Annotated in this window: 39 protein-coding genes and 8 pseudogenes; 26 read left to right on the forward strand and 21 right to left on the reverse strand. The window is 69.2% G+C overall.

Annotated features, from left to right (window positions below; genetic code table 11):
- Positions 1–73 precede the first annotated feature (73 nt).
- Together V7793_RS07210 and V7793_RS07215 are read right to left on the reverse strand one after the other, a co-directional pair.
- The gene (locus tag V7793_RS07210; protein ID WP_335582078.1) at positions 74–1,519 is read right to left on the reverse strand and encodes a CoA transferase; all 1,446 of its coding nucleotides are present in this window, start codon (positions 1,517–1,519) and stop codon (positions 74–76) included.
- A gap of 69 nt (positions 1,520–1,588) precedes the next feature.
- Positions 1,589–2,326 carry an IclR family transcriptional regulator gene (locus V7793_RS07215; RefSeq protein ID WP_335582079.1) on the reverse strand — a complete coding sequence of 246 codons (738 nt, stop codon included), beginning with the start codon at positions 2,324–2,326 and terminating at the stop codon, positions 1,589–1,591.
- Between the two features lie 291 nt (positions 2,327–2,617).
- On the opposite strand from V7793_RS07215, the gene V7793_RS07220 reads away from it, so the two are divergent.
- Positions 2,618–3,184 (forward strand): relaxase domain-containing protein, encoded by a 567-nt coding sequence (locus tag V7793_RS07220; protein ID WP_443057861.1) that lies wholly within the window; start codon positions 2,618–2,620, stop codon positions 3,182–3,184.
- A 391-nt stretch (positions 3,185–3,575) separates the two neighbouring features.
- Entirely contained in the window at positions 3,576–3,950 is a 375-nt protein-coding gene (locus V7793_RS07225; protein ID WP_335582110.1) for a VOC family protein, read from the forward strand.
- 88 nt (positions 3,951–4,038) lie between these two features.
- On the opposite strand, the gene V7793_RS07230 is transcribed toward V7793_RS07225, so the two are convergent.
- A complete protein-coding gene (locus V7793_RS07230; RefSeq protein WP_335582080.1) occupies positions 4,039–4,809 on the reverse strand; it encodes a peptidase S1 in 771 nt (256 codons plus the stop codon).
- A 306-nt stretch (positions 4,810–5,115) separates the two neighbouring features.
- Positions 5,116–5,398 (reverse strand): annotated as a pseudogene (locus V7793_RS07235) (helix-turn-helix domain-containing protein); the annotation flags it as partial.
- An 86-nt stretch (positions 5,399–5,484) separates the two neighbouring features.
- Between V7793_RS07235 and V7793_RS07240 the strand changes: the two are divergent.
- Together V7793_RS07240 and V7793_RS07245 are read left to right on the forward strand one after the other, a co-directional pair.
- Positions 5,485–5,628 (forward strand): annotated as a pseudogene (locus V7793_RS07240) (hypothetical protein); the annotation flags it as partial.
- Positions 5,629–5,654: 26 nt separating this feature from the next.
- Positions 5,655–5,921 (forward strand): hypothetical protein, encoded by a 267-nt coding sequence (locus V7793_RS07245; RefSeq protein WP_335582113.1) that lies wholly within the window; start codon positions 5,655–5,657, stop codon positions 5,919–5,921.
- A gap of 169 nt (positions 5,922–6,090) precedes the next feature.
- Here the strand turns inward: V7793_RS07245 and V7793_RS07250 are convergent, their stop codons facing one another.
- On the reverse strand, positions 6,091–6,933 hold the full coding sequence (locus tag V7793_RS07250; RefSeq protein ID WP_335582081.1) for a helix-turn-helix transcriptional regulator: 843 nt from the start codon (positions 6,931–6,933) through the stop codon (positions 6,091–6,093).
- A gap of 265 nt (positions 6,934–7,198) precedes the next feature.
- Here V7793_RS07250 and V7793_RS07255 point away from each other — a divergent pair, with 265 nt between their 5' ends.
- Both V7793_RS07255 and V7793_RS07260 read left to right on the forward strand, forming a co-directional pair.
- On the forward strand, positions 7,199–8,131 hold the full coding sequence (locus tag V7793_RS07255) for an oxidoreductase (protein WP_335582082.1): 933 nt from the start codon (positions 7,199–7,201) through the stop codon (positions 8,129–8,131).
- A 60-nt stretch (positions 8,132–8,191) separates the two neighbouring features.
- On the forward strand, positions 8,192–9,166 hold the full coding sequence (locus V7793_RS07260; protein WP_335582111.1) for an aldo/keto reductase: 975 nt from the start codon (positions 8,192–8,194) through the stop codon (positions 9,164–9,166).
- A 29-nt stretch (positions 9,167–9,195) separates the two neighbouring features.
- Here V7793_RS07260 and V7793_RS07265 read toward each other — a convergent pair whose 3' ends face one another.
- Positions 9,196–10,122 (reverse strand): LysR family transcriptional regulator, encoded by a 927-nt coding sequence (locus V7793_RS07265; protein ID WP_335582083.1) that lies wholly within the window; start codon positions 10,120–10,122, stop codon positions 9,196–9,198.
- A gap of 84 nt (positions 10,123–10,206) precedes the next feature.
- Between V7793_RS07265 and V7793_RS07270 the strand changes: the two genes are divergently transcribed.
- Positions 10,207–11,433 (forward strand): amidohydrolase family protein, encoded by a 1,227-nt coding sequence (locus V7793_RS07270; RefSeq protein WP_335582084.1) that lies wholly within the window; start codon positions 10,207–10,209, stop codon positions 11,431–11,433.
- Positions 11,434–11,437: 4 nt separating this feature from the next.
- Positions 11,438–12,382 (forward strand): amidohydrolase family protein, encoded by a 945-nt coding sequence (locus tag V7793_RS07275; RefSeq protein ID WP_335582085.1) that lies wholly within the window; start codon positions 11,438–11,440, stop codon positions 12,380–12,382.
- Between the two features lie 82 nt (positions 12,383–12,464).
- Here the strand turns inward: V7793_RS07275 and V7793_RS07280 are convergent, their stop codons facing one another.
- On the reverse strand, positions 12,465–12,977 hold the full coding sequence (locus V7793_RS07280; protein WP_335582086.1) for a MarR family winged helix-turn-helix transcriptional regulator: 513 nt from the start codon (positions 12,975–12,977) through the stop codon (positions 12,465–12,467).
- 48 nt (positions 12,978–13,025) lie between these two features.
- Here V7793_RS07280 and V7793_RS07285 point away from each other — a divergent pair, with 48 nt between their 5' ends.
- A complete protein-coding gene (locus V7793_RS07285; RefSeq protein WP_335582087.1) occupies positions 13,026–14,306 on the forward strand; it encodes a multidrug effflux MFS transporter in 1,281 nt (426 codons plus the stop codon).
- A 201-nt stretch (positions 14,307–14,507) separates the two neighbouring features.
- Here the strand turns inward: V7793_RS07285 and V7793_RS07295 are convergent, their stop codons facing one another.
- On the reverse strand, positions 14,508–14,906 hold the full coding sequence (locus V7793_RS07295; RefSeq protein ID WP_335582088.1) for a VOC family protein: 399 nt from the start codon (positions 14,904–14,906) through the stop codon (positions 14,508–14,510).
- A 93-nt stretch (positions 14,907–14,999) separates the two neighbouring features.
- Here V7793_RS07295 and V7793_RS07300 point away from each other — a divergent pair, with 93 nt between their 5' ends.
- Entirely contained in the window at positions 15,000–15,989 is a 990-nt protein-coding gene (locus V7793_RS07300) for a helix-turn-helix transcriptional regulator (protein ID WP_335582089.1), read from the forward strand.
- A gap of 843 nt (positions 15,990–16,832) precedes the next feature.
- On the opposite strand, the gene V7793_RS07305 is transcribed toward V7793_RS07300, so the two are convergent.
- The 6 genes and pseudogenes from V7793_RS07305 to V7793_RS07330 form a co-directional block, all read right to left on the reverse strand.
- The gene (locus V7793_RS07305; protein ID WP_335582090.1) at positions 16,833–19,358 is read right to left on the reverse strand and encodes an alkaline phosphatase family protein; all 2,526 of its coding nucleotides are present in this window, start codon (positions 19,356–19,358) and stop codon (positions 16,833–16,835) included.
- Between the two features lie 1,037 nt (positions 19,359–20,395).
- Positions 20,396–21,595: an HNH endonuclease signature motif containing protein gene (locus V7793_RS07310; RefSeq protein ID WP_335582091.1), complete on the reverse strand. Its 1,200-nt coding sequence runs from the start codon at positions 21,593–21,595 to the stop codon at positions 20,396–20,398.
- A gap of 274 nt (positions 21,596–21,869) precedes the next feature.
- Positions 21,870–22,766: a hypothetical protein gene (locus V7793_RS07315; protein WP_335582092.1), complete on the reverse strand. Its 897-nt coding sequence runs from the start codon at positions 22,764–22,766 to the stop codon at positions 21,870–21,872.
- An 8-nt stretch (positions 22,767–22,774) separates the two neighbouring features.
- On the reverse strand, positions 22,775–23,206 hold the full coding sequence (locus V7793_RS07320; protein WP_335582093.1) for a hypothetical protein: 432 nt from the start codon (positions 23,204–23,206) through the stop codon (positions 22,775–22,777).
- Positions 23,207–23,300: 94 nt separating this feature from the next.
- Positions 23,301–23,531: pseudogene (locus V7793_RS07325) on the reverse strand (carbohydrate ABC transporter permease); the annotation flags it as partial.
- A gap of 11 nt (positions 23,532–23,542) precedes the next feature.
- Positions 23,543–23,899: pseudogene (locus V7793_RS07330) on the reverse strand (IS110 family transposase); the annotation flags it as partial.
- A gap of 117 nt (positions 23,900–24,016) precedes the next feature.
- Here V7793_RS07330 and V7793_RS07335 point away from each other — a divergent pair.
- Together V7793_RS07335 and V7793_RS07340 are read left to right on the forward strand one after the other, a co-directional pair.
- Positions 24,017–24,349: pseudogene (locus V7793_RS07335) on the forward strand (hypothetical protein); the annotation flags it as partial.
- 281 nt (positions 24,350–24,630) lie between these two features.
- A pseudogene (locus V7793_RS07340) lies at positions 24,631–25,102 on the forward strand (IS5 family transposase); the annotation flags it as partial.
- Between the two features lie 94 nt (positions 25,103–25,196).
- On the opposite strand, the pseudogene V7793_RS07345 reads toward V7793_RS07340, so the two are convergent.
- Positions 25,197–25,690: pseudogene (locus V7793_RS07345) on the reverse strand (DEAD/DEAH box helicase); the annotation flags it as partial.
- A gap of 1,124 nt (positions 25,691–26,814) precedes the next feature.
- Here V7793_RS07345 and V7793_RS07350 point away from each other — a divergent pair.
- From V7793_RS07350 to V7793_RS07365, 4 genes are all read left to right on the forward strand, one after another.
- Positions 26,815–27,912 (forward strand): HBL/NHE enterotoxin family protein, encoded by a 1,098-nt coding sequence (locus V7793_RS07350; RefSeq protein ID WP_335582094.1) that lies wholly within the window; start codon positions 26,815–26,817, stop codon positions 27,910–27,912.
- A 4-nt stretch (positions 27,913–27,916) separates the two neighbouring features.
- Entirely contained in the window at positions 27,917–28,744 is an 828-nt protein-coding gene (locus V7793_RS07355) for an HBL/NHE enterotoxin family protein (RefSeq protein WP_335582095.1), read from the forward strand.
- A complete protein-coding gene (locus V7793_RS07360) occupies positions 28,741–29,934 on the forward strand; it encodes an HBL/NHE enterotoxin family protein (RefSeq protein WP_335582096.1) in 1,194 nt (397 codons plus the stop codon). The genes V7793_RS07355 and V7793_RS07360 overlap by 4 nt, the downstream gene beginning before the upstream one ends.
- A 322-nt stretch (positions 29,935–30,256) precedes the next feature.
- Positions 30,257–30,532, forward strand: a complete 276-nt coding sequence (locus V7793_RS07365) for a hypothetical protein (protein ID WP_335582097.1) — start codon at positions 30,257–30,259, stop codon at positions 30,530–30,532.
- A 656-nt stretch (positions 30,533–31,188) separates the two neighbouring features.
- Here V7793_RS07365 and V7793_RS07370 read toward each other — a convergent pair.
- Both V7793_RS07370 and V7793_RS07375 read right to left on the reverse strand, forming a co-directional pair.
- Positions 31,189–36,405: an NACHT domain-containing protein gene (locus V7793_RS07370; RefSeq protein ID WP_335582098.1), complete on the reverse strand. Its 5,217-nt coding sequence runs from the start codon at positions 36,403–36,405 to the stop codon at positions 31,189–31,191.
- Between the two features lie 529 nt (positions 36,406–36,934).
- The gene (locus V7793_RS07375; RefSeq protein ID WP_335582099.1) at positions 36,935–37,186 is read right to left on the reverse strand and encodes a hypothetical protein; all 252 of its coding nucleotides are present in this window, start codon (positions 37,184–37,186) and stop codon (positions 36,935–36,937) included.
- Positions 37,187–38,126: 940 nt separating this feature from the next.
- On the opposite strand from V7793_RS07375, the gene V7793_RS07380 reads away from it, so the two are divergent.
- The 6 genes and pseudogenes from V7793_RS07380 (at position 38,127) to V7793_RS07405 (ending at position 42,965) form a co-directional block, all read left to right on the forward strand.
- Positions 38,127–40,187 carry an ATP-binding protein gene (locus tag V7793_RS07380; RefSeq protein WP_335582112.1) on the forward strand — a complete coding sequence of 687 codons (2,061 nt, stop codon included), beginning with the start codon at positions 38,127–38,129 and terminating at the stop codon, positions 40,185–40,187.
- Positions 40,091–40,330, forward strand: a pseudogene (locus tag V7793_RS07385) (TniB family NTP-binding protein); the annotation flags it as partial. The gene V7793_RS07380 and the pseudogene V7793_RS07385, both read left to right, overlap by 97 nt.
- 482 nt (positions 40,331–40,812) lie before the next feature.
- Entirely contained in the window at positions 40,813–41,040 is a 228-nt protein-coding gene (locus V7793_RS07390) for a hypothetical protein (RefSeq protein ID WP_335582114.1), read from the forward strand.
- Positions 41,041–41,064: 24 nt separating this feature from the next.
- Complete coding sequence (locus tag V7793_RS07395; protein ID WP_335582115.1) at positions 41,065–41,328, forward strand: hypothetical protein; 264 nt, start codon at positions 41,065–41,067, stop codon at positions 41,326–41,328.
- 348 nt (positions 41,329–41,676) lie between these two features.
- Positions 41,677–42,021, forward strand: a complete 345-nt coding sequence (locus V7793_RS07400) for a hypothetical protein (protein ID WP_335582100.1) — start codon at positions 41,677–41,679, stop codon at positions 42,019–42,021.
- 26 nt (positions 42,022–42,047) lie between these two features.
- Positions 42,048–42,965 carry a methyltransferase domain-containing protein gene (locus V7793_RS07405; protein ID WP_335582101.1) on the forward strand — a complete coding sequence of 306 codons (918 nt, stop codon included), beginning with the start codon at positions 42,048–42,050 and terminating at the stop codon, positions 42,963–42,965.
- Positions 42,966–43,554: 589 nt separating this feature from the next.
- On the opposite strand, the gene V7793_RS07410 is transcribed toward V7793_RS07405, so the two are convergent.
- Positions 43,555–43,887: a hypothetical protein gene (locus tag V7793_RS07410; RefSeq protein WP_335582102.1), complete on the reverse strand. Its 333-nt coding sequence runs from the start codon at positions 43,885–43,887 to the stop codon at positions 43,555–43,557.
- Positions 43,888–43,983: 96 nt separating this feature from the next.
- Between V7793_RS07410 and V7793_RS07415 the strand changes: the two genes are divergently transcribed.
- Complete coding sequence (locus V7793_RS07415) at positions 43,984–44,313, forward strand: hypothetical protein (protein WP_335582103.1); 330 nt, start codon at positions 43,984–43,986, stop codon at positions 44,311–44,313.
- An 80-nt stretch (positions 44,314–44,393) separates the two neighbouring features.
- On the forward strand, positions 44,394–45,881 hold the full coding sequence (locus V7793_RS07420) for an eCIS core domain-containing protein (protein WP_335582104.1): 1,488 nt from the start codon (positions 44,394–44,396) through the stop codon (positions 45,879–45,881).
- Between the two features lie 226 nt (positions 45,882–46,107).
- On the opposite strand, the gene V7793_RS07425 is transcribed toward V7793_RS07420, so the two are convergent.
- Positions 46,108–46,320, reverse strand: coding sequence for a hypothetical protein (locus tag V7793_RS07425; protein ID WP_335582105.1), 213 nt, complete (start codon positions 46,318–46,320; stop codon positions 46,108–46,110).
- A 70-nt stretch (positions 46,321–46,390) separates the two neighbouring features.
- Between V7793_RS07425 and V7793_RS07430 the strand changes: the two genes are divergently transcribed.
- Together V7793_RS07430 and V7793_RS07435 are read left to right on the forward strand one after the other, a co-directional pair.
- On the forward strand, positions 46,391–46,651 hold the full coding sequence (locus tag V7793_RS07430) for a hypothetical protein (protein WP_335582106.1): 261 nt from the start codon (positions 46,391–46,393) through the stop codon (positions 46,649–46,651).
- A 25-nt stretch (positions 46,652–46,676) separates the two neighbouring features.
- Complete coding sequence (locus V7793_RS07435; protein WP_335582107.1) at positions 46,677–46,955, forward strand: hypothetical protein; 279 nt, start codon at positions 46,677–46,679, stop codon at positions 46,953–46,955.
- Between the two features lie 587 nt (positions 46,956–47,542).
- Here the strand turns inward: V7793_RS07435 and V7793_RS07440 are convergent.
- Positions 47,543–49,567 carry a S1 family peptidase gene (locus V7793_RS07440; RefSeq protein ID WP_335582108.1) on the reverse strand — a complete coding sequence of 675 codons (2,025 nt, stop codon included), beginning with the start codon at positions 49,565–49,567 and terminating at the stop codon, positions 47,543–47,545.
- 75 nt (positions 49,568–49,642) lie between these two features.
- A complete protein-coding gene (locus V7793_RS07445; protein WP_335582109.1) occupies positions 49,643–49,990 on the reverse strand; it encodes a trypco2 family protein in 348 nt (115 codons plus the stop codon).
- Positions 49,991–50,115: the final 125 nt, after the last annotated feature.

The following is a 50,115-nucleotide window of genomic DNA, read 5'->3' on the forward strand; positions in this document are numbered from 1 at the left end:
GGAGTTGAGAGCTTGGGGGAGCGACCAGCCGCGACGGGCCCGCCGTTGACGCACTGGCTTTCCCCCGGAGCGCTCAGCGCCACTGGAGCTCGGCGGACCCGAGCGGGGATCGCCGGCCGGGCTGGGGGACCGGGCGTCCGCTGTACGCGAACGGTGTCGCCGGTTCGGTGAGCGGGCCGTAGTCTGTGTCGGTGGTCGACAGTTCGGCGAGGGGCGCGCGCCCGGGGCGGGGCAGGTCGCGCACGTCCTCCCGTGCGAGGAGCCCGAGTTCCTGCACCCAGTGACACACCCCGGCCAAGGTCACGCGGATCCGCCATGAGCCGCCCTCCGTCGCACGTCGGCGCAGAACCGTTGCCACGGCGGCGGCCCCGAGGTAGGCGGCGAGGTAGTCGTTGAGCAGGTACGTCGGCGGCAGCGACGGCCGGTCGGTCCACTCCTCGACGGCGAATCCCGTTGCCGAGCAGGCGAGTTGGTCGAAACCGCCACGTTCGCCCCAGGGGCCGTCGGCACCCCAGGCGTGGTATTCGAGGGTGATGAGTCCGGGGCGGCGCCGGACGAGTTCCTCGGCCTGTGCCCCGTGCCGGGCAAGTCCCCGGTAGGCGTGTGCGAAGACGTCCGCGTCCTGGAGCGCGTCGTGGAAGGCCGCACGGTCGTGAGCGTCGCGCAGGTCGCAGTAGGCGTTGCGCTTGCCACCGCCGGTCATGGCGATCATCGGGATCGGGTCGGGGCGGTCGGGACGCGTCAGGTGCAGCACGTCGGCGCCGAACTGGGCGAGGAGCCGCGTCGCGACGGGGCCCGCGATGACATGGGTGAGATCGAGTACCCGTACTCCCGCGAGCGCCTCGTCGGCCGCACCGATCGGCTCCAGCGGGCGGAGGGGTCCGTCACCGACGCGTTCGATCTCGACGACCGGGCGCCGGGCCACGTACCGCCCGGCGGGGTGCGCGAGCCACTCGTCGCGGGTGCGCACGGCACAGGCGACGCCGCCCCGCGCGCAGATGGCCTCCTCCAGCGTGAAGGCGTCCCAGTCGGCAGCGGCCCGCGCGATCCCCACCTTGTCGAGCCCGCACCGCAGCACAGAGCAGACCGCGTCCCGCAGATGCGGATAGGTGGTGATGATGAAGATCCACCGGCCGTCGCGGGCCCGGTAGAAGTCGTTGTTGCCGAGCAGCGTCGGATCGTCGAGGAGAGCGCCGAGCGGGCGCCCCGAGAGCGTGGTGTGATACGTCGCCATGAGCTGGTCGATCGCGGCCCCGGCCTGCACCTCCACCTTCTGGTGCGGGTGGCCGCGCTGTGCACCGAGCGCCGCCGTCTGGCGCCCGAAGACACCGATCGCGGCGGACATGGCATCGGCGAGGCGGTGCACCGAGGGCACCAGGGGATCGGTCCCGACGACGGTGATGTCCTCGGCTCCCCGGGCCGGATCGGGGTCGCCGAGGGTGTGGAGGAGCCCGGAGACGATCTCGCCGGCAGAGGTCGGCGAGATGGTCCCGGTCGTGGTCAGCGTGTGCGAGGTCATGCCGGGATGCTCGTTCCCGGCGCTGCACGGGCGCCCGGTTTCACGGATATCCGTGAATCGATGCGGATGTCACGTCCGCCTCTCCTGGATGTGCGTGAGCAGCCGGGCCGCCGCCCGGTCCAGACGCAGCCGCTCCGAGCGGCCGTGACGCCGGTGCATGAGGGCGAGGGCTCCCGTGACGACGCCGCCGTCGGTGACGGGGATCGCCAGCGCACTGACCTCGGGGGCGGCGAGCCCCTCGCTGCGGCTGATCCGCGATGCGCGGATCGCCGGAAGCGCGCGGCGGAACTCGGCGACCCCCTCGGGGTCGTGGTGGGCGAGCTCGTCGAGCAGTCCTCGGCGCTCCGCCTCGTCGGTGAAGGCCAGCAGCAGACGGCCCGCGGCGGTGCGCAGCAGCGGCCGGGCGACGTGCTGGTCAGCGAGCGGTACGAGGCGGGGGATGTGGTCCTCGCCGCCGCGCGCAACATACACGGCATCGAGCCCGACCCGCACCGTGAGCAGCACCGGGGTACCCGCGACGCGGCTCAGTTCATCGAGCTCGGCCTGACTGATCCGCGGAACGACTCGGCCGGCGATGAGGTTGAGGACGTGCGGGGCGGGCCCGAGCCTGAAGCGCCGGTGCTGTTCCAGCAGAAACCCGGTCGTGACAAGGCCGTTGACCAGATCCTGCACCGAACTCGCCGGCGCCCCGAGCGTCCGCGCCAACTCGGCCACGGTCACCCCGCCCGGCGCCCGCGCGGCGGCTTCCAGGATCCACGCGACCCGGTCCACCGTACGGTGACGCCGCCGCTGGCCGTGCTCGCTCATCCCGCTCCACCTTGTCCTTCTTGTGCGTCGTCGGCCGCTCGGGCCGACACGGCTTGTCGATCCTTTCCCCCCACCATCCCGATGATCAAGTCGGCCCTGGCCCCGGCCCCGGCCCCCGCAGACGCCATAGGGCCGGCAGCCGGAGGTGGGTTCACGCGACGGCGGACGGGACCATCTCCCGGTGCCTCGCACGCACTGGAGTCGTACTGAACCGCGTCGAGCCGGACGCCGCCCAAGGGACAGGGCCGTGAGACAAGTTGCCGTGTCCCCTGGATGAGACACACCGCGAACATGCAGGCCACTCTCGCGGAACAGAACATTCCGAGCGAGGGCCTGCAGAACCTGTCGGCGGGTTCGATGCTGGAGCACATCGTCGCGGCCGGTACCCTCTGCACCGTCCACTTCATGGAGGAGGTGTCCGCCCGGCTGGGGTGGGCGTGGGAGCCGCGCGAGGTGACGCCCGGCAGAAGGCCGGTCAAGGAAGTCGCGGGGATAGATCAGCGGCTCATCGGCTGGCAGTCCACCCACCGTCGGCAGATCCCCGACGCGAAGTCCCTCCTGGTGGCCGACTGCGAAGAACGGCAGGGGCACCCGCCGGGGGAGCGGGCGGCCGACTACGCGCTGGACGCGCAGGCCGCCGACCGGACGCGCCGCCCGAAGCCCACGGCGGCCGGGTCGCTGACCGAGCTGCGCGACGGGTGGAGGGCGTCAGCGGTCCGGGCGTTCGGCGTCGACGTCATCTCCCGGGCTCGCAGTGCGGGCGCGGGCGGCGGCCACGGCGGTGTGGGCCCGGGTGCGGCCGGTGGTCGACGTCGTCCTGGCGGCCGTGGACACGGTGGCCGGCCGTGGTGTACGTGATGCGCGGCGCGTTCAAGCGCCGGGCCTGCTCGCCGAAGCCCGCCGTCACTTCGCCTACGTCCTGCGCGGCCGACCCCACGAGCCGGGCTTGGACAAGCAGATCGTGCAGGCGGTCGTCGACGACTACACCCGCCCCGTCGGGCGGGGCCGGATGATGACCGCCGACCTGCGTGCCCTGTACCCGCGCGACACCGAAGACCAGGCCGTGCTGCGCCCGCTGACCTGCAACCGCACTGCGCCCCCGTACGAGCGGGCCCGCCGGGGCAAGGGTGCTGAGGGCCGAAACCGGCGGCGGTCCCGTGTTCCGCCGCGCATGCCCGGCGTGGTGGCGGGTACGACCCCTCCCGTACCGGGGGCTGCGGAAGCGGCCGAAGAGCGAGAGGTGTCGGAAGTGATTCGAAAGCTGCAGGCAGTCGCGCTGGACTGTGCTGAGCCGGTACGGCTCGCCGAGTTCTACGCAGAGCTGCTCGGCGGCCGGGTGGTCGTGGACCCTGAGGAGCCCGACTGGGTCGAGGTGCACGGGTTCGAGGGGACGCCGCTGGCCTGCCAGCGGGTGGACGGCTACCGACCGCCCGAATGGCCCGGTCAGGAGCGCCCGCAGCAGCTCCACCTGGACTTCGACGTGGACGACCTCGATGGAGAGGAGAAGCGGGCGCTCGCCCTCGGCGCGACCGTGCTGGAGCGGACGGACCAGCTCCGCCCGGAGGCCAACTGGCGGATCTACGCGGACCCGGCCGGCCATCCGTTCTGCCTTTGCCTCCACTGAGCCCATCGGCCGAGGCTCACCTTCCACTTTGATCCGGGGTTCGCTCCGCCGCCTGGGGCTGGCGTGGGGCGGCGGGGCGGTCAGCCAGTCAGGACGCGAGGTGGAAGCCGGCGCCGACTCCGCCGTTGGCGTTCATCTCGTCGATGATGCTCAGGATGGGGGAGCTGTGCTGGGCGCCCCAAGCGTTGCCGACCAGCGTCTGCCCGACGACGACCGGGGAGCCGGAGTCGCCGCCGTTGGTCCAGATGAGGTGGGTGAACCACATGTTGTGGGTGCCCAGCTTGATACCGCAGGTGAGCCCGGTGCGGTGGCCTTCCTTGCACATGCGGACCCCGTTGGCGGGCGGGGCGCCGATCGACGAGATGGTCACGCCGCCGACGGTGCTGGTGGGGGCGACCCTGCTCTCGTCCAGCAGGATCACCGCGTAGTCCAGGCCCTTGGGACCGTTGTTGAGGAGGTTGTTGGGCGTACTGACGTACGTCACCGTGCCGATGGGACCGGTCTCCAGGTCGGGGCGGGTGTTGGGAATCGGCGCCGGGGCCTGCGCCGTGCCCGCAGGCGAGGCGTCCCGGTAGACCTTTTCCCCGACGAGCTTGTTGCCCTTGTCATCGATGAAGCAGTGGGCGTTGGTCAGCGCCACCAGATTGCCGGCGTTGTCGCGGCCGACCGCGGTGAGAGTGCAGATGTACAGGCTCGTGGGCGCCTCCGGGCCCGGGCTCATCCGGAAGACGATCCCGGTACCGCCACCGACGGGCGTGCGCGTGTCCGTACGGGAATCCGCACTCGCGGACGGAACCGCGCTGATGGACATGGCCGCCGCGAGGACGGCGAGGCCGAGGGCGCGTATCGCTCTTAACATGTGATCACTCCTGTGTGGGAATCATTCCTGCACGGGGGATTTCGCTTTTCCCCGGTGTGGCTGGAAGGCGCACGCGGCCATGCCGGAGGTAGGGCCGCAGATCGCATTGCCGACGGGCAGGTACGTCTCGATCGGCGCGTTGGTGTTGATGGTGCCGGTACGGGCGGAGAGGCTCCAGGAGTTCGCGGCCGCCTGCTTTGCCGGGCCCAAATGTCCCTGCCACGCCTCCTCCTTGCGGTGATCAAGTGAGCCGATCGCTCAGCAAGGTAGTCATGGTGCGCAGGGCCGGGTACCCGGAACGTTCCAGATGGGACGCGCGACATTGCGGCGCAGGTGATCGGCGAGTTTCCGGATCGACCAGCGGGTGAACCAGGCCGATCTCGTTGAACCTGTGGATCACATCGCACACGGTGTCCTCGTCGGCCTGCACCAGCCGGGCGATCACCGGGACGCTGTTCCCGCCCGCCGAGGCCGGCAGCATCATCGCGCGCCGGAAACGTACCGTGCTGGTGCTGCCCCGGCGCACGATCCGCTGCTGCTTCTGCCCCTCCTGCTCGGTCAAGGTACGGACCCTGACCGGTTGCGCCATACCGCCCCCCCTGCGCCGATCGGACATGCCGTCACATCCAACCGACACAAGCCCAATCAGCGCCACCCCGGCAAACCTATGCGGTCATGGCACTACTGATTCCCAAGGTTGACAACCAATCTTGGGAATCAGCAGGGGCAGCGCTGTGCACGCGGGGCGACCTGGTCCACGCGATCAATGCCGGCGCAGCGGCCGGCCGCGCACTGCGACCGGTGACCGAATGTCCGTGCCCCAGTGGTGATCTGCGGCGTAGCGCGTGGGTGCGCGGGCACGCTTCAGCCCGCCCGCTGTCGTCGGCGCGGGCTTGTCCGCGGCGGTGGATCTTTCCGGTGCCGGCGCGGTCGACGGCGGTGGCCTTCTCGACTTCGCCGACGATCCGCATCAGGCCCAGGGTGTAGAGCAGGTGACTGGTGAAGGCTGCTCCGAGCGGCGGGGTCATCCGGCGAGCGATGCCGCGCATGATGTGCGCGTCACCTTCTGCGCTCTCGTGCCGGTGGCCGGGCTCCTGTGGCAGCGGTTGTGACACGGGGTCCTCCTGCTCGGGTGATCAAGGGCGGGTCGGGTGGTGGCCGCCGAGGCTGACGGACGCTCCCGCTCGATGGGGTGAAGGATTCCGCACCGCCGCCTTGGGCACACCCACGCGCCCTGTCGGCGGGCGTCCGGGGGGGGCGGGCTGGGCGGGGCGGGTGGTGTCAGGTGGTGAAGGTCTGGTGGCCGAGGACGCGGAGGAATTCCAGGCGTTCGGCGGCGTCGGTGCCGGGCTGGGGCCGGTAGAGGAAGAGGCGGTTGCCGGTGCTGGGGCTGAGGACGACGTCGCATTGCAGGTCGAGGCGGCCGATGTGCGGGTGGAGGATGGTCTTGCGGGCGGAGCGGACGGTGGCGACCTCGCCCCGTTCCCAGATGGCGGAGAACTCCTCGCTGTGTTTGAGCAGGTCGTTGACGAGTTGCTCGCCTGCAGGGTGGGGGCCGTGGCGGAAGACGGCCGCGCGCAGGTCGGCGACGATGACGCGGCCGAGTGATGCGTGGTCCTCCTGCGGGTAGAGCCGGCGGCCTTGGGGGTGGGTGAACCAGAGCCAGGCGCCGTTGCCCTCCCGGCCCGGGCGGTTGGCCAGCGGTCCCAGCAGGGCGACGGCCGCGGCGTTCTGCACGATCACTGTTCCGAGCTCGTCGACGATCTGCGCGGGGGTGTCGGTGAGGGCGTCGACGATGTGCATCAGTCCGGGGTCGGCGTAGCCGTCGGGGGAGTGGTGTTGTGGGGGCTGGTAGCCGGCGACGGCGTAGAGGTGGTCGCGTTCGTCGGTGGACAGGCGCAGGGCGCGGGCGAGGGAGCCGATCAGGGCTTCGGAGGGGTTGACTCCGCGTGCTTGTTCGAGGCGTTCGTAGTAGTCGGTGGAGATGTTCGCCAGCATGGCCACTTCCTCGCGGCGCAGGCCGGGGGTGCGGCGCCGTCCGCCGGGGATGAGGCCGACATCGGCGGGGCGCAGGGCCTCGCGGCGGGCGCGCAGGAAGCGGCCCAGCTCTCTGCGGTCGGTCATGATCGGTGCTCCCTGGCGGTACGGCGGGCGCCGCGAGCAGTCCGGGGCGGGGCGTGCTTGCAGGCGCTGACATGACCAGCTTGATATGTCCGCCTCCGGTTATCCACGTACTGCCGGACCGACGATAAACGCACCGTGGATACCTCTTCGTGCCTGCAGCAGGCTGGGGGACAGCCGCCGGGAGACCTTTCTCCCGGGCCGGTGTTTTCGCACGTAGACGGCGCTTCGAAGGCAGCCGTCGAGCACTGCTGAGGAGCTTCATCCCATGGCCAAGTGGACCAGCGCCCGCATCCCCGACCAGAAGGGCCGCACGGCTGTCGTGACCGGGGCCAACAGCGGCCTGGGTCTCCAGACGGCTCGCGAGCTGGCCCGCCACGGCGCCCACGTCGTGATGACCGCCCGTGACCGTACCCGCGGCACCGCCGCTGTGAACCGGCTCCTGGCCGAGCAGCCGGGGGCGAGCGTCGAGCTGCGCCTGCTGGACCTGTCCGACCTGGACTCGGTGGCCGCCTTCGCACAGAAGATCCTCGACGACGGCCTGCCGGTGGACGTCCTGGTGAACAACGCGGGCGTCATGTGGCCCCCGCACCGGCTCACGCGGCAGGGGTACGAGCTGCAGTTCGCCACCAACCACCTCGGCCACTTCGCACTCACCGGCCTGTTGCTGGGCCGGCTGGAGAAGTCCGCCGCCCAGGGCCGCGACGCCCGCGTGGTGACGGTCAGCTCCGTCGAGCACCGCGGCGGCACCGTCTTCTTCGACGATCTGCACGGCGAACGCAACTACGCCCCGCGCGCCTACTACTCCCAGTCCAAGCTCGCCAACATCCTGTTCGGCCTGGAACTCGACCGGCGGCTGCGCGCAGCCGGATCGACGGTGACCAGCGTCCTGGCCCATCCGGGTTACGCCAGCACCAACCTGCAGTCCAGCGGTCCGACCGGCTTCCTGCGGTTCTTCTTCTCCAAGATCGCCAATCCGCTGATGGCCCAGCCCGTCGAGAAGGGCGCCTGGAACCAGCTCTACGCGGCCACCGCTCCCGGGGTGAAGGGCGGCCAGTTCATCGGCCCGGACGGCTTCGGCGAGTACCGGGGCCACCCCACCGTCGTCCAGCCCGACAAGGCCGCCCAGGACCCGGACGCCGCCCGGCACCTGTGGTCAGTCTCCGAGCAGCTCACCCAGGTCCACTACCCCCTCCGCTGACCACCGTCCGATGCCATCACGTCCATCGACAAAGACATCCGAAAGGCACCACAGATGACCATGCACAAGCGCGTCCTCGGCCGTCAGGGCCTGACCACCTCCGCTCTGGGGCTGGGCACGATGGGGATGACGATGTTCTACGGCCCCAGCAACCGCGACGAGAACCTCGCCACCATCCGTCGCGCGTTCGACCTGGGGGTGACCCTGTTCGACACCGCCGAGGTCTACGGCGGCGGCACCGGTTCGAACGAGCGGCTGCTCGGCGAGGCCGTCAAGGGCTTCCGCGACGAGGTGGTGCTGGCCACCAAATTCGGCTACGACCTCGCCAACCCCGGTGGTCTCAACAGCCGGCCCGACAACATCCGCAAGGTCGCCGACAACAGCCTGCGCTACCTCGGCACCGACTACCTCGACATCCTCTACCAGCACCGCGTCGACCCGGACGTGCCCATCGAAGAGGTCGCCGGGACGGTCAAGGAGCTGATCGAGGCGGGCAAGGTCCGCTACTTCGGCTTGTCCGAGGCCGGCCCCGAGACCATCCGCCGCGCCCATGCCGTGCAGCCGGTCTCGGTCCTGCAGACGGAGTACTCCGTCTTCGAGCGGCACGTCGAGGACACCGTCCTGCCGGTCGTGCGCGAGCTCGGGATCGGGTTCGTGCCCTACGCCCCGCTGGGGCGCGGCTTCCTCACCGGAGCGATGAAGCCGGCCGACCAGTACACCGCGGACGACTGGCGCCGCCTCGACCCGCGCTGGCAGGGCGAGAACTTCGACGCCAACGTCGAAGCCGTCGCCGCCCTCACCGAGCTGGCCGCTTCCAAGGGCATCACCACCGCCCAGCTCGCCCTTGCCTGGCTGCTCGCACAGGGGGACGACATCGTCCCCATCCCCGGCACCCGCAGCCCCGAGCGCCTGGCGGAGAACGTCGGCGCCACCGGTGTCACGCTCACCGGCCACGACCTCGCCCGGATGAAGGAGATCCTGCCGAACGGCGCCTTCGGCGACCGCTACGCGGCCCCCTTCATGCCCAAGGGCTGACACCGGCCCCGACCCGCCTAGCCGTTCGCCTAGCCGACGAGGGGCTCTTCCGCTCCGAGTTGGCGGGCGGTGTCCTGGACGAGGGTGCGGAACCAGCGGTGACCGGTGTCGTGGGTATGGACGGGGTGCCACCACAGGGCCTCGTTGATCGGCCCGGCGTCGAAGGGGCAGGGGAGCACGCGCAGGGTCGGGGGGAGGGGTACGGCCTTGGTCAGGCGTCGCTGGATGACGGCGACGCGGTCGGTGCCGGCTACGTACAGGGGCAGGGCCAGGAAGCTGTCGGTGACGGCTTCGGGCTTGAGCTGGAGGCCGCTTTCGGCGAGGCGGTGCAGCATGAAGCGGGAGTCTCGCGGCTCGAACTGCCCCAGCACCCAGCGCAGTCCGCCGATGTCGTCCGCCCCGGGGGCGGTGCGGGTGAGGGGGTGGTGCTGGTCGGCGATGACGACCCATTCGTCGGCGAAGAGCGCCAGGCTCGGCAGTCCGCTCACGCCGCTGTCCCGGGGCGCGATCAGCCCGTCCACCGCGGAGGCGCCGGCTTCGCCGTGCAGGGCTTCGGGGATGCCGAACTGGCGGAACCGCAGCCGGGCGTGCGGTGCACGCTCCTGGAAGACGGTCAGGAGCCGGGGGCCGAGGACGGCCATGGCGTAGTCGGAGACGTGGAGGGTGAACTCCCGCTCGGTGGTGGCGGGGTCGAAGTGGGACTTGGTGGCGAAGAGCCGGTCGGAGAGCTGCAGGACGCCGCCGGTCTGCTCCTGCAGCTGCTGCCCGAGCGGGGTGAGCCGGTAGCGGTTGCCCTCACGTACGAGCAGGTCGTCGCCGAAGTGTCGGCGCAGGCGCGCGAGCATCGCGCTGGCCGCCGGCTGGCTGACTCCGATCCGCTCGGCCGCGCGGCTGACGTGCCGCTCTTCGAGCAGGGCCTGGAGGGCGACGAGCAGGTTGAGGTCAGGACGGGTCACACCTCCAACGCTATCAGTTGGATTGATAGACCCATATAGATCATTGATTTCCGTTATGGCCTGTCCAGCTGAAGACTCGAGGGCATGAACCAGCACGAACCGAGCCTCGCGCTCACCAACGCCCTGCTGATCGACGGCACCGGCGGACCCGTGATCGACGGCGCCACCGTCGTCGTCTCCGGCAGCCGGATCGCCGCCGCCGGGACCGGCGTACCGGTCCCTGACCAGGCGACGGTGGTCGACCTGGCGGGCAAGGCGGTCCTTCCGGGGCTGATCGACGCCCACGTGCACTTCGGAGGGCTGGGGTTCCGCAGCACGCCCCCGTTCGGTGGCCGGGCCGCCACCGACGACTACGCCGCGGCCCGCGAGGGGGCCGTGCGGTACGGGGTCACCACCCAGCGCAGCTTGGGCGACTTCCTCCACGACAGCATCGCCGTGCGGGACGGCATCGAGAACGGCACCCTGGCCGGCGCCCGCATCGTGACCAGCGGGCCGAGCTTCCAGGTCGAGGGCGGTCACCCCAACGCCACCGTCTGGGGCAGCGAGCCGGCAGCCGTACGGGAAGGCGCCCGCATGCCGAAGACGACCGAAGAAGCGGAGCGCATGGTCGACGAGCTCGCCGCTGCGGGCGTCGACCTCGTCAAGATCATTATTTCGAACAACGCGATCTTCGGCCCGGCCCGCCCCGAACTGAAGATGCCCTGGCACCTCACCGGGGCCATCGTCGGCGCCGCCCACGCCCGCGGGCTGCGGGTCGCTGCCCACACCGAGACCGTCGAGGACGCCAGGGCTGCGGTCGAGCGGGGTGTCGACGACATCGAGCACCTGGTGCTGCGCGCGGAGGAGCCGCAGGACGAGGCCGCCGCCGAGGCGCTGTTCGCCCTCATGGCCGACCGCGGCACCTACCTCGTACCCACCATGGTGGCCCACCAGTTCGAGGCGACCGCCGACGGGGACGCCCGCACCCTGCGCTACGGCAACCACCTCATCCACCGCGCCTACGAGGCGGGCGTACGGCTCGGGGTCGGCTCGGACGCGCACTCCCCGGGGCTGCACGGCTGGAAGCTGCGCGACGAGCTGGTGATGATGGTCCATGACCAGGGCATCCCGGCCCCCGCAGTCCTGTCCATGGCGACGAAGGCCAATGCCGAACTGCTCGGCATCGCCGAGCGCCTCGGTACCGTCGAGCCGGGCAAGCTCGCCGACCTGCTGATCGTCTCAGGCAACCCGGCCCAGGACATCACCGCCATCGGCCGCGTCCACCAGGTGATCCACAACGGTCGGGTCGTCTTCGAGGGCGAGGGTGCGTGACCACATGACGAAGATCGACGTCCATCACCACTTCCTGCCCGACTTCTACCGCCAGGCACTGATCGACAATGGGCACTCCCGCCCCGACGGCATCTGGGGCATCCCCGACTGGGACGAGACCTCCGCCCTCCGAATGCTCGACGAGGCCAAGATCGCCAAGGCGTACCTGTCGATCTCATCCCCTGGAGTCCACTTCGGCGACGCGGCCGTGGCCCGCGCCCTGGCCCGGCAGGTCAACGAGGAGGGCGCCCGGCTCGCGCGCGCCCACCCGGGCCGGTTCGCCTTCTTCGCCTCGACGCCGCTGCCCGACATCGACGGCGCCCTGACGGAGATCGCGTACGCCTTCGACGAGCTCGGCGCCGCCGGCGTGGTCTTCGAGACCAACTTCGACGGCCTCTACCTGGGCAACGAGCAGCTGGAGCCGGTCTACGCCGAACTCGGCCGCCGCAACGCCGTGCTGTTCCTGCACCCCACCAGCCCCGCCGCCCCCTGTACCGGGCATGCCCCGGCCCTGCCGTATCCGCGGCCGATGCTGGAGTTCCTCTTCGACACCACGCGGACGGTGACCGACATGGTGCTCTCCGGTGTGCTGGAGCGTCACCCCGGCCTCCGCGTGATCGTCCCGCACGCCGGTGCCGTCCTGCCCGCCGTCGCCTCGCGCGTCGACGTCATCGGCGCGCGCACGGCCGGCAAGGAGCACGAGCAGCCGATGCGCAAAGCCCTGCGCACGCTCCACTTCGACCTGGCGGGCATGCCCCTGCCCGAGATGCTGCCGGCCCTGCTGAACGTCGCCGACCCGGCCCATCTCCACTACGGCAGCGACTGGCCCTTCACCCCACTGCCGGAAGTCCTCGCCTGGGCCGGACGCCTCGAAGCGGCCACCACCGCCCTCGGTGAGGATGGCATGGCCAAAGCCCTGCGCACCAACACTGAGGCGCTCTTCAGCTGAACATCCGAACATCGCTGCCTGCCGGCTGCGCGTACAGCCGGCGGGCAGCCCCGCGCCGTGTGGTGGACACGCGGGCGGCCCTTCAGCGTCGGCGGTCGCCGGCCGTCTTCTCGACGTGGTCGCCCATCACCTCGGCGAGACGCTCCAGCGCCTGGAGTACCTCGGCGCGGGCGCCGCCCAGCGCATGGAACATCTCGGCCTCCACCGTCAGGCGCCGGGGGAAGAGCGAGTCCATCAGGCGCTTGCCCTCCTCGGTGATGGTCACCAGCGACGCACGCCGGTCGGCCGGATTGGGCGTACGCTCGACCAGTCCTCGCCGCTCCAGCTTCGCCAGCGCCTTGCTCACCGCCGCCTGGGTCAGCCCCAGGTCCTCGGCGAGCCGGCGTGCGATCACCGGCTCCTCCTCGTACCGCAGCGGCACCAGGAAATCCAGCTCCTGCAACGTCAGCGGGGCGCCCGCGACGAGCGGCTCGACCGCGCGGTCCAGCAGCGACGTGCACCGCTTGATGAGCGTGACGATCTCCATCGAGGACGTGTCCAGCCCAGGGTTGTGCGCCGCCCACTGGCCGCGGACCCTGCCCGAGTGCGCGTGCACCGGACCTCCAATTGCTTAACTGGTTATGTATTGGTTACGGTTTTTCTCATGGTATCCCCGCCCCGAACGACAAACAGCACCCCCCGCACGGCCGCCCCCACAAAGCGCAGCGCCGTCCTGATCGCCGTGCTCGGCGCCCTGAGCGCCGTGGCTCCGCTGGCCACCGACATGTACGTGCCCGGCTTCCCCGCCATGGGAGCCGCCCTGCACGCCGACAGCTCGGCGATCCAGCTGACCATGACCACCTTCCTCGCCGGCCTGGTCGCCGGCCAGCTGGTCATCGGCCCCCTCAGCGACGCACTGGGCCGACGCAGACTCCTCATCGGCGGCACCGCCGCCTTCGCGGCCCTGTCCCTGGCCTGCGCCCTGGCGCCGAACGTGCAGACGCTCCTGATCCTGCGCCTGTTCCAGGGCGTCGCGGCCGCCACCGGCATGGTCCTCGCCCGCGCCGTCCTCACCGACCGCTTCGACGGCCCCGAGGTCCCCCGCTACTTCGCCCTGCTCGCCCAGGTCCTGGGTATCGCCCCGGTGGCCGCCCCGGTCCTCGGCGGCGCCATCCTCAGCGTGACCGCCTGGCGCGGCATCTTCGTTGCCCTCGCCCTGGCCGGCGCCCTGCTCACCGTGGCGGTGCTGGCCAAGGTCCCCGAGACCCTGCCCCCGCAGAACCGGCAGTCACAGGGGCTGGCGAACACCTTCCGCGCCATGGGGCGCATGTGCCGCCAGCGCGCATTCATGGGGTACGTACTCGTCCTCGGCCTCACCTCGGCCGCGCTGTTCGCCTACATCAGCGGGTCCAGTTTCGTCTTCGAGCACCTGCACGGCGTCTCGCCCACGGCCTACTCCCTGATCTTCGCCACCAACGCCGTCGGCATGCTGATCGCGGGCTTCGCCTTCAGCAGGCTCTCCCGGAAGATCAGCCTCAACACCATGCTGACCACGGGCGTCGCCATATGCGGCCTCGGGGTGACCGGCCAGCTGGCCATCCTCGGCACAGCCGGCGAAACCCTCGCCGGCACCTGGGCCAGTCTCTTTGTCACCCTCCTCGGCGTCGGACTGATCTTCCCCGCCGCCACCACCCTCGGCCAGGCCCTCGGCCGCACCGCCCCCGGAGCCGCCTCCGCCCTCCTCGGCGGCCTGCAATTCCTCTTCGGCGCCCTCGCCTCACCCCTCGTCGGCCTGTTCGGCGAAACCAGCTCAACCCCCATGGCCCTCATCATGCTCATCGCCGTCGCCCTCGCCGCACTCGCCCTGATCACCCTCGCCCGCCCCTGGCTCCGCCACGGCGAAACGCTCACAGACAACTACAGTAACGAGCAGCCGACCAAGTGACAGCGGCGGGAGATTCCTGCTTCCGCAGCGACGTGTGCGATCGGACGTCCGGTATCGACCCGCAGGCACAAGCGCAGACGTCCTTCGGGGGTCAGCGGTGCGTTCCGATGCCCCCTGCTGGTGGCGCTCCTGGACTCGGCGGCTGCGTTCACCGGGCGCCCTGGGATCTCGGGGCTCCCGCATGAGCGGCTGTGCGTGGCGTCAGCGTGCGAACTTTTCGATGGCCTCCGGGGTGACGGGGGTGAAGAAGTTGACGAGGTTGCCGTCGGGGTCGCGGAACAGCAGCGACCGGTTGCCCCAGGGCATCGTGGTCGGCTCGTTGACGAAGTCGGTGACGAAACCGGTCAGGTTCTGGTGAACGCGGTCCACGTCGTCGACGAGGAACTCGGTGATCACACTGTGGTTGTCCGCCGGGCGGGCGGAGCCCGGGGCGAACAGCGGGACGGTGCGGGTGCCGGCGATCGCGAGGGTTGCGCCCGCGGTCTTGAGTTCGGCGAAGTCCTCGGTGGCCCACGTCGCCCGCGCTCCTGTGGCTCGCTCGTAGAACTCGACGAGGCGTGCGACGTCGCTGGTGATGATGCGGATCGAGACGAAGTCCATGGGAATCTCCTTGGCTGTGCTGGAGGCGTGCACGTCGCAGGCTAGGAGAAATAGTGGACAGAATCGGTCCTGTATTCGCGTTAGGCTGCGAACATGCCTCGACCCACCGGCCGCGTGCTGACACTCCTGGAGCTGCTGCAGTCGGGCGGCACCCGGACGGTGGCCGAGCTCGCCGACCGTCTCGGCGTCGAAGGGCGCACTGTGCGGCGGTATGTGGACCAGCTGATCGACCTGGACGTGCCCGTGGAGTCGGTCCGCGGCCGCTACGGCGGGTACCGGCTGGCTCCCGGTTACCGCTTGCCTCCGCTCATGCTCAGCGACGACGAGGCGCTGGCCGTGCTGCTCGGCCTGGTCGCCGGCCGCCGGGCAGAGCTGACGACGACGCAGCGCACGGCAAACGAGACGGCGTCAGCGAAGATCCGGCGGGTGCTGCCCAAGCACATCGCCCGCCGGCTCGACACACTCCTGGAAGCTCTCGCCTTCACGGATCAGCCCGGCGAGTTGGACCACCCGGACGCCGGGCTCCTGCTCACCATCGCCGATGCGGTGCGCCACCGCCGACCGGTCTCGATCCGCTACACCGACCGCGACGGACGGCGCAGCGAACGCACACTGCACGCGTACGGGATCGTCGCCCATGCGGGCCGGTGGTACGTGACGGGCAAGGATGCCCAAGTCGGCGAGGACCGAACCTTCCGGCTCGATCGCATCGCAGCCGCGAGAGCCCTGCCCGGCTCATTCGAAGCGCCCGCGGGTCCCGGTCCGGCACAGCGCGTGTTGTCAGGATTCGCCACGGCCGAGTACCGGCATGAGGTGACCTTGCGGATCCACGGGACAGCTGAGCAGATCCGCGCGCACCTCCCCGCCAGCGTCGTGAGCCTGGAGGAGCACAAGCCCGCGGCCGGCCAGGACCCGGCGGCCGAGCACTGGCTGCGCGTCGAGCTACGGGCGCAGCAACTCGACTGGATACCTCGGATACTCGCCTCACTCGACCGGCCGTTCGTCATCGAGCGCCCCGATGAACTACGCGACCTCGTCATCGCGCTCGCCGACCGCCTCACGTCCTACACCCGCCAAGCCTGACAGCGAGGAACCAATGGCATGAGACGGCACAGCGAAGACCCAGGAGCGGCAGTGGCTGGGGGCGCGACGTGTCACACTGCAGGCCCACTCCCGCGCGGTCGGCCAGCGTCTGCCAACCCGACCATCTCGACCACTGTGCCGGTGGTAAGGCCAGTATTGCTGTTGCCCGCGCCCCTTTTGTCGGCGTACTGCGGTACGGGGCAACGTGCCCGGGTATCCTCCCGGGATGCCTCTTGACCAGTACGTCTACTTCGCTCTTGTGAGCGAGCGCACCACCTCGTAGGAGATGACGGCGCTGCTGGGCCAGCCTGTGCCCCGACCTTTGGGTTGAGAAGCACGTTCTTCAGTCGAGGTTCGGCGTCCGCGCCGCTAGGGCCGGCGGCACTGGCGCCGCTTAGTCCGCCTCCGGCTCCGGCGGCTCCAGGAGGAGGGCTTCCTGGCCGGGGTCGGGCGGCCCGTCCTGGTGCCTCTGGCACGGGCCGCCGCCAGTGGCCACCCCGCGCCGGCCCCGCCGCGCCGGGCGGCCGCACTGGAGATCCGGATCGTGGATGTGGCATAGGCCTGAAGGCCGACCGATCCCTGTTGGGAACCGGTGCCCCTTCTTCGTGATCGCAGTCAGCACCATGCCGGAACCCCCGAGGGAAGTTCACTGATCCGCCGTCTCCACGCACCGGCGGGCGGCCGTAGATTCTGTCGGCGCCCTCTCCTGCGCGCGTATTCAAGTGCTCGTGGCTCGCGAATATCCGCACCGCGGCCACGGTGGCATTGTCTGGTAGCCGGAACCGCCCGCCGGGATTCCTGGCCCGCGCAGGAGCGCCGCATCCGTATCGTGCTGGGCTCCCCTCACCGTCCGCGTACTCTCCGGGCGAATCCGCCCAGGAAGGTGCGGAAGTCGTCGTCTGCCCCGCTCCCGCGGACGGCCTGCCGGAACCGCCGGTCGGGGGTCAATGTGACGCCCGAGAGAGGTCCCACGCCGACCGATCGTGGGGAACTCTCGGTGAGAAGTCCGCCCAGGTCCGGGGAGAGCGCAACCCTGGCGCCCATGTCAGGCGGCTGCTGGTCGAGGAACCGTGTCATGATCGTCTTGAGGATTGCGGTGTGGTCGAAGACGGTGTGCGAAACGTGACTCTTCGGTACCCATGGGGAGATGACGAAGGCCGGGACACGCATTCCGTAGTGGTCGATCCAGAGGTCCGGGTGGTCCGGGTGGTGGGCGAGGGGGACGAAGCCGCCGGCAGTGGGGTTGGCCGAGTCGTAGATGTGTGTCTCGTCGTAGCTCTTCGGCCAGACGTGATCGAAAAAGCCGCCGTGTTCGTCGTAGGTGATGATGAAAAGCGTCTTGCTCCAGATGCTGCTGGCGGCGAGTGCCTGGTAGATGCGATTGACGAGTACTTGGCCTTCGGCGATGTCCGCTGGTGGGTGGTCGTCGTTGCCGGGCGGGATGTCGGTGAGGTTGGCCTCGATGTAAGTGACCGGGGGCAGTGTGCCGGTGCTGACGGCGTGGAAGAAGCCGCGGTCGGGATCGTCGATCGGCAGCACATGTTCGCTGTCCAGCGTGTATGTGGAGAAGGTCCGCAGCATCGCGAAATCGTGTTCGTAGTATCGCCACTCGACCCCGGCGCCGGTGAGGTGGTCGAAGATGGTCGGTGTTTCCAAAGGATCGAAGCTCGCGAGATGCGGGTTCTCGATCTGCGGGTCGCCGGTCTCAGGGTCGGTGGCCAGCCGCCCTGTGAGGGAGACGAACCGGTTGGGCCAGGTCTGGCCGGGGTGGGAGGCGAACCATTGGTCGCAGATCGCGAATTCGGTGGCGAGGTAGTCGTAGATCGGCACGTGGGACGCCGGGTGGTAGCCCATCACGTCCCCGAAGACGAGTGCCTGGACGGCGAGGGGCACCTCGGTTCCGAATTTTCGGGCGAAGTCGAGGACAAAGCCCTGGTTGTGGCCTACTGCGAGGGGAGGGGGCGAGAGGCCCGGCGGGAAGGGGCGCAGGGGCCGCACGGGAATCGGTGTGTCGCCACGCTGGAAGGCCACACTCTTGAAGCCGTGTCCGGGATCCAGCATGAAGCGTGTGCCCCGTGTCTCGTATCGCGGGCCGACGGTGCCGCCCTCGCGCGGGGTGGCGAGGGAGAACGTTCGTTGCATCTCGCGGCGCGCGTTCTTGGGGTTGCTCTCGGATCCCGTGAGGCCGTCGACGTCGTGGCGCCCCGATCCACCCCGGCGTACGGGGAGGCTGAGGTAGCCCAGCATGTGGTCGAATGAGCGGTTTTCCATCATGAGGACGACGATGTGGTCGATCTTCGCGAGATTGCCCTGGGTAAGGGGCTGGGAGGGGACAGGGGCACGGGTGTAGTCGTTCGTCTTGGCCTTTCCGACGTACGTGAGGCTGATCGCCTCTCTGCTGTCGCGGACCTCCAGGCCACGATCACCCAGCAGCCAGCCCTGGAAGTTCTCAGCGTACTTGGCTAGCTGTGGGGCGGCTTCCCTGGGAAGGAAACGCTCCAGGGCGAGCTGAACACCGGCATCGATGACCGTTCCAGCCCAGTCCGGTGACGTCCAGACGTAGGGACGGGCCACCACTTCGAACCTCGGGCGGATGTTGCCGAAGTGGTCCCGGGGTGGCCGGAGCACCAGGAAGAGGTCGAGGTCGAAGGTCTCGATGTCGATGACCGGGCGCCCGCCTCCGATGGCGTCGAGCACGTCTCCGACGATGTCGGCAGCGATGTCGACGGCAAGGCCGCCCGCCAGGGAGCTGAGCACGTTCAAGACGTCGATCCTGCCCCTGTTCCGGGGGAACCGGATGCTGAGGCGAATGGCCGGGGCCCCGTCATGGATCGTGGCCTGGACGGTGATCGACTCGGTTTTCGTGGGCTGTGTGAACCAAAGACCACCTAGTGAAGCCTTTAGGTGGTGCAGGTCCGGGTAGACCCGGGCCCACTCCGGTGCGAGGGACAGTCGCACATACGTTTCACGACCAAGGAAGAAAGGACCCTCTTCGCCGTTCGGGCCCAGGTTGACGAATTCGAGAGTCAGTGGTGGCTCGCCGTCGAAGAGGACGTTGTTGAAGAGGGTATCGAGCTTGCTGTTGAGAAAGGTGAGGTCGATGTCTCGTTCCAGGATGGGCCGGTGACCCTGGAACTGGACCGTCCACCAGACGGAGGCACGCGAAGATCCGTTGTTGGTGATCTGTGCGCGCCAGCGGCGGCCGAACGGGAGAGATGCTCCTCCAGTGGGCGTACTACCGCCGCTCGGGGCTGTCACGGTGTGGCTGACCTCCCCGTTGCCTGTGGCCATGACGTTTCGGCGGCCGTCGTGGACCACAATGCCGAGATCCTGCGCGCTCCGGGAAAGATGGCCTTCGGTTCCCGGCATCCAGGCAGGAGCAAGCCGGTCGACGACCCCATACCCTCCGGGAGCCCGGGATAGCAGGACACCCCCACTGCCGGGCTCCGGCCGGGATGGTCCTCCGCCGTCGTCCGTCTCAGGGCCCTCCGGCTGTGGCAGAGTGCTGTCCTTCGAGGCTCGGACGAGAAGCGGTCCAGGCGTCGGAGGGCCGAACAGGACCTCCGTGGACATGCCGGGCTCGAGGACGACAGGCTCGTGGAGAGACAAGGTATCAGTGGCGTATACAGGCGTCTTGGCGCCACGTCCGGGCATCGTCGGCCTCCCGGAGATCGGGTGCCCCTGACTCCACTGTGCGCCTCGCCGCTCCGTGCCGCATGTGATGAGGAACTCCAGGCACAGCGCGCGGCCAGTACGGGCCCGGCTGCCGATGCCGCACCCGCGGGGTGTCGACACGTTTCCCTGGCTGGCCGTTGTGTTCGGCGACGTCGTGCTGGCCGTGGAACCGGGTGACGCCCCTCGCCCCGCCTAGGAAAGATCTGTGCGTGGCGGCCTGTGCCGCAACCCACTGAAGGACGCCACTGCGCTGCGCTCCCCACGGGCGCAGCCAGCGGCGACTACCCCATCACACTGCCGGTCACGCCTGTACCGCAACGGTCACGCGTTGGCCCTGGACCGGCGGGATGCTGCCGCCTTCGGTCCGCGGGTTCTTTTAGTTGCCGACCCGCTTCACCCAGCTCAGCAGCCGTGGTGCGGCGGCCCGAGCCGGAACGGTGGAGCCCTCCACGGCCCTAGCTTCAACGCGCTGAACCTGATGGGGAAACCATCTGCGGAACCGACACCCGAATCCGAGAAAGCGTGGGCGGGGGCAGGAACCGGTGCTTGGCGGCGCTCGGACTGACCCGGCCAACTCGCCGCTTGCTCGGCGGCGCGCCGGGACAGGCGCTGCCCGTTGCCGGCAAGAAGGTCAGCCGGTGAGGTCGCGCAACCGGAGTCTGCCCCACGAGCGGAGCGTAGAACCACCGGACGGCGACGGCCGCGCGCCACACGCCGAACCCGCATCGCGTTCACGCGCACTCGGGTGGGATGGCCCCTCCGCGGGCGCTGTGACTGAAGACGGTCGAGGGTGTTTGTGTCCAGCGGTCGTGCAGGCTCTGCGCCGTCCGTGCGAGTGTGGCCTGGAGCGTTGCCCGGTTGCGGCCGCGTTCCTTCATAGCGTGGCAGTTCGGGCAGAGCGCGATCATCTGGCGCGGGTGGTCGCGGCCGCCCGCGGCGATGCGCTGAATGTGGTCGACTTCGAGGATGGGATGGCCGTTGTCGGTCACGTCTGCCGGCTGGCCACCACAAGCCGGGTTCTCACATTGCCCGGCGCACCGCAGGAGAACCGCCTGCCGGGCAGCCGGCAGCCGGACCGGCAGGTGGCTGGTGGATTCCCGCCGCTGCCCGTGTGTGCTCGGCTCGCGCTCTTCCACGTGTGCGACCAGGCGGCGGTACTCGGCCGTCGCCTCCTCGGTGCTCTTGACCGTGTCGGTCGCCGAGGGAATCTGTGCGGACGACCGGCTCTCGCACCGCTGGTGACGCGTGCGTCCTGCCGCCCGCACCGGCAGGGCACACACGGGACACGGTGGAAACGGCGTACCCTCAGGGTCAGCCGCCCTTGAGGGTACCGGCGGGGATGCGGGAAGGCTCGGGGAAGGCTGTGGGCCCGCGGTCGCCGATGGCCCGCCGGTCGAGGGCACCAGCTGCCGGGCGGACGGGACCGCAGGCCGCGTCGCGGAGGAACGGTGGAGGCGTATCGCTTCTGCAAGCAGGTCCTCCACGCGACCCTCGGCGTCCTCGGGCACATCGAGTGCGGCGGCGACTGATGCGGAGACAACCGCGTGAGCGCGCAGGAGCCAGGACCGTCCTTCCTGGAAGTTCGCATACGGCGCGCCGTTCTTCCGGCCACGCCGGTGTTTCCGCAGAGGGGCTCGAGAGGTCACGCGAACGCTCAAGGGAGCAGGCGTCACGACCACCAGCGTGCCGTCGGCCTCTTCACCGATCTCCGAACGCTGTGCGTAAAGCCTGTCGAAGGCCAGCGACCGGCTGCTGGGCTCCAGCCTCTTCACCCGCAGCATCAGCTGCAGGTGCGAATATCGCGTAAGGGTCACTACGGCGGAGTAGGCGCCCTGCCGCTCTGTGAGGGTGAGGTTCTTCGTGGTCCACCGCATCGCCACGCTGTTCGATATCGGGGTGCTGGCCATGAACTCGAAGAACGCCTCTCGCATACACGCAACCTACCTCCCCCGCCAGGCGTCCGTGCCTACCGTCTGCGTAGTGGAACGCGTCAAGGGCCATCGCCGAGGCGGTTGCGGCAACGACGGGGCCGTGCTCCATGACGTGATGGTGCTCGCGCTCGCGCGGCGCCGGTTGAGCCAGTGGCGGGCATCCCCCCGAGTGGCGGTTCCGGCCAGCCGGGCGGGGGAGGAGGAGGGGTGCGGTGCGGACCCTCCGAGCGGGCAGTGTGAGGCGCGCGCCGACCGGCCGCCGGCGGGCACGGATTCAGTTGGGATAGATGACCGGGACCGCTGTGCCGTTCTCGAAGATGTCGACGCCACGCGAGGGTGCAAGGCGGGAATACCGCGGGCTTCCGCCCTCCTCCGATACGCCTGCATAGGCCTGGACGCGGTGCTTCTCTCCCTTGAGGCTCCGGATGCAGTTCCGCATTTGGCTGTACCAGGTCGTCCCGGGATCGATCACGACATGGTCCTGAGGGAACAGCGTTGAACAGTTGTACTGCTGCTTGGTCATCCAGTACTCGACCCACACCGCGACTGCTACCTGCCGCTTGCTCGTATTGCGCACTTTGACGCCGAACTGTGCGTTACCGGAGGAGCTCACCGCGTAGGTGCAGGCTTGGAAGTTGATGCCCGTCATGCCGGGTACCTGCGTCCATTCGTCCCCAACAGCGCATACCGTGCCGTCCACGTAGGACGTGCTCCACGATTTGCTGCGCACCGCTGCATGTGGCGTGCCGTCTGCACGGGAATCGGGAGCTGACCCCTCCTTCAGGTCCGAGTCCGCGTCCGGGCGGCCCGGAGCCGGGGCCGCGCTCGGCGCGTCCCTGGATTCGGGGCGTTCCGGCGCGGAGGACGCCCCGCTACCCGCCGAGGCCTTGGGGGCCGCAGAAGCCGACGAGGGCGCGGAATGCGCGGGCACCCCCGCGGGCGAATGGGCGGAGCTCCCGGCCGCCCTCGTCCGGGCCGCCGGCGGCGGCGACGGCAGCAAGGCCAGGGTGACTGCCGTGGCCGCGGCTGCGACGATCGCGCCGGCCGCCAGCAAGACCCGCCGTTTCGCGAACCGTCCGCCTCCGCCCCGCGGCGGGTAGACGTTGATGTCACCGGCGCTGGTGATGTACTGGACGCCGCTCTCGCGCGCTGTGTTGTGCTGCTCGCTCATTCCGGGCCTCAGGCACCAGCCGGGCCGCGGCCGACGTTGATGTCGCCGCCCTGGGTGATGTACTGAATCCCGCCCGCCTCGGCTGTGTTGTTCTGCACCCACGACTCCCGCGCCGCCGGCAACTCGGCCCGTACGCATTCGATCAGTTCGCGCAGCTCGTCCGCCGCCTCGGGGTGCTCTTCGAGGAGCATCTCCAGCTGGCCGGTCCAGCGCGTCCGCAGCTTGTCGCGCAACTGCTGCCTGTCCTCGTCCGTGGCCCGTTCGATCTCGGCGGCGGTCCGGTCGAGCCGCTCGATCGCGTACTGCTCCTGGCCGTCGTCCCCGCGGCTGAGCAGGCGTGCGGCGCTTGTCCGCACCGCCTGCCAGGCGTCCGTTGCCGCCGCGCCCACTAACGCGCTCCCGCCCGCCGCTGCCAGACCTTCCAGCGCTTCCGTCAGCACCGGCACCTCCCTGTCGCCCGATCGCCAGCACTCCCAGGGAACAACTCCCGGCGAATGGTGAGGTAACGGCCGACCGCACGAACCCGCAGGGCGCTCAGCCCTTGACCGCCGCGCCCAGCGCGAAGCCGCCCCCCATCCGCCGGGCGATCAGCGCGTACAGCAGGACGACCGGCGTCGAGTACAGGATTGAGAACGCCGCGAGCTGCCCGTACGCCACCTGCCCGAAGTTGCCGAAGAATGTGAAGACGCTGACGGACGCCGGGAGCCGGTCGGGGGAGGGCAGCAGCATGAAGGGGACGAAGAAGTTGCCCCACGACAGGGCGAAGCAGCAGATCGCTGCTTGCGGTCGTAGAAGCAGCGGGATTCCTCGGACTTTCGGATACTGAACAGTACAGAGGTATAGAGCACGCGCTGGAGCCGCCGGTTGTATCGCTGAGGGCGTCGCAGGTTGCCGCTGATCTTGCCAGAGTCGCGCGGGACCGGTGCAACGCCCCCGAAGGCAGCGAAGCGGTTGGGGGTGCCAAACAGAGCCATGTCACCGCCGGTGGCGGCCAGGAACTTGGCGCCGAGGATGATGCCCAGACCGGGCATGCTGGTGATCACTTCAAAGTGCTGGTGGTCGCGACACCGGGCCTCGATGAGCTTGTCGAGCTCGGGGACTTGCTCGTTGAGGAGCATCACGGTTTCTGCCATCTGCCGTTGTCGACCATCTGCGACTCTTCGGGATGAATTCACCTCGGCTGGGTCGCGAGGTCTGCCGCTCAGCGAACGAGGGATCTGTTGTCAGTGGCGTGCGCTTGGATAGGCCGCATGACTGTTCACGACGTTGCTGAGGCTCTTCCTGATATCCCGACGCTGCGGGACCGGTGTCGGTCGATAGCTATGCTGGAGACGGTGCTGAACCCTGACGGTGAGCGCTACTACTCATTCAGCCGGGCCTGGTCCGAGACGGAAGAGATCGCCTCCATGCGCAACGGCTCGGGGGGCGAGTTCGACGTCATCTTCTCTCCGGCCGGCGCGTATGTCCGAGGCTTCGACCACGAGTCGGAGATGAGCCCATATGTCGACGACGTGCCCTGGCCAGGCGTAGTGGACTCGGTCCCGGAGATGTTCCGCAGTTGCGTTGAAGAGCCAGCCTTCACCTGCGGGACGCCACCGCCCGCCTCGTCATCACCAAGGGCAAGAAGGAGGGGCAGTGCCCCTCGCCCGCCACCGTCATGTACCTGCTCCGCGCCCCGCGACTCCTGGGCGGCCTGCCCGCTCAGTCTGCCCAGGGTGCGGTCATCGGTGTCGCGTAACAGGGCTGGGCGCTGGGGCAGCGGCTGCGGGTCGGCGGGCGCTGGCCCAGGGCTTTACTGATCGTTTCAGGATGAGTTCGGTGTGGCCGCTGGGAGCTGGTCATGGCGTCGGGCAGGGTCTGCCGGATGGTTGATGATCTTGTTTCTGGTGATCTGTGGGAGCGGATAGCCACGCTGATCCCTGCCCGGCCGCCACGACGGCACCGCTTCCCCGGCCGCAAGCCGGTGGAGGACCGTGTTGCCCTCGCGGGCATCGTGTACGTACCGCGCAAAGGCGTGAGCTGGTCGGATGTTCCCGCCGAACGGATCGGGTGCAGCGGGGTGACCTGCTGGCGGCGCCTGCGGGACTGGACCAAGGCCGGGGTCTGGCCCCGTCTCCGCGAGGCCCTGCTGATCGAGCTCCGCAGCGCCGGCCTCCTCGACATGGACGACTGCTCGATCGACGGCTCCACATCCGGGCACTCAAAGGGGGGCCCACACGGGCCCTTCGCCAGTCAACCGTGCCCGTCCCGGCAGCAAACACCATGTGATCGTCGACCGGCACGGCACCCCGCTCGCGGTGTCCCTGACCGCCGGCAACCGGCGCGACGTCACCCAGCAAGGAAGCTACCCCCGCGTAAAGCGACACACTTCGGTGGGACACGGTCTTTGCCGCGACTCTGAGGGGATTTCAGGCACGTACGGCACGGGGGCGCGCGGGAGGCGAGTTGCTCGACCAGGCGCTCGTCGTGGCTGCGCAGGCCCTGGAGGACGGCTAAGAGGGGGCGGAAGCTGGCGGAGGCGACCATGTCGGTGAGGTCCTCGCCGGGGGGCACGATGATGCGCGCGATCTTGGTGGAGCCGTCCTTGTTGGGCCGGAGCGCGCGGCCGATGTTCTGGACGATCTTGACCTGTGAGCCGCGGGTGTCGGCGAAGCAGACGGCTTCCACGCCCCGCTCGCCGGTGATGTCGACGCCTTCCCCCGAGGACGCGTACCGAGGCGAGGAAGGCGTGGTGGACCCGGTGCCCGGTGTGTCGATGCCGTTGGCGAACTGCCGGAGCACCTCGCGCCGCTCGGTGACGAGGTGGTCGCCGCACAGCCATGCCGACCACACCCGGTCCGGGGGTACATGGCGGCCGGCCTCCAGCTCGTAGAACTCGGCGTTGATCGATGACTTCGGGTCCGGTCCGCAGCCGCCAAGTCCTCCACCCCCGCCGCCCCGGAGCTGCTGGAGACGGCCCGCGCGGCGGTCGCGGCCGCGGTCGCCGCTGACCGCGCGGCCGGCGACGGCTGGGTTGGGATCGGCGCGGCGCTGGGTGTCAGTGCCGCGCCGCCGCACGCCGCTACCGCTGACGTCTCCGGTGCTCGCCGTGGTCGCGGACCTGGACTTCGACAAGTACAGCCACGCCTCGGTGGCCACGGGCAGTTCTATGCCGAGACCGGCACCTTCATCTGGGGCCTGATTGCCCCCGCCGGCCTCGAAGGGGCGCCCTGGTGTCACTGGGCCTTCCGGCTTCCGGCGTGTGCGTTCGTCCGTCCGGCCCTCGCTGCCGGGCCCCGTCCCCGGTGCCGGGGGCGCGTGCCTGCGGCCCGTTCCGCAGCGCTGGGTGGACCCGCCCATCGCGGAAACGGTGGAGCGGCAGACTGCCGCGATGCGGGATCTGAGCCGCCGCGCGTTCCCCGAGGCCGAGGCCGTATGGGAAGGAGGGCAGCCGGAATATGGCAGGGAGAGGCAACCGAGCAGGGTATCCACCGTGTGCGTCGGTCTGCCGGTCCGTGAGTTCGCTGGTAGATGTGCCGGATCGGCTTGCATCCGTGCCTGGTCCGCGCATCCGTCGGCCGTTCTCTGTGGCGTTCGCGGGGGTAGAGCCGGGTGCGCCGCCTCATTCGGTAGATGATCTTGAGTCATATCGGCGCCCTCGATCCTTCAGTCGCGGCAGCGGACCAGTAAGTGCCGAGCCATGCGACAACTGGGGATGATCACCCCAGACCGACACGGGCAGCCAGGTCGTGGTACGGACCAGGCCCTTCCTGGGTGCAACCAAGGTCATCAGGATCCGGTGTCCGGATCTATCCTCTCCGGTTCTTTGCTGGTGGCAGTCGAACGCTTTGATACCGGCAGGTAACAAGAGTGCGGGCGCGACGTGACCGCCGCACCCGCACTCAGCCACCCAGCGCGACCGCACCCTGCCGTACAGCGTGTCGAGCACACCGTCCCGGGCTGTCACATACCCGACGGACGGGTCTGCTCGCCTACGGGTCCGCAGCACTGGGACGGCATCCCGCCATCGCTTGTCACTTGACCGTTTTCACACATTGGAGACTCAGCCGTGTTGCATCTTCTCGCTGACGCAGACGAGCCCGCCTTCGACACCAACGGCGCCATCAGTCAGCACGCCATGGACACCGCGGGTGCCCGTACCGCGGTCGAGACGTACGTCACGATGATCCTCGAGCAGCCGACCGTGAAGCTCGACAAGATCGAGAACCTCGAGCAGTTCCAGACCACCGCCAAGAGCCACGGCCAGACGTGGCGGGACTCCCTGGCGCCGAAGCTCATCCAGACCAACACCGACCTGCTGGGCTTCGCCAACGACTTCGACTCGTACTACGACCCGCTGGTGGACATGGCCAAGGACATCAACACCGGCAGCAACAAGCAGGACTTCATCGACGGACTGAGCGACCTGGTGTCGAGCATCGAGAGCCTCCGGGACAACGCCCAGGCCGCGCGCGACGCGCTCAGCCCCTTCTACACCGACGTGGAAACCGACCACGGGAACTTCCAGAAGATCATCGACAAAGCCCACTCGGTGTATGAGGGGGAACAGGGGGAGATCGACGCGATCCGGGCGAACATAGATGCTCTTAGCAAGCGCATGTCGCGCGATCTGACGCTGGCTGCGGCCGGCTCGGTGGGCGTCGTGCTCGGTGCTCTCACCATCGCCGTCGGAGCGCTGGCCGAGATCCCCACCGGCGGCGGATCGACGGGCATCATCATCGCCGGCGCCGCCCTGGCTCTCGGCGGCGCGGGCGCGACCATCGCCGGCTCGGTTGACTACGACAGCGCCAAGCGGGATATGGCCGCGGCGATCACGCAGCTGGCCGACCTGGAGACGGAACTCGCCGTCCTGCACGGCCTCGGAACGCAGTTCACCGGTCTCCGCGACGCCTGCAAGCTGGCGGCAGACGCCCTCGGGACCATGCTGACCACCTGGAACCAGCTGCTGACCAGGTTCAAGACCGTCATCGAGTACATGAAGCGCACGGAAACGTTCACGGACAAGGACAAGGTCAACAGCAGGATCCTGCAGATCAAGCTCAACACCGCCAAGAAGGACTGGAATGATGTCCACACCAAGGCGGTCGAGATCGATCAGCAGATGACCACCTTCACGTACCAGGTCGACCTGACCAAGGCGGCCTGACATCGTGACCGCAACGACCCCCCTGTTCCCGGCCGTCCGGCGAACGGCGCAGGACATCCTCGACACTCAGCTGGGAGACACCTCGGGCTTCCCTGAGCTGTCGGCCCATGTGGAGAAACTCCAAGGGCACGCACGGACCTGGCTGGACTCGACCCAGCACACCGTCGAAGAGCAGCTGCGCACGGTGCAGGCATTCACCACCCAATACGTGGGCGACACCGCTCCACGCCTGACAGAGCTCGCCTCGTTGGCCCGGGCGGACTTCGTCGCGCTGCTGCAGAGCACGAAGACCGCCCTTGAGGACCGCCGACATGATCTGGTCTCGGCTCATGACGCGGTCAGCAACCTCGACCAGGCGCTGACCGCCGACGTCTCGGCCTTCAACGAGGACATGAACGCGGTCTCCGCGAAGATCGCGAGCGACCAGGGCCTCCAGGAGCAACTGGGGAAGGACCTCGCGACGCAACTGGCCAGGCTCAAGGCACTCCAGTACGCCGCGACGCATCTCATGGTCCTGGCCTCGGGGAACGACTTCAGCTCCCTGATGTCGCAGAGCTTCACCCTCGCCGCCGAGGAGTGCTACCTCCACCAGCTGATCAAATGCCTGGCCGCGCTCAAGCAGTCGGTCTGCGAAGCCGAGACCGCCCTCCGCGCCCTCGGCACCGGCCTCGATGAAACCTGCGGGATCATCGACAACGTCGCCACGTCGGTCAACAAGACGGCCACCGTCTCCAAGGCATTCGTCACCGCTCGGCTCAACGCCACCGTGAAGAACGTCAACGACCTCGCCGGACACCTCTGCCAACTGCTCGACGAAGAGGCCCACCAGTGACCACCACGACACCCCCGCGGAAGCCCGGCACTCCCGACCCCGCAGTCGCCGCCCCGGTCGAGTCGCTCTTCACCGCCTGCCAGCTGCTCACCGCAGCGGCCGCCGGCATTACCGCCCAGCCGGACCTGACCCTGGATCTCATCCCCACCTTGCCCGAGGCCCAGGCCCTGGCCCGCAGCCACGCCGCCAAGTGGAGCGGTACCTACCAGGTCGCACTGCTCCAGCCGCTCGCCGACATCCTCGGCTACGCCAACGCCTACACCTCCTACCTGCCGTACGTGACCGAGCTCTCCGGCCGCATCGCCGCAGGGGACAAAGCGGCACTGCCGGACCTCCGTGAGGTGCTGGACGACCTGGGACAGCAGGCATCCTCGTTCCAGGCCGGTACGGCCGACTCCAAGACCCAGCTCCTTGCCTTCAAAAATCTCGTCGACGACGATCACGTCCGTTTCGACACCGAAGCAAAGGCCCTGGAGAAGAACTACACCGGCCCCAGCGGCGAGATCACCACGATCCGCACCAGCCTCGCCGCCCTGGAACAACGGCTCCAGAAGAACAACGCCGAGATCGCGCTGGGTGCGACCAAGGCCATTCCCGGAGCACTGGTCACCGGCATCGAGCTGGCCCTCTCCGCCGAGGAGGTCTTCGGCGCGGCCGGAACCGTCATACAGGCCGGACTCTCGCTGGCCCGGTCCACCGCCGCATGGAACACCAAGGCCATCGCCGACGACGCAATGGCCTTCTTCGACGAGGCGAAGAAGATCCCAGCCGTGTACAAGAGCGTCAAGACGGCCGTGGAACAGCCCTACCTCTTCCCGAGCGTTTCCCAGGCCCTCGACGACGCCCAAGCCGCCATGAACCGCGCGAAGGCAGACATCGCGGAATACGGCCGGGAACTGACGCAACTGACCATGGACAACCTCCAGGCTGGCGTATTCATCACCCTGCAAGGCCAGGTCCAGCGCCTGGCCCTCCGCGCCGACGACGCGCTGGCCGCCCTGGACGGCATGACACGGATGTGGGAGCGGGAACAGCAACGCCTCATCCACTGGGATGCCATGGCACAGGGCACGTCCGCCGACCGGCTAGCGGACGAGTTCACCGTGGCGGCGGCACACTGCATCCTCAACGCGCAAGCATCACGGCGGTTCCAGGACGCCCTCGTCAACCGTTCCCCGGACGGCCGCTGACCCATCGGGGGCCGGTCGTCGTACCGCGTTCACGGCACGAGGAACACCTTCGGCACGCCCCCCGTCGGCCATCGTCCGGTAACCGTCCGAGACCTCTGCCACACCGACGGTGCGGTCGAATGCCTGCCCATTCGACCGCACCGTCGCGGAGGTCCGGCAGCAGACCGGGATGTTTTCGCTTGTGAGGTGTTGAGTGAGCGCGGGGTCACTGTCGTGGAAGCGGTATCTGCGGTGGGCCCGGCTGTCATGGGACAGTACACCCCACCCCGGGATGTCTACCCCGGGCGCGGTGTGGGGCGGGGTCGGGCAGGAGACTGGGTGGGTGAGCACTCCGAGCACCCCGAACCCCGCCCCTGCCCTGGGGCGCGGTCGTCGCGCCCTGATCCCTGCCGACGGTGACACAGATCTGCAGTCGCCGGCCGCGCGGGCCCGTGCGGCGCTGGCCGCGGTCCAGACCGTGCCCGTCCCCCTGGTCGTCCTGACCGGGTTCGCCGGCCTGCTGGAGGAACTGGAGCGCCTGGCCGGTCAGGCCGGGGAAGAGGACAACCAGCAGGCCGCCCGGGAGGCCGTGGCCTACCTGCGCGCCCTCTCCGCCTGACGCCTCTTGGCCGGGCCGGCTGGCCGTGACAACGGTCGGTGTCGTGTCGTTGGCCGTGCGGGTGCACGAACCCCGCGTGCCGGCGCCCCGAAGAGACCCTCTTGGGGGCGCCGGCCCTGTGCCTTACCGGTTTCGGCGCGAGGTCTGAAGGCTCATGACGTGGAGCGTTGTCTCCGAGTCTGGACTTTCTCTGTGAACGGTGGCGTGCCATCTGACAGGCGTGTATTACGTACCGTTCATGTTTCGCCATGGATGGTCAGGGATGTGACCTCGCGAGACGTGATGGAGCTGGAATGTCGTGGATACCTCGGGAATCCTTATGGATTCTCCGGTATGTGTGCAGGTCAGGGGCCGTAGAGGCGTGGTGACGGGTCGCCCGCTGTCTACGGCTGCCCTGGGGGAGACGCTAACGTCCCTCAGCGCTGAACGGGGTTGTGATCATGGGTAGCCTGAGTACGCGGCCGTGAGGCGCACGCTTACCGGCATTAGCGCGACGGGCAGTTGGCGGAGTGGTATGCCGTTGTTGCCGGCCTGATCGCGGAGGGCCGGGCCACCTGAACCAGGCCTGTGGACGGCTTTACGTGGACTGCCAGATCTATGCCGTCTGCCGGGATCTGCGGGGTCGGGTGTGTGGGGACGATGCGTCATGTCCCTGTTCATGACTGCAGGATGCGCAGTAGGAGAGCGGGGACCGGGACATCCGCGGCGGTGACGAAGTCGTGCACGGCGTCGGGCAGCAGAAGGTCTTGCTGTCTGTGCAGCCGCCTGTGCAGGTCGTCCGCGATGTCTGGGGTCAGAGCCGTGGCCGCGCGGTACAGAGAGGCGAGTTGGGCGGCCCAGGCATCGGAGGTGTCCGTGCTGGTGATGGCTGCTTCGACCTGGGCGCGCGCTTCGGGGTCGCGTTCCAGCCGGCGGATAACCGCTTGGGCGAACGGCGGGTCGACGGCGTTGGTGAAGTGGCTGGAGATCCATGCACTGTCGTGGGCTACCTCGTCTACGAAGTCGGTGGCCTCGACGGCTGCGTATGCCAGCGGGTAGTACACCGACACATCCACCTCGACCTGTCCGTGCAGGGCACGCTCATGCTGGAGGGCCTCCCAGGTGTCGGTGACGGCTGTGTCGTCGGGGAACCCGGCGACCAGGGCGAGGAACGCGCCGGACGAGGGCGGTGGGTAGCTGCTGCGGCGGGTGTCCAGTTCATTGTGCAGCGCGCGACGCACCGTCGCGGCGTCGAGGTTGAGGACGAGGGGGTCGGCCAGGAGCATGGGTGCGACATCCCGTCGTCCATGGCCGCCCTCATGGAGATTGTCGATCAGAACGTCCAGCAGCTGTGGCTCCCCGCGGTGGACGTGGGAGTACCAGGCCAGCACGGAGTCGTGGGTGAGGAGGCTGGGGTGTGCGGCGATGGCCGCGGCCAGTTCCTGCGCCAGCTGTGGGTGGCGGTCGGCGACCAGCGCGAGGTACTCCCAGGCCGTGTCCGAGTCGTTGGAGAGCATGCTGCCGGTGAGGCGTTTGAGGAGGGCGTCGCCGAAGTGGGTGCGCAGGGCGGGCCAGTGGTCGGCGATCTCGCCGAGCACGAGCAGGTCGAGGTCGGTGGTGATGAGTTCGCCCAGGGGCAGCCGGGCCGGGCGGCCGTCATGTTCGACGAGGTCGTCCAGCAGGTTGAGTTGGTCGGTCAGCAGGGCGCCCAGCCATGCGGCCCGCCGCCGTGCCCAGTTGTCGTGGCCGCGGCCTGCGGCCGCCTCGCGCATCACGCACTGTGCTTGCTGCCATTCCGGGTCGGGAAGGGCACCGCGGTCGCGGTCGCGTAGCAGATGAGTGTGGAAGGCTGCAGAGGCGGCGGAGCGGACCAGGTCGTTCGGCTCGTCGGGCCAAAGAGCGGTCAGTTGGCGGATGAGGGCGCTGTCGCCGGGGTGGTCGCGCAGCAGTGTGCACAGGTGCAGGCGGGCGGCGGTGGGCAGGGTCGGGTGGGCGGCGCGCACACGGCCGAGTACCTGCTTGAGAGCGTCAGGATCGTTGCCATAGCCGGCCAGCAGCGCGGCCAGGGGACTCTGCGGTCTTTGCAGCATGCTGCGGGCGCGCGTGCGGGCGGCGGTGGTTGCTGGCAGGGCAGCAACGACTGAGGCTTCAGCGGTGAACTCGTATTCGTTGGCGGGTGCCTGCAGCGCGTCCAGGCACATCTGGGCGATCTGCTCCGCCACCGGCCCCGAGGTAAGTGACTGCTCCCGGCAGCTGTCCAGCAGCGCCTGAATGACGATTTCCTTGCGGAAGCGGCTGTCCGCCGGTGGCGGCGTGCCAATGAAGGCAAGGAGCCGCTCCTGCGCTGGCTGGGTACCCAGGACACGAACAGCCGAGTTGGCCACCAGTGAAGCCCGGCCTGGCTCGCCGTTGAGCATGGTGCGCAGGGCCTGCTGCACCTCGGCGTCGTGGGCCCAGTGTTCGGCCAGTACATCGGCCGCCCAGTGCGGGACACTGCTGTGCTCCAGCTCCCTCAGCAGCACGGACCGCAGCACCGGCCCCCGGTCCAGGGCGGTCAGGAAGGGGAGCTCGAAGTCCAGGAAGGCTTTCGGGTCGTGTTGCAGGAGTTCCTCGACCGCGGCGGCCACGGCGGGCTCATTGGGATAGGCGTGGGCGAGCGCACCGATGCCGAGGAACCGGATCTGGTGTGGATCATTCACCAACGTGCTGCCGACGAAGTCGATAACGGCCGTGTCCTGGGAGCAGGCCAGCATCAGCACGCCCCACGCCACGGCCCGATCGCCTTCCCCGGGGCGTCGCCCGGACACGATCGACAGGCAGGTGTCACGCACCTGCTCGGCCTCGTCGGAAGCCTCACGCAGGCAGGCCGCGATCGCGGAGGCGAGCATGGGCTTCCACACGTCATCGGTGAAATCCTCGGTGCCGAGTCGGCTGACCAGCCAGGCGCGCTCTTCGGCCGTCAGGGCGGGCGGTTGCGACCCGTCCGCCCTGCGGCGGGTTGCGTCCTGGCCGGGCAGGATGCCCAGGACGGCAGCCAGGGCAGTCAGCCGCAGCCCCAGCACGGGCTGCTGCCGGGCTGCTGCCGCGGCAGCTGTGACGCGGTCGTCGTCGGGCCAGCCGAGCAGCAGACCGTGCAGGATCACCGCCGCATGATCGGCGGTGACGGCGCGGCGCATCGCCGCCAGCATCGCCTGCACCACCTGCTCCTGGCCTGGCTGGGCACCGTAACGGGCGGCGAGCGCGCGGGCGGCCGCCCACGCGGCGTGCACGTCCTCCGACCTCAGTGCCGCCGTCAGCAGCGGCCAGACCGGCTCGGTCAGCTGCTGGTCGTCGGCCACCTGCCCCAGCCGGTGGAACACCTGTGGCGGCAACGGCTGGACGGCCAGCACCCAACGGGACAGCCACGGCACCAGATCACCGCCCACTGCTGGATCGTCCAGCCCGGCCACACACGCGGACAGCAGCCGCTGCCGGTGTCCGACGAGGGGATGGTTGTCGATCACTTCCATGATCGTGGCTGCGTGACGCCGGACCTGGGGGACAGGCAGCCGGTTCCCGCCGAAGATGGCCTGCGCCCACAGTTCCCGCACGGCCAGCGCGGCCGGTTCCGGCCCGGCCGCCTGGTCGGCGAGGTCCTGGACCAGCCGACTGGTCTCCTCGGTGCGCTGCAGCTGCCATAGGACGGCCAGCAGCACTTCATGCCAGCGCGGATCCTGGGCGTGCTGCTCGAATAGGTCGCGCAGGTCCGCAAAGGACAGCTGCTGGGCGGCCTGTTCGGCGGCCAGCTGTTCCAGCAGGACCCGGTGCAGGAAGCCGATCTCGCGCGGGCCGTGGCGGACCAGCACACCGAGCTGCCCTTCGGCGATGTCGACAAACCCCCTTGCCTGCGCGGCGGCAGCTGCCGCATCCAGGGCGAGATGCCCCGGATCGCGCAAGGCACTGATGATGTCCAAGCGGACACCCTGCTCGGACACGGCCTGGACATCGCCGCGCAGTTGGTGCGCCAGCGCAACGTGAGCCAGGACCTGACGGATGTCGTCCGGGTGCAGCGTGTTCGGCTCCGCAGTGATGCCCGCCGCCGTGCCGCGCCGTGCGGGATGCTCACTCAGTAGATGGTCCATGGCGCTCCCATATACCTCGAACCGCCTGGTCGGCAGCGGAGCTCCGGCCAACCTCATGCCGGTCAGCAGGATCAGGAACAGCGGAATCCGGGCGAGATGGCGAAGGTCACGCACGCCGGACAGCTCCTTCACGAACGCCTCGGCCTCCGTGCTGCTGTTCACGGCGGCGCCGAGCCAGTGACCAGCCACCTCTCGCTGCTGGCGCAGCGAGAGCGGGGCCAGCGAGGCGTACTGCCACACACCCGTCGGCTGTAGCCGCGACAGGCCGTAGGGGCGGGTGGCGGCCACCGCGGGCAGCCCACGCTGGTCCAGGAAGGTCTCCAGCGCGGTGAGAGCTCTGCGCGCAGCGCTTTCGCTCACCCATTCGTCCAGGCCGTCGATGACCAGCAGTAGCCGCTCATCGGCCAAAGCCTCTTCCACCAGCGGCCACAGATGCCCGACGTCGTACTGTTCCAACCAGGCCCGCAGTGTCGCTGCCAGCGATGCCTCGGCGCCGTCGTAGTGCGCCAGCCGTCGGGTGAAGAAATGGAAGGGAACCCACAAGGGAAGACGGTCACCGAACTGCTCGGTCCAGCGCGGCAGAGCGGGAGAGTCGGCGAACAGGTCCAGCAGGGCAAAACGCAGCAGACTGCTCTTGCCCGAACCGGGTTCCCCGACCAGGACATGGCGTCGTGCCCCGGCCAGCCAGACGTCCGCGCCGGTGCGGATCCCGGTTGCCTCCCCGGTCACCGCCGGAGAGGCGGTGCTGACGGCCACCGGCTGCTCCCCGTCGTCGGCAGCAGACGCCGTGAGCGCCGTTCCCAGCTTCCCGGGGTCGTGACCGAAGGCGGACGCCTGCGCCTTGCGGTACCAGGCCGTGGGGGACCCCCCGGAGGAGACCGCCTCGGGTGCCGCCAGCTGGGCCGGCCAGCGGCCCAGCTGGCGGACCGGAAACACGTCGGGAAGAACGAACCGCTGCCGCAGGTCCGGCTGGGCCTGTGCGTGCTGCAGGGCGATCGCACCGGAGTCGGTGTGGGCGAAGAAAGTGGCGTAGAAGGAACCGAGCTGTTCACGCAGATCGGCAACCTGCACGGCATCGAGCCGGGTCACCAAAGCGGCAACCTGCTCGGGTCCGAACAGTTCCTCCACCCACGCACGGCCGAAGAAGTCATGCACCACGTGCGGCCGCTGCTTCAGCCAGTCCGACAGATACTCCGCATCCCACACCTCGAAGGAGATGCCCGCACGCGCCAGCCGTTCGCGCTGCGTCACCACCTCGTCGGCGGTCTTTTGCGGGACGGCCGACAGACTGGTGGCGTAGACGAAGACCCGGCTGACCGCAGCCCACTCGCCGTCCAGGAAGTCCGTGACCGCCTTCTTGAGCCGACCGGCGGTCAGCGACTTCACCCGCCGCGACTGCAGGCTCAGGTACACCCGCTCGGGACCGGAGCCGTCTCCGAGTGAGGCATCAGGCAGACGGACATACAGATCGATGCCCTGCTGCTCCTGGCCCTGAGTGCCGTACAGGCTTCCCTGCGCCCGGGCGTCGTAGGCGCTCATGCGCCCGGTGACACTGTCGCCCCCGGCATGATCGGCGGAGTCCTCGACCGTCCCGCGCTCCACCGCCCGCTTCAGGCACAGCCGCTCGAAGTTCTCCCAGGACAGACGCTCCAGCGGCAGGAGCTGCTCGCTCGTATGGACAGGCAGCGGAACCGTCTGCGGCGACACCAGCGTGTGCAGCCTGGTCGGCGCCTTGGCGTACTGGGACGGGCTCGTCGAGGGGGCCTGCTGCATACCCACCATCATCGGCTATGGCCGGGGAACGCAACCGGCGTGTAGATCAACGAGCGGACGAGCGCACCGGGCAGGCCGCCCAGCACAAGCCTGGTGCCCCGATGACATGAAGAGGCCGTACCACCCACCGTAGAGTGGGCTCCTCGAATATGCCGCCGCAGTGGGCCGGTTGACCAGCGACGAGTGCACATGAGTGGGGGACCGGGTGGAACAGCAGCACGTGGTGGGAGTGCACGGCATCAAGCAGGGCCGTACGTCGCAGCGCGAGCTGATCAAAGACTGGGGCAAGGCACTGAACCGTGGCATCACCGCCCCGCACGGGGCGGACGCGGTGCGCACGGACCCGCAGCTGACGCCCACGCTGGAGATTCCGCACTGGTCTTCGCTGCTGGCACGGGGCGCGGACCGGCTGGGCCCGTCGGACTTCTTCCCGGACGACTCCACCGCCTTCACCACTGATGAGGAAGCCTTCATCATCGCCGCCCCCGGCACCGCTGGAACCGCTGTGCACACCTTCGTCACCTGCGGCTCACCCCTGGGCATCCCCGCCGTGCGGCGCGCCATGAACATTGCGGAGCCGGAGCTGCTCGCCATGCCCGCGCACATCAAATGGCTCAACGTCTACGACCCGGACGACGTCGTCACCGGCGCAGCCGGTCTGGCCCTGGGCGCCCGCAACGTCACCGACATCGAAGTCGACAACGGCAACATCGATCCCCACGCCGCCCTGGCGTATCTGCGTACCCGTCCGGTCGCACAGGCGCCACCCGCCACTGGTCATGACCGAAGAACACGTTCCGCCCACCTTCGCACGCCGCCTGGTCATCATTGCCGTCAGCGACTACGACGACGGCACCCCCGCCGACCGGCAAGCCTTCCGCGCCGGGATCAGCGCCCAGGTATCCGTCGTGGAGGACTGGTGGGCGGGCGCCCACTTGGAAGAAGAGCGCCGGTTCACGCCGTCGCTCCCGCCCAAGCCGCTGCTCAGCGTCTACGACCTGCGGTCCTTCCTGATCGCCGAAGAACTGGCCGGTGCCGACGACGACGAGGCACTGGTCATCTACATCACCGGCCACGGTCTCGCCCCCCGCGGACGGCAGCACTTCCTGCGCCTGCCCGACACGCACGAGGACCGGCCGCTGGGCACCGCCTTCCCCACGGCCGAGCTCATCACCACAGCCCTCGACTCCCGCGCCGGGCACGTCCTGGTGATGGTCGACTCCTGCTTCTCCGGGCGCCTGGCCGAAGAACTCCTGGACAACCTCAAAGCCCTGGACCAGGACCGCCGGGCGTTGGGGTCCCTGGTCGTGCTGAGCGCCGGCAACGAAGACGCCAGCTCCCGCCTTCAGGCCTTCACCTCGCTGCTGGCCGCAGTACGCGCACACTGCGAAGACCAGACCAACGGATACGCGCGCTCCCACCTGAGCTGGGAAGACTTCCATGCCATCAGCAGCGCCGTGTGGGACCACACCACCATGGCGGACATCCACCGCATCTGGCCCCCCAACGACAGCGTCAGCCTCCAACTCGCCGCCCGCGCGCTGAGCCCCTGCCTGCCCAACCCCGGCTACACCGACACCGACCTCCTTGAGGACGCCCGCAGCCAGGTCGGCTGGAACCGCGCCGACCTGGACGAGTACTGGATCTCCCGGGCCACCGGCCAGATGTCCGGCAGCAGCCCGGGCTGGTACTTCACCGGACGCGCCGCCCTGGTGACCTGCATGATCGAGTTTCTCGGCGGTGACGACAGCGTCCTCATCGTGACCGGGCCCGCCGGCTCCGGGAAGAGCGCCCTCCTGGCCCGCCTGGTCACGCTCAGCGATCCCCGATTCCGTGCCGACGACGCCTACCGTCCCCTCCTCGACGCCATCCCCGAACACCTTCAAGTTCCTGAAGGCGCTGTCGACGCAGCAGTCCTGGCACGCAACACCGACCCGCACGAGCTGTCCGCCGCGCTCTACGAGGCCCTCACCGGCCACCCGACACCGGCCGGTCATGATCCGATTGAGGAACTGCGATCCCATGTCCGCGCCTTCATGCTGCGCAACGGCACACCTCTCACTGTAGTGATCGACGGCATCGACGAAGCCCGCAACCCGCGCCGCATCATCACCGATGTCCTGCGTCCGCTGGCAGCCCTGCGCGCCGACGACGGCCGGCCCCTCATCCGACTCCTCCTCGGCATCCGCAGCTCCACCATCGAAGGCCCCGGCCCCTCCGGTGCCGACACTGGTGGCCCGACCGGCGGCGATCTTCTGGCCCTGCTGCAGCGGGCAACGGACGCCGGCCCGGCATTGCGTACCGACGCCCTCACGGCACAGGACGACATCGCCGCCTATACCGCCTCACTGCTGCACGCCGAACCCCCGACCGGCTCGCGCCTCCTCGACCGCGACGACGACCGCATCAGCCGAGTCGCCACAGCGGTGGCCGAGCAGGTGGCCCCGTCCTTCCTGGACGCCCGGCTCGCCGCCCAGCAACTGCACGCCCGCACCGTCCTGCCTCCCTCCACCGACCTGGGCTGGCGCCGCCAGCTGAGGCAGGGAACGCACGAACTGCTTCGCCAGGACCTCGCCGACGTGGCCCTGCACGGCGACGCAACTCCCGACGAACTCCTGGCCGTTCTCCGCGCCACCGCCTTCGCCCAGGGAGCGGGCCTGCCCTGGGCCGACATCTGGCCGGCCGCGGTGAACGCCCTCCATCCCACCTGCGACGACGCGGCAGCCGCCATCCGCCAAGTGGTGCGCGACAGTCGCCTGACCGGATACCTGACAACCGCCCACGAAGACGGCAGAACCGTCTACCGCCCCATCCACGAACGCGTCAGCGAGACACTGCGCACCGCACCCCACACACTGCCCCCCACCGACACACCCACCAGGGGCGGCGTCGAGACGGCCGACACCACACCCGCCCACCGGCAGCTCACCCAGGCCTTCGCCCAACTGCTGCACAGGGCACCCGAGCAACCCCCGCACCCCTACCTGCGGCGGCACCTGATCACCCACGCCGCACTGGGAAACGCCGTCGACGACGACCGCATCCCGGCCCACTTCCTGCCCTGGGCCACCCGTGACAACGTCCGTGGTTCCCTTGGCCTGCCCATCACCGCCACCGATCGCATCCGGCACCTGGCCGCATGGGCCCGCATCGAGCCCTTCGTCGGCGACGCACCCCCCGCCTCCCGCGCCGACAGCCTGGCCCTTGCCCAGCACACCGGCAGCGCAAGGCCGCACACTCCGATGCGGCACCCACAACTGCGCCCGCGCTTCAACCACCTTCATCTGCCGACCAACATCCTTGCGCGCACCCCCGGCAACCCCTACGCGCTGGCCGCATTCCGCACCGCCGACGACTCCGCGGTGCTGGCAGCGGCGGATGAGAGGGGAAACCTCACCCTGTGGGACCCGCTCTCCGGCAGCCCCTTCGGCACCGCCCCTGGAAGGTTTGGGACCCCATGCCCGCGCCTTGACGGTCCTGGAGGCCGGCCGCCCTGGGGAACCTTCCCTCATCGTCGGAACCGACCGTGGGCTGTGGCAGTACGACCCCCAAACCGGCGAGGCCGCCCCCCTGCTCGAAGGGCGCATCCGTGCCGTCGCCACCTTCAGCGACGATGCACGCCGACGGGGCCGCCGCGGGACGGCTGCCGGTCGTCTACGTCACCGTCCCGCCCCGGGCCACCCCGAAGATGCTCGCCATCGAGTTCGCCCGGTTCCTGGGCCTCCCGGTCGCCCGGCAAGAGACCCAGACCTCCATCACTAACGCCGTCTGCGACCTGTTGATCAAAATGCGCGTCGAGCTCGCGCTCGTCGACGAGATCCACAACCTCAACCTCGCCACCCAGGCCGGAGCTGAAGCCTCCGACCAGCTCAAGTACCTGTCCGAGCGGATCCCCGCCACCTTCGTACTCGCTGGCATCGATGTCGCCGCGAGCGGCCTGTTCAGCGGGGTCCGGGGCCAGCAGATCTCCGGCCGATACACCGTCACCGACACCGAACCGTTCGCCTACGGCACCACCACGCAGCGGCAGAACTGGCGGAACCTGATCGCCTCGCTCGAAGACGCCCTACGACTCCACCGGCACAAGCCCGGCAGCCTGGTCAAACTCGATGCCTACCTCCACGAACGCACCGACGGCGCGATCGGCAGCCTCTCCCAGCTCGTCCGCGGTGCCGCCCTTGAGGCCATCATCAACGGCAGCGAAGTCCCGCAGCGTTCCTTGCCCGGCTCCTTGGCCCGCTGCCGCCGGAGTTCTCTCCGCTCAGCAACACCACGGCCGGCTGGACTCCCCACTCACCCGAACGCCTGGCCACACTCTCCGGACGCTCAGCATCCCAGCTCGCCAGGGCTCTGCCGGCGCTCGCCGACTTCATCAGCTGCACAGCCCGCCGCAGCCCCACTGCCTCCGTGGTCATCACCCTCTCACCCGCCCACGTCCACCTCTGCCCGCGCCATCAGCTCTGGACCCGCTCCACTCACGACATCCCGCTCATCTCCCTGCCGGAAGTCATCGAGGCCCAGCGGCGACTCGACCAGCTCGCCCGCCGTCACCGGCAGATCAGACACGCCCTCGACCTGGCGCAGAAGATCGTCGAGGACTGGTCCGCCTCCGGAATGCCGATCGACCTCGGGTAAGAGTGGACCGATCGCCTCGACCGAGTGGAAGCTCTCGCCGCCAGCAAGAAGACCTCGGCTGAGGACCGCGGTCACCTCGCGGCGTTTCCCGAGATTGTGGTGCTGACGCACCTGATCCTCGACCCGCCCACCACCATCCTCGATCCCAAGGAGCTCTACTTGGCAACGACCGCCGAGCTGAGCCGGCGATTCTCGCGGATCTACACCACCCTCGGAACCCAGGACCCCCTCTACCGAAGGTTCTGCCTCCATCCAGACCGCGGCTTCCGCAAAAGCCAGGTCATTTGAGAACCCCGAACATTCGCCTTCTCAAATGACCTGGCATCACAGCAGGTCAGCGGCTCGCTATCTGACAGATGCGCTTCGACAGGACATCAGCTGGCAAGTGACCGCTTGGGTTGGCGAAGGCTCAACCGTCCTGCGGCCAGGGCACTCCAGCTGGAAGGGCGCCTTCTCCAGGTCAAGGGATCATCAGGATCGTGACCGCCTGCGGGAGCGGCGCGACGCACCCTGCCCGACGGCAAGCCCTGGCCAGGCGGGGTGTCGCAGGGGCCCTTCGTCAACACTGCACGGGCGCCGCCTTCCGCCCGCACGGTCACGGTCGGCGCTCCACCGTCTTTGGAGCGGCTGCGGCTGTTGACCGATGACGGCGAGGGTGCGGCCATTGGCACGGTGTACCCCGACGGCAGGCTGCTGACCGGTGCAGGATATGAAGGAGACCTCGCAGGCTGGGCCCTGGTGCCCCGTCTGCGCGAGTACAACGCGGCCCGGCTACGGATCCGCGCGAACAACCGCGCCGGACACGAGGGTTCTTCTACTGTGGCAGCACCAGCACACGCAGTCGTACACGCGCGGGAGACTCTGATGAGTGGTCAGGACCGGCAGTCAGGCGATGGTGAAGTCGGCGGCCCCTATTCCAGTCCCGGCGACCCCGGCAACCCGATGCCTGAAGAAGAGCCCCTGCCTGACGATGACGACTAGCCGTGCACGGAAAGGGGCTGGTCGTCATGGTGGAGGCTAAGAGCCTGCGGGCGCGGTGCCTGGAGGAGATGGAGGCCAGCCCGCGCGGGTATTTCGGCGGTCTGGACTGGCTGCGCAGCGCATTCCTGACGGTGCCGCGGGAGCACTTCGTGCCGGAAAAGGTCTGGTGGCCCCGCCCCGGCCCGGACGGCCTGTACCCACTGATCGACCGGCACACGACACCGGCCCGCTGGCTGAAGTCCGTCTACCTGCTGCGCACTCCGCTGATCACCCAGATCGACGATGGCGCGGCCGGACCCGACAGTCCGGCATCCGGGGCGTTCACCTCCAGCATCTCCTGCATCACCGTCATCATCGAACTGCTGCGCCACCTCGCCCCGGCCCCCGGCGACAAAGTGCTCGAAATCGGCACCGGCACCGGATACACCACCGCCCTGCTGGCTCACCGCACCGGACCCGGCATCGTGACCACCATCGAAATCGACCCACAGGTCGCCGACCGAGCCCGCCACCGCCTCGACGCCCTGGGCATCCAGGCCCACACAGTGACCGGCGACGGCGAACAAGGACACCCCCCAGGAGCACCGTACGACCGCATCCTCTCCACCGCCTCCGTCCGCCACATCCCCCCCGCCTGGCTGAGGCAGCTGCGCCCCGGTGGGGTCCTTATCGCTCCGCTCGACAGCCCCTTCGGTTTCGACCTCACCATGCGCCTGACCGGCAACGGCCAGGGCGCGGCCACCGGGCGCCCCGTGGCCACCGTGGAGTTCATGCGCTTGCGGGGACAGCGCACCCCCCAGGCGTACAGCGAACTCGGCTGGCCGGAGGACATCGATGCCCAGCGGTGGTGCGACTACGAGATGCACGCGGACCAGCAGGGGCAGCAGATCCGCATCCGAGCCCCCCACCGGGGGAGCGCCGCACCCGCCCACACCATCCGGTAGTCGGCTGGCGTCTGGCGTCGAGAGGCAGTGGTGCGTTGAGTGTTCGGGGTTCCGGTCGTCGTGCCGGGGCACGCTGGCCGACGCGCGGTGCTCGTGTGGTGAACTGGCTGCTGTCTGATCTCTATGGCTGCCGCCCGGGCTCGTTGGGTACCTCCGGCCTGGGCGTGTTCCGCTGTGCCCCCGGTCCGCAGCGGCATGAGAGGCACCGGGGCGGGCCAGCCGAGCTCCCGAAGCCGGGCCGGCCTGCCCTGTCCGGTCTCTGTGCTCGGGCACGCGGTTTGTCGGTGATGCCGTCGTCGCCGCGGGTTGTCCGGGCTGTCGCGCCGGTTGCTGGCCGTTCCGTCCCCGCCCCATGCTGCGTCGGCGGGCCGGCCTCTCGCGCCTCGCGCCTACCCGCTCATCCGCCCGCCGCCCTCGCTGTTGCGCGTCCCCCGTCGTGCTCTGCAGCAAGCACCACTGAGGGATGCTGCAGTGCCCTGTACACGGCGCTGTCCCGCGTCCGCGCCAGCCGTCCGTCCGTGCCCTGCCTGTCGTCCTACTGCCCGCCGCCCCGCCCTGGGCCCGGCCGTCGGCTGGGCCCGCACCTGCCCTACGGCTCGGCGTGCAGGAAGGAGGGCTGGACGCGCAGAAGATGCGTGTCGGGGTGATGGCGCTCGTACAAACTCAGCAGTTCCTCGTACTTGCCACCCTGGTAAAGCGCCTGCGCCTTGCTTTCCTCGTCCATGCCGCAGGCCATGGCCAGGTCGGCACCGGCCTTCAGCGCCGCCTCGCGCGTCGGGTAGGTCCACACATCAAGGCGGCCCGGCCCGCTGTAGCCACGATGCGCCAGCGTCCAGACGGCAGGCGCCAGCTCGGTGACGGTCGTGCCGTCGGGATGGAAGGTCTGCGCGGATATTTCCGTCCCATATGGACGCTGGCGCACCGCGGGTACAGTGGCAGTGGCCGGCTGGACGTGTGGGTATACGCCACGGAGCAGAAGGCGCTGCACGAGGGCGCGAAGCTCGCAACGGCCTGCGGGATGGACGAGAACGAGCAGGCCAGCCAGGACTTCGAGAACCGCCGCTGGCAGAAGGTCCTGGACCGCTACGAGGAAACCCACCCCGACACCCACCTGCTCCGGGTCCAGACCGCCTTCCTGCAGTCCCCGGGTAAGCCGCCCACCCTGGGCTGCTCCTCGGCTGGATTCGCTGGCGGCCCGGGGCTGTGCGGCGCCGGTTGCGGTCCAGGCCGTGCGCGTCCCCCCTGGTTGGTGTTTGCCGTGGCTTTCTGGGTGATCATGATGGGAAAGGTGAGGCGCAGGGGTCATGCGCGCTCAGAGAAGGTGTGGTTGTGCGATGCAGGTGGATGACCAGGGGAGTCAGGTCATTGTCACGATGCCCCGGGAGGAGTCGCATTGCGCTGTGAGCAGGCTCATGGTTACGTGGCTGCATGTATGACCGTGCCAGGGCTATACAGCCAGCCCCTCAAGGGTTGGTGTTCGCACGGCCGAATGTAGAGCGCGTACTGGGCACACCGGGAAAGCCCTTGGCGAACCTGGTCCGGCGCACCGTGGAGGCCCGATTCGCGGCGGATTTCTCCCGCGTCCGAGTTCACACGGACGCCTCTGCGGCCCGGACAGCGGTCGGCCTGGGGGCTGCGGCCTACACTCTCGGGGAGCACATTGTGTTCGGGCCTGGTCAGTACAGGCCTGGAACAGCGGATGGACTCCGGGTGCTTGCCCATGAACTCACCCATGTCCTTCAGCAACGTCCTCTCGGCCAGCCCATCATGGCACCGTTGGGGGTCAGCCATCCGGCCGATGGCGCTGAGCGTGAGGCGGACACTGTCGCCAATCAGGTGTGGTCCGGCAGGTCAGAAGCTCTCGCTGTTGCGCCACACCATGCGCACACGCTGCAACGGCTTACGTCGGAGCACGGCCAGCACGCGGAGCAGGGCGTTGTCAGCCTCACGGCCGATCTGTCCTCGCCAGTGACCGAGGACGCGCAGGTCACCTATCGGGCCGAGTATCAAGGCGACGCCGGGGACAATCCACGCTTCGAGTTCACACTCATTGACCGGGCAACAGGTGCCGTGATCTTGGCAGTGACCCGGTCCAAGCCCGACATGTGGTTCCGGTTGAGCGGCGCGGGCCGCCGGTATCGGGTGACATGCCGGATCACGTCGACCGCCGGAACGCTCGGTACCGTCGCCCTGGATCACGACACCATCGCACGTGACCCCAAGATTCCCCGGCCCTGGAGCACTCTGGACCCTGACGAACAAGCCGCGGCCGAGCTGATGACCGATTTCCGCGGCTATGTGATCGAAACAGCGACAGCTACAGGCATGGAGGGAATCACTGCGCTGATGCTCGCTTCGGTATTGCGGCATGAGATCGGCAATACGTCGCTGCTGCCCTTCGGATCTCCTCGCGCCGCGCGAGAGTCTGAACTGGCCAAGACCGATGCCACCCTCCGCCGACGGGAGAGCGGCAAGCCTGCGGAGACCAAGGACCTCGACCGATCCGTAGGTGTTGGACAGGTGAAGCCGAGCACGGCGGGCATGGTCACTGGAGCCATCCCCTGGACGGAGCAGAACCGGGAAAACCGGGCTCCGGCTCGCGACAAGGTCCAGGCGGACTACATGAAACTGGCCCCCGCGCGGCAGCGGGAAATCTTCACCCTGCTCTCTTGGCCACGCAGTAATATCGCCGTGGCTGCCCGCTATCTCGCCCGCCTGAAGAACCGCCCAAACCGTTACCCCAAAATGACTCGTGCGGCCTTCGGCAGCAACGAACGGGCAGTCAAGATTGTCGCCACGGAGTACAACCTCGGCCCATCCACGTCGGCGGAGGCGCTTGCATCGCCCGCCGACTATGGCAGCCAGGTCTGGAAGCACATGCAGGATCCCCTGATGCAGCAGTTCTTCCCCAGCTGACCTGAGTGCGTGACGCTGTGGGGGATCTTGGGATTCGGAGTCGTCGAGCCTGGCGCAGCGCCACCGCTTTGCCGAAACCGGCCTGAAGACCGCCCACCGGGTCCAGCACTCGCACAGCACCTTCGCGGAGACCGTCCGTACAGCTCGGTGGTTCGATCTCCCAGAGCGGCGCTCGAACCAAGATCCCCGACAGCGTCACCCACTTACCGGAGCCGCGGCTGCTGCGTCACGCGGGAGCCGGCTGCGGTACGTCGAGGGCGTGGGTCACCTTGCGGGCCGTCGCCGCCATGTGGGGGGGGAGGTAGGTGTCCAGGGCGTCGACGTCGTCGCAGAGCCTGGCCTTCAGCCCGTGCAGGCATACCTCGGTGAACAGCTTCTGTAGATCGCCCTCGGGCGTGTGCGGGGGGTGTGAGTGTGGTGTCTGCGGGGGAGAGATCACGGGCCCGCAAGGGTTCCAGCAGGGGCAGGCCGTCAGTGGCGTCCCCGCTCCCGAAAGGAACACTCCTGCAATGAAGCGTGTACGAAGCGCTGCTCCCTCTCCCGCCGCCACCCGCCTCCTGACTGCGGGGCTGACGGTCGGCCTCACTGTGGCGGGCCTGACCGCGGTGCAGGCGGCACCCCGGGACGGCGCGGACCGCCCGGGCGCGGCGGCCGCCGCGCCGCAGACGTTCCAGCACGTGGCTACCGGCCGGTGCCTGGATGATCACGGCGGTCCGGGCAACCTCCGCACGTTCCCCTGCAACAACACCACCTCCCAGGCCTGGCGCTGACATACGGGGGCGCTCACTCCCGCCGGTGAGCGCCCCCGTGCGGCCGGTCTCCGCCTTCGGGAACGGCGGCATCCCCGCGCTGCCGCAGGAGTACCTGGAAGGACGTACGACCGACCCGGCTACATGGATGCGCACACCGGAGAACCTGGAACGGTTCGCCGCCTTCACCCGCGCGGCCAACACTCGCCGCCGCGCCATCGCCGACCGGCCGAAGCCCGAGCAGCCGGCCGACGTGGTCAAGCCCGCCGACCAGCAGCACACGAACCGGCTCGACCAGGGCAGGGAAGTGGGCCGTGACCGGTGAGGGATGGCAACGCCCCAGGCGGCTGGCAGCTGCCGCACCTCCTGCTTCAGCCGATCGCCGGGGGACGTCACGCCAGACCGAATAGCCGACGATCGTCACGTCCAGGCGGGCCTGCAGCATCCGAAATCTCGTGCGTCGTGCCGCCACGGTTGTTCTTCGGTTGCCCCTGCTGAAACGCCCTGGTCGATCATGCCAGGGTCAGGGCGTGATGATCCAGATCAGGACGGCGGTCACAGTGATGATCGGGATGCTCACCCAGAAGGCCAGCGAGAGTAGTTCGTGGGCTGCGGTGAAGTTCCGGACCGTGCGCACCACAGTGTGTCTGCTGACGGACGGTAGGTATTGAGGAATTGACCAGGGCCGGGGCGGGGGAGAGGTTCGCGGAGGGACAGGCGGCCGGGGGAGCGCGGCAGGCAGGGGCGGGAGGCCCTGGGGGCGGCCGGTCGGAGGCGGGCTGACGACCGGTTCCCCGATCTCGTCGTCAGCGTCGCCTTCTTCGACGTCCCGGACCTGCTCACCACTGTCCTCGGCGTCGTGGAAGTGACCGCTCTGGGGCAGGGGGCTCGTCCGTGTCGGGCAGGCCGTCCTCATCCCCCGGGTTCTCGGCGGCCACTGCTTCTTCGGCGTCGGCAATGGCTTCTTCCCAGGCGTATCGGCCCTCGTCGGGGAGCTGTTCGGCGACGTCGTCGGCGAGGGGCATGAGCGCTGCGGTGTGGGAGGCGATCACGTACGCGAGGCTGTCGCACAAGTCGGGCTGGGTGGGGATAGCCCGGGCGCATGGTCAGGCAGTGCCGTACCTGGTCCTCGCCGAGATCGCTGGAGGTGAGGACGTGCTCGAGAAAGACGTCCTCGGAGTTCTCCTGCACCTCGTCGATGAGTGCGCCAGTGAGGACGTCGGGTCCCAGGCCGCCCCAGTAGCCGCCGCCGGGCGCGGGATACAAGTCGCGCAGGGCGCGCAGGAGCTTCATGGCTGTGTCGGCGTCCAGCGGGTTGCTGAATCTGCGGTAGTAGAAGTCCCAGGCGGTCTGAACGGCGGCCAGGGCCTGGTTCTCGTCCTTGGCGCGGGCCATGCGCTGGACGGCGACCAGAGGCCGGCGCAGGTCCAGGGGGATGGTGCTGTCGTCCAGGCCGTGTGCGCGGAAGGCGCGGTCCCAGTGCTTGGTCTCGTGTGCGATCAGCACGTCGACGGGGGACAGCCCGTCCTCCAGCCCGTCGGGGGCGTGGGCCAGGACGCCGGCGAGGGCGTCCATGTGGACCGCGAGCATCCCGGAGCCCTCGGCATCCTCGGCGACCGGTGGCACGGGGGAGACGTGGACCAGGCGGACGGTCTCCTCCGGGTCCCAGTCATCGGGGACGCCGGCCCGGCGCAGTTGGGCGATGCGGTGGCTGAAGACGAGCACGGCCTGCTCCCGCGCCTGATGGGGATCCTGCTGCCGGTACAGGTCGTACGGGGACAATTCGAGGACTGGGCCGCAGGTCTGCAACTCGTGGCGGGCCCGCAGCAGGGGCCACCAGGCGGGCAGGGAACGGGCCAGCAGCAGCACGCGGACCGGCTTGCCCGGCGCACGGTGGGTCACCAGCGCCGCCAGTAACTGCTCGACCTGCTCCCGGCGCGACTCGGCGTAGTCGACCATGACCAGCACGGGCCTCATCAGGTGCCGCAGCATCGCGTACGGCGAGGGCCGCTGCGCGGGAGGGTCCAGGTGAAGGAAGCCGGCCGACCACGGCACATCCGGGTCATCGGCGGTGCGCTCAGCCTCGGGCCGACGCTCGGACAGCCGACGTGCGAGCTCCACGGCCAGACGCGTCTTGCCCACCCCGCCAGGACCATGCACCACGGCCGTGTCCACGGCCTTACCGGTGGTGCACCAGTCGGCCAGCTGGGTCATCTCGGTGGCCAGGCCGCTGAAGGGGACAACCTCGGAGCGAGGCGAGAGGAGATACGACGACGCGGCAGCCGGCTGCGGCGCGGTGTCGAAGAGAGCGTCCAGGTCGGCCGCTTCCAGCCGCGGCCACGTACCCGACGCCTCATGCACGAGGCGGCAGAACTGGCGGTCGTCCAGCAGCAGCCGCGCTGGCAAGACGTCCAGCCGCCCGTTGCTCCAGCCGCCGAGGGCCTCGGTGACCACGCCGATCAGCACATCGTCGCAGAACACCCCCGCCCCCGACATGCCCTCCCACGGGGAATTCGCCCCGTCGACGTCCTGCGGCGGCTGCCGGTCGACCTGCAGGACGTAGGTGCGCGAGACGTTGTCGACCACGTTGATACGCCCGGTCACCACATGCTCGCCTCGGTACCGGCGGTCTGCTACCCCCTCGCCGTAGAACTGCCGGAGCGCCGCGAGAGGAAGGCCCACCGCGTGGCACTCCGGCGGCACGGACGGCCGGATGCACGTGAGCCCTCCCCACCGAACCGGCGCGAACTCCTGGCCGAGGTCCATCGGCTGGCAGGCGAGCAGCGCCGCGTCCGCGCGGTGCCACACCACCTCCGCGGCAACGCGCGGTCCTTCTGCCCCGCCGTCCATGACCCGCACCATGACGGGCTCGTCCTCCAGCCCCTCGACCGGACGCACCACGTGATAGGCGGTCAGGATCAGACCCGGTGCGACCACACACCCAGCGCCCACGGTGCCCGCGTACTCCACCGAGGCAGCCCGGTTCCACCCCATGACCTCCGCCCCGCCCCGTTACTGGAAGGCTCGCCCGCTGGGCAGCTCGCCGACCTGACCGCGGCCACTGATCCGCGTCCGCCGGCCCGCGCTCTCACCGGTGTCGTCGTCGGCGACCTTCAACGTGACCGTCAGCCGGTGGGTGGCCGTCTTGGAACGCTCACCCCGCGCTTCACCGGAGACCACGAACGCCTTCACTCCACCACCGCCAGCCTTCACCGTGCGGATCTCGACGCCCAGGTCCAGCACAATCTCCTCGACCGTGAACCGGATCGCGGATCCCTCACCGTCCTCCTGCGCCGCCGTGAGCCCTGTGCGCACGGCCTTGATCGCCTCGGGCAGTTCCGTCTCGTTCGCCTGCCCCATGAGCCCGCCCCTGATCGTCTGACACGACGCCAGCAGTCTGGTCCATGACACATCCCGGCGAAAGATGCCTCCGGCCGCGCGCACGGACCACAGGTCCTCCCCTGGACGGCGTGCGGGCGGGTATG

The organism is Streptomyces sp. KLMMK (assembly GCF_036961605.1).
In the GTDB taxonomy this organism is placed as follows: domain Bacteria; phylum Actinomycetota; class Actinomycetes; order Streptomycetales; family Streptomycetaceae; genus Streptomyces; species Streptomyces telluris.

What these genes read in the sequence shown, in the direction of transcription:
- V7793_RS07210 (WP_335582078.1), bottom strand. Translation starts at nt 1,519, where the DNA reads ATGACCTCGCACACGCTGACCACGACCGGGACCATCTCGCCGACCTCT.
- V7793_RS07215 (WP_335582079.1), bottom strand. Translation starts at nt 2,326, where the DNA reads ATGAGCGAGCACGGCCAGCGGCGGCGTCACCGTACGGTGGACCGGGTC.
- V7793_RS07220 (WP_443057861.1), top strand. Translation starts at nt 2,618, where the DNA reads ATGCAGGCCACTCTCGCGGAACAGAACATTCCGAGCGAGGGCCTGCAG.
- V7793_RS07230 (WP_335582080.1), bottom strand. Translation starts at nt 4,809, where the DNA reads ATGTTAAGAGCGATACGCGCCCTCGGCCTCGCCGTCCTCGCGGCGGCC.
- V7793_RS07250 (WP_335582081.1), bottom strand. Translation starts at nt 6,933, where the DNA reads ATGACCGACCGCAGAGAGCTGGGCCGCTTCCTGCGCGCCCGCCGCGAG.
- V7793_RS07255 (WP_335582082.1), top strand. Translation starts at nt 7,199, where the DNA reads ATGGCCAAGTGGACCAGCGCCCGCATCCCCGACCAGAAGGGCCGCACG.
- V7793_RS07260 (WP_335582111.1), top strand. Translation starts at nt 8,192, where the DNA reads ATGCACAAGCGCGTCCTCGGCCGTCAGGGCCTGACCACCTCCGCTCTG.
- V7793_RS07270 (WP_335582084.1), top strand. Translation starts at nt 10,207, where the DNA reads ATGAACCAGCACGAACCGAGCCTCGCGCTCACCAACGCCCTGCTGATC.
- V7793_RS07275 (WP_335582085.1), top strand. Translation starts at nt 11,438, where the DNA reads ATGACGAAGATCGACGTCCATCACCACTTCCTGCCCGACTTCTACCGC.
- V7793_RS07285 (WP_335582087.1), top strand. Translation starts at nt 13,026, where the DNA reads ATGGTATCCCCGCCCCGAACGACAAACAGCACCCCCCGCACGGCCGCC.
- V7793_RS07295 (WP_335582088.1), bottom strand. Translation starts at nt 14,906, where the DNA reads ATGGACTTCGTCTCGATCCGCATCATCACCAGCGACGTCGCACGCCTC.
- V7793_RS07300 (WP_335582089.1), top strand. Translation starts at nt 15,000, where the DNA reads ATGCCTCGACCCACCGGCCGCGTGCTGACACTCCTGGAGCTGCTGCAG.
- V7793_RS07305 (WP_335582090.1), bottom strand. Translation starts at nt 19,358, where the DNA reads ATGCCGGGAACCGAAGGCCATCTTTCCCGGAGCGCGCAGGATCTCGGC.
- V7793_RS07310 (WP_335582091.1), bottom strand. Translation starts at nt 21,595, where the DNA reads ATGCGAGAGGCGTTCTTCGAGTTCATGGCCAGCACCCCGATATCGAAC.
- V7793_RS07315 (WP_335582092.1), bottom strand. Translation starts at nt 22,766, where the DNA reads ATGAGCGAGCAGCACAACACAGCGCGCGAGAGCGGCGTCCAGTACATC.
- V7793_RS07370 (WP_335582098.1), bottom strand. Translation starts at nt 36,405, where the DNA reads ATGCAGCAGGCCCCCTCGACGAGCCCGTCCCAGTACGCCAAGGCGCCG.
- V7793_RS07375 (WP_335582099.1), bottom strand. Translation starts at nt 37,186, where the DNA reads ATGACCAGTGGCGGGTGGCGCCTGTGCGACCGGACGGGTACGCAGATA.
- V7793_RS07380 (WP_335582112.1), top strand. Translation starts at nt 38,127, where the DNA reads ATGATCGAGTTTCTCGGCGGTGACGACAGCGTCCTCATCGTGACCGGG.
- V7793_RS07405 (WP_335582101.1), top strand. Translation starts at nt 42,048, where the DNA reads ATGGTGGAGGCTAAGAGCCTGCGGGCGCGGTGCCTGGAGGAGATGGAG.
- V7793_RS07415 (WP_335582103.1), top strand. Translation starts at nt 43,984, where the DNA reads ATGGACGAGAACGAGCAGGCCAGCCAGGACTTCGAGAACCGCCGCTGG.
- V7793_RS07420 (WP_335582104.1), top strand. Translation starts at nt 44,394, where the DNA reads ATGTATGACCGTGCCAGGGCTATACAGCCAGCCCCTCAAGGGTTGGTG.
- V7793_RS07430 (WP_335582106.1), top strand. Translation starts at nt 46,391, where the DNA reads ATGAAGCGTGTACGAAGCGCTGCTCCCTCTCCCGCCGCCACCCGCCTC.
- V7793_RS07445 (WP_335582109.1), bottom strand. Translation starts at nt 49,990, where the DNA reads ATGGGGCAGGCGAACGAGACGGAACTGCCCGAGGCGATCAAGGCCGTG.